The organism is Actinomadura sp. 3N407 (assembly GCF_052245875.1).
In the GTDB taxonomy this organism is placed as follows: Bacteria; Actinomycetota; Actinomycetes; order Streptosporangiales; family Streptosporangiaceae; genus Spirillospora.
Genome location: NZ_JBQQBP010000003.1, coordinates 566,341 through 622,899 on the forward strand (window position 1 = coordinate 566,341; position 56,559 = coordinate 622,899).

Consider the following 56,559-nt stretch of genomic DNA (forward strand, 5'->3'; position numbering starts at 1 on the left):
CCTTGCCGCTGTCCACGCCCTGCCACACCTTCTCGGCGTCCCCGTCATAGTTCTCCACGAGGTACTGGCACAGCTGCTGCACCCGCTTGGCCATCGCCCCGGGGTACCGGTGGACGGCCGGCTTCTCCGACAGCACCGCTGCGAAGCGCTCGGGGTCGTGCGCGGCGATCTCGTGCGCGTCCAGGTCGTCGGAGCCGAGCCGCTGGACGATGGTGTAGGGGCCGGAGAACGCCCACTCCATCGGGATCTGCTGATCGAGCAGCATGCCCACCAGCGCGGCCAGCGGGCTGCGTCCGAGCAGTTCGTCGGCTTCCGGACGCTGTGCGAGATGAACCTTCGTGGCCATGGGCACAGCTTAAGGCCGCCTCAGATCTGTCAGAAGTCTTACAGGGGCCGCCGGGACCTGGCGTGCCGCCGGCCACAGTGCTCGAATGAAGACGTGAACGAGGAGGAGCGAGCAGAAGGCAGTCCCGTGGGACGGCGGGTGGTGCTCGGGATGCTCGGCCTCGGCGTGGCGGGGGTCGCCGTGGGAGCGTCCGTGCAGGACAAGGTGAGTCGCGCCTTGGCGCCGGTGGGTCCGATCGGGGACGTCCTCCCGGCCGCAGGCGGTTTTCGCTACTACTCCGTCACCGGGAGCGTGGAGCGGCATAGCGCTGCAACCCACCGCGTGACCGTTAAGGGCCTCGTCGACAAGCCCCAGGCGTTCCGCCTGGCCGACCTGGCGACGCTCCCGCAAACGACCCTGAAGAGGGATTTCCAGTGCGTGACGGGTTGGCGGGTACCGGACGTGCAGTGGGTCGGAGTGGCACTGCCCGATCTGCTGGACGCGGTCGGCGTATCACCGAAGGCCCGTGCCGTGCGATTCACGTCGTTCGACGGTGTCTACACCGAGTCGCTGACGCTGGAACAGGCGCGACGGCGGGACGTCCTGGTCGCGACACAGATGGAAGGCAAGCCGGTCACACACGATCACGGCGGGCCGACGCGGCTTTACGTCGCGCCCATGTACGGCTATAAGTCGCTGAAGTGGCTCGACGGCATCGAACTGACCGACGAGCTCATACCCGGCTACTGGGAGAACCTCGGGTACGACGTGCACGCCTGGGTCGGGCGGTCGAACGGGCGTGACGATGTCCCAACGTGACGTGCCGCAACGCGGCGCGGTCTCGTCCAAGCGGGTCCGGCTGGAGCGGTTCACGCGTGCCGAGCGGTCGATCCACCACGTGACCGCTCTGTTGATGCTGATCTGCCTGGTCACCGCGGCGTTGTTGTATCTGCCGATGCTGTCGACCCTTGTGGGCCGCCGGGAGATGGTCAAGACCGTCCACGTGTGGTGCGGGTTCGCTCTGCCTGTGCCGATCGTGCTCGGGCTCGTGTCCCGCGCCTTCAGGGCCGACCTCCGGCGGTTCAACAGATTCGCCCCGCACGACTGGAAATGGCTCAAGAGCGGTGACCGCAGGGTCGTGCAAGGCGGACGCGGAATCTTCCCCGTGGGCAAGTTCAACGCGGGGCAGAAACTGAATGCGGCGTTCACCGCGGGCGCGATCCTCATCATGCTCGGCACCGGCGAGATCATGACGTTCCCCGGCCCATGGGGAGACCGGTGGCGGACGGGCGCCACGTTCGTCCACGACTGGCTCTTCCTCGTCATCGCCGTGGTGACGGCGGGGCACCTGTGGGAGGCGTTCCGGGACCGCGGCGCGCTCGACGGGATGCTGACCGGGCGCGTCGATCTCGACTGGGCGGCACGGCACCACGCGGGCTGGGCGGACGCCTGGCAGCGGTCACGGAACGTCATCCAGAGACCCTCAGACGGATCGCAGGGAACGCGTGTCAGGACGACCGACGGCGATCCGGACGGGGCCTCCGAGGAAGATGGCTCAGAATTTGCGAAACGACGCCCCCGTTTATCTTGACTCTCCCCACAAAAGCGCTGGAATGGGACATCGAGGCGCGGTTCACGCGGAAGCTCTCGATCTTGGGTCGATTCGTACGCGCTTCGCCTCGACCGGCGGCGTCCCCGTCCGCCGGAACCCCGTGTGCGGAGGTGTGCGCAGATGCCTGCACTGGCCGATCACCGGAGCGAGACCCGCGACGAGCTCACACAACGGCTTGGCGACGAGTTCGCGACCTTTCCCTTGGACGCGGTGCACCGGTGTGTGGCGGACGTCCAGGCGTGCATGACCCATCTTGGGCTTGAAGCCACGCCTGCCAGAGTCGAACGGATGGCACGCGAACATCTCACCGGCATACTGAAATCGGAGCCGCCCTCCGGGCGCGCAACGGCTGACGGGGTGGACGGCTGAGCCGTCGGCCGCGTGCCCACAAGGTGATGGCGCGTAACCTGTGGGCGTTGTGCACGGGCACCCGTGGAACTGTGCGCGTGCCCTGCGGTGTGGTCGTCCAGCCGGTCTTCGGACATGTCCTGGACATCGCCCGCGCCTGATCTGAGAGGCTAGAAGCGTGAGTCCCCGCAGCCGCCACCGCTCCTCCGGGGATCCTGGCCGGGACGGACCGACGCCCCCGGACGAGGTCTCGGCGATTTTCGACGGCATGCTGCAGCACGCCCGCGAGCTGCTGGCCGTACGCAGCCCCCTGGACGCCGAACTCATCGTCAGCGAGATCCTCGGGGCCTGGTGGGGGCACCGGGTACCGGACGGCGACGTCGAGGAGGTCATCGGCGAGGCCCTCGTCGACTACGCCAGGACGGCCGGGACACCGGCCGCGCTGGCACTGCTCACCGGCATGGCCTACATGGGCACGCCGCGGCAGGCGGCCAAGGCCGAGCGCGCGGCGCTCGAGCTGATGGAGAACGGGGTCGCCAGACCGGGATGGGCCGATCGCGTCGGAATGGTCGCTCCCGAGGACTGCTACGTGTCCAGGGACGTCTTCGGCGACCAGGACTCCATCGTCTGCACCTACAGCTACGGAGGCGCCGAACAGCACGCCCTGGTCATCCTGGTCGATCGCAACAAGGCCGGGGCCGTCCAGCCGGCGGGCGACCCGTTCGCCCCGGCCGCACGCGCCGGACGGCCGCCGACGAGCGGCATGGTCAGGGACGCCTGGGTCTCGTCCAGGGTCGACAAGCTCCTCGACCATTGCCGCCGCGAAGGCCGCGACAACCCGCTGATGCGGTTCGAGCAGCTCGATCCGCGCGACACCAAGGCGCTGCTGCGGAGCGCCCTCGACCTCACCGACGGCACCGACGACCCGCCGGTGAACGAGAACTTCGGCGCCTACCACGCCTTCGTCCGGGCGCGGGTGGACATCCTGCCGCCGGGCGGCCGGCTGCCCCAGCCGCCGGTGTACGGGCGCGACAGGCGCGCGACGATCGCGGCGCGGTTCCTCGCCTCGGACGAGGCCGAGGACCTGTCCGACCGCTCGGCCGCCAGCCGGTGCGTCGACCGCATCATCGACTACGGCTGCACGCACGACTTCGGGCGGCCGCTGCGGGTCAGCCCCCTCAAATGCGAGATGTTCCTCCTCGACTGGCTGCCACGTAAGGTTTTACTTTCCCCGACGGAACAAGATGCTGTTCCTCACGTACTGGCCGCGTGGGTGCGGTGGGCGGGCAAGCGCACAGGCCTGCCCGAAGAGGGCATCAGGGCGACGCTGGACGCCCTCTGGGACGCCACGGCGAAATTCTCCGACGCCTACCGTGACCCGTCCGCATTCGGCCTCGACCGCGAACTCGTCGGCCGGCTGCTGCCCGACGGCGACCTGGAGGCGCTGCCCCGCCGGGCGTTCGCCCTGCCGTTCCTGTCCGGCACGCACCGCCGGTCCGGGCGGCACGGCTACATCAACCTGTCGACCTTGGACCCCGCCGACCCGGACGACCGCCGCGTCGTCCTGGAGTTCGAGCATCCAGGAGCCGACGAAGAACACATCGAGGCGCACGAACGCCTCACGGAACGGCTGTGGGACGGTGAACCGCCGCAGCTGTGGGAGACCGCCCAGTCGCTGCTCGACGTCGGCTACGAACGCCATGAGATCCTGCACAGACTCATCGACGTCCTCGACCGTTCCGGGGACGATCCTGAGGCTCTCCGCGAGGCCCTGCGTGTGCTGCGTCACGAACCCCCACCCGAGTGAACTCCCGGTTTGCGCGCGGCGTCCCCGGCGACAATCATCGGGTCTCGGGCATGGTCTCACGGGGGCCCGGGGACCGGCCCCCGGTCGTAGGGAGTGATCTTGTTGGAGTGGTCCGAGTTCGCCCGGCGGCTGGGGCGTGAACTGGCGGGTCTCGAACGGGACACCATCCTCATCGTGCGCGAACGCGATGAGAGCCGCCACTACGTCCAGGCCATGCGCGAGCCGGACCGGCTCTACGCCGAGGCCGTCAGCAACAACTTCCTCGATGGGCCGCTGCTGCTCACGCTGGCCGACGAGGAGGTCATGAGCGACGCGGGCTGGCGCCCGCCCGCCGAGCCCGCCCCGCGCAACTGGTGGACGGAGCTGCCGGAGTTCGGCGTGCCCGGCGGGATGCTGTCGGTGACCGACCGCGACTTCTCGCGGCTGGCCGAGGTCATGGTCACCGCGCTGCGCGACGTCCAGGGCGTCCGGCGGCCGTCCGATCTCGTGTACGAGTCGTTCCACCGGCACGGCACCGGCCTGATCGAGCTGCTCGACTTCGGCATCGACGTCGCCGACTCGTCGCGGGTGAACCAGCGTCGCGCCTCGTCCGGCGGCCCCGTCGGCGAACCGTCCGGCGGTCCCGTCGCGGGAGCCGATCCCCTGCCCGCGGGCCCGCCCGCGCCGGGGACCCCGATGCCGCTGCACGCGGAGGGCCTGCCCAGCGTGGACGCCGATCTGCTCGAACCCCGCCTGGCCGAGGCCAAGGCGAACGGCGACAACACCACGTACTTCCGGCTGCTGGCGAACGCCGACCTGGTGCTTCCCGCGACCGCGTCCGCGGTGGAGGATCCCGACCGCGCCGAGTTCCCCACCATCACCATCGGCAGCGACACCTACGTCACGGTGTTCACCTCCCCCGGCGCCCTGGCCCGCACCGGCGACCGGCACCCGGGCCTCTACCGCCGCACCTCGTTCGCGCGGCTGGCGGCCGGATGGCCGGACCCCGCATGGCGCCTCGCGATCAACTGGGGCCTGCCGAGCGAGGTCCTCCTGGACTCCTCCGTCATTCCACGCCTGCACGGAATGACGGACGCATCGCCGCCCGCTGAGCAGGACGTCCCCAACCCGTACGGAACGGTCGACCCGAACGCACTCGCCGGGCCCAACCCCGTCGCCGGGGGCTCGCCCCCCAGCCTCAACGGTTCGGCCCCCGGCGTGGACAGCGCACACGACGATTCGCATACGGCGATCGACCCCTACACGGCGGCCGACCTGCGGGCGGCACTCGAAGCCGGGGAGCCCGCGCTGCCCGTGGAGGCCGGCGCCGCCGGCGTGGAAGCGGGACCCGCCGAGCCGCAGATCCCTGAGCCGAAGATCGCAGGACCTGCGAGCCCCGAACCGGAGCCTCCGGCACCGCCACGCCCAGGACAGTCGCATCCAGAGCCCGAGCCCGTCCAACCCGAGCACCTCGGACCCGAGCCCCTCCAGCCCGAGCGTCCCGAACCCGAACGCCTTCAACCGGAGCCACTTCAGCCTGAGCGACTCGAACCCGAACGCCTCGAACCCCAGCGTGCTCAGCCCGAGCGCCGTGAACCCGAGCGTCTCCAGTCCGAGCCACTTCAGCCCGAGCGACTCGAACCCCAGCGTGCTCAGCCCGAGCGCCGTGAACCCGAGCGTCTCCAGTCCGAGCCACTTCAGCCCGAGCGACTCGAACCCGAGCGTGTTCAGCCCGAGCCACTTGAACCCGAGCCACTTCAGCCCGAGCCACTTCAGCCCGAGCGCCTCCAGCACGACCCTCTGCAACCCGAGCGTGTTCAGCCCGAGCCACTTCAGCCGGAGCGGCTCCAGCCCGAGCGTGTTGGGCGCGAGCGGCTCGAATCGGAGCGTGTTCAGGCGGAGGCGGGCGCGGCACTTCCCCTGGGTGCGCCCACGAGCAAGCGGCCCGCCGTCCCGGAGCAGCAGCAGCCCGCCGGCGTGCCGATACGGCTGCCCCACGGCGCCCGCCTCTGGCGCTGGACCGGCGAGGGCGACGAGACGCCCCTCGCGGTCTACGACGCCGTCGGCGGTGTCTGGGCGCCGGTGAGGGCCGACGCCGTTCCGGCTCCGTGGACCGAGTGACGCACCGTTCGGCTACCGTCGAGTACGGCACCCGCACCACGGACGTGAAAGTGGATTCCGAGTGGACTGGAACGACTTCGCCAAACGGCTGACGCTGGAGCTGTCCCGGCTGCCGGTCACGTCGTTCCTCATCGTGCAGGGCCCCAGCGGGCTGCCCTACGTCCAGGCGATGAGGGCGGAGGGCGTGCTCGACGCCGAAGCGGTCGGCAGCGCGTTCCTGCCCCGTCCGCTTGCCCCGCGGCAGGAGCGGCGGCTGAGAGCGCTCGGCTGGGAACCGCCGGACGAGGAGGAACGCAAGAACTGGTGGCACCAGTTCACGTTGCGCGACCGCGGCGGCCGGGCCTTGGCCGAGCAGCTGGAGGCCTGCGCGCTCCTCGCGGGGCTGATGGTCGGCGCGTTCCGTGACGTCTACCGCATCGAGTCGCCGCTCGAACTGGTGTACCAGGCGAGCCGGTCCGGTCCCGAGGGCGGTCCGCTGGCGCTGCCGGGGCTCGGCATCCCGCTGGCCGTCCCCGATGCCGAGGGCCGTCGCGCCGCGCGTCCTGCCCGGCCGGCGGGTTCCACGCTGGAGACCGCGCTCGCCGAGGCGCGTGAACGCGGTGACCAGCACGGCTACCTGGAACTGCTCGCACGCGCGGTTCTGTACCTGCCCGCTCCCGGCGACCCGGGGTCCGCCGAACACCAGTTCGCCACCGCGCAGTTCGGTGACGGCACGTTCGTCCTGGCGTTCACCTCTCCCGAGGCGATGGACCGCTCGCTGCAGGGCCAGGCGGTCCACCACAGGCAGGCGTCGCTGTCGGAGCTGTCCCGCCACTGGCCGCATCCGGACTGGCAGCTCGCGGTCAACCCGGGCCTCCCCAGCGCGTCCTATCTGGACGCCAACGCGCTGTTCGAGCCGGAGGAGCCGCGCAAACCCGCCGGCCCGACACCGCCGGCACCGTCCGACGTCCATGTCGCGGGTGCCTCGTCCCGCACCAGGACCCGCGGCGTCAAGCCGGGCCCCGGCGGTTCCACCGGCGGCCGGAGGGCGCCCAGGCCGCCGGAGAGCCCCGCATCGCCGCGGACCGGATCTCCTGCACCCTCGGACGTCCCCGCGGCCTCACAGGCGCCCACACGCCCGCCCGGCGACTCGCCCGCGCCCCGCCCCGCGGCACCTCCTCCGCCGCGGCGTCCCGAGGCCCCCGCGGCCCGGGAGACCGTCGGCGATCCGCGGGGCATTCCCGTGCTCGGGCGCGGCGGATCGCCGAACCCGTCCCGCGAGACGCCGAGCGACCCGCAGGGCCTCCCCGTAGCGCCCCTCTACGGCCGGCGCGAGGCCGCGGAGACGGTCTCCAGGCACCACGCCGCCCCTGTCGCCCCGCCAAGCACCGCACCAAGCGCACCTGACGCGGCACAGAACCCGCCGCCGGGCGCGCCCAGCGGCCGGCCAGAAAAGCCCACTGCCGCACAGGCCACCCCTACCTACACGCAGGACAGAGCAAGCACGTCCCAGAGCGCGGTGCGCGACACACGGCCGGAACCGGCTGCCCAGCACGCCGGGCCCGGTGTCGGCATGGACGCGCCAAGCCGTCCGCCGAGCGCGCCGGTCGGGCGAGGGCAGGGGCCGCGGGTGCGGACACAGGACATCCCTGTCGCCGGTCGTGAGCGTGGCGGCGCGGGCGAGAAGCGGGAGGCCCCCGCGAAGGAACCCGCCCAGAAGAGCCAGGCTCCGCCGGACGGCGCTTCCCAGGCAGTGGTGATGCAGAAGGTGGTGCGGCCCGAGCACGTGCCGCACTACCTGGAGGGCGGCTATGACCTGGTCGCCGGCTATGTGCACCGGGCGAAGGACGTCAGGGAGATGACGACTCCCGGCGCGCTGATCCGTGGACTGGGGCTGGTGTACGAGGGTTCGCCGTTCAGCCCCGCGGACGAGGAGATTTACGCGATCCGGTGGCCTGCGGTGAAGCCGCCGCTGTTCCGGCGGCCGCTGGGCGGGATCGACGAGTGGAGCATGGGGATCATCCCGGGTGGATGGGTGATCGAGAAGGCGCCGTTCCCGGGTTCGGGGTACGCGCCGGGCGACGGTCCCGCCATCCCGGAGTTCAAGATCGAGAGTCAGCGGCTGCCGCACGGCGCCGAGCTCCACCGCCTCGCCGCGGACGGCAGGGAGGCGCTGGTGGCGAGCTACGACGCCGATCTGCGCAGATGGCTGGTGAAGCTGCCGGAAAGGCCGGGGGAACGGGCATGAGCATCCGGCACGGCTTCTACGCCGGCTGGCGCGGCACCGAGTACGAGGCGAGCCCCGACGGTGACCGGGTGCGGCTCTACGCCTCGCAGCACGCCGACGGTTTCCGGCAGGTGACGCCTGGCCGGTTCATCCATGTGGTGCCGCTGTCGGACGTCGACCACCTGCAGTACGTCACGACACATTGCGTATGGCGGGGCGAACCGTTCGTTGTGCTGGGCGAGCACGAGGGCTGGTTGCGCGTCGAGTACAGCGGCGGCAAGGCGCCGGTGGCGGAACGACTCGGGTTGGAGCTGTTCGACCGTGGCGTGTACCAGGCGTGGGCGTCCAAGCACGAGGTCGAGGACGTACACGAGGAGACCGTCTGAGCTGAGATAATCGGTTAAGGGGTCTTGGTCATGGCGGTCATCGACATCAACGCCGACCTCGGCGAGGGGTTCGGCATCTGGGAGCTGGGCGACGACCTGGCGCTGCTGGAAGTGCTCACGAGCGCGAACGTGGCGTGCGGGTTCCACGCGGGCGACCCTCTGATCATGCGGCGGGTGTGCGCCTCGGCCGTCGAGCGCGGGGTGACCATCGGCGCGCAGGTGTCGTACCGGGACCTGGCCGGTTTCGGACGCCGCGACATGGACGTGCCAGCGCCGGAGCTGACCGCCGAGGTCCTGTACCAGCTCGCGGCATTGGACGGCATAGCGCGCACGGAAGGCGGACGTGTGGCCTATGTCAAACCGCATGGGGCGCTCTACAACCGGGTCGCCCGTGACGTCGTCCAGGCCCGCGCCGTGGCCGACGCGGTACGGGCGTACGACCCTTCGCTTCCGCTGCTGACCCTTCCGGGTTCCGCGGTGCACGACGTCGCCGATGGGCTCACCGTGGTCGCCGAGTGCTTCGCCGACCGGGCCTACACGCCGGCCGGTGCGCTTGTGTCCCGCAAGGAGCCGGGGGCCGTCATCCACGATCAGGACGCCGTCGTTGAGCGGGTCGTCCGGATGGCCGTGGACGGCGCCGTCGTGGCGGTGGACGGTACCCAGGTCGCGTTGAAGGCCCGTTCGGTCTGCGTGCACGGCGATACTCCGGGCGCGGTGGCTCTGGTGCGGGCCGTCCGGGCGGCGCTGTCCGAGGCGGGCGTCACGCTGGAGCCGTTCGCGTGAAGGTGCTGCGGGCCGGTGACGCGGCCCTGCTCGTGGAGACCGCGGATCTCGCGACCGCGCACCGGTTGAACGCCGCGCTCCGGAACGAGCCTCTGCCCGGCGTCGTGGACGTCGTCCCCGGGGAGCGGACCGTCCTGGTGGTGACCGACCCCTCCGCCGATCTGGCCGGTCTCGCCGCGCGGCTCCCGCACCTGCGGCCGCCGGCGGACGCCGAGGGCGACGCGGAGCCGGTGGAGATCCCGGTGACCTACGACGGCGCGGACCTCGGCGAGGTCGCCGATCTCACCGGGCTTTCCCCGGACGAGGTCGTCCGCCGGCACTCCGCCGCCACCTACACGGTCGCCTATCTGGGCTTCTCCCCCGGCTTCGGCTATCTGACGGGACTCGACCCGTCGCTGCACGTGCCGCGCCGCGCGTCGCCGCGCACGTCGGTCCCGGCGGGTTCGGTGGCGATCGCGGACCGCTACGCGGCCGTCTACCCGTCCCGGTCGCCGGGCGGCTGGCGGCTGCTCGGACACAGCGGGCTGCGGCTGTGGGACGTGACGCGCGACCCGCCGTCGCTGCTCCGGCCGGGCACGCGTGTCCGTTTCGTCCCCGGGGGGTCTTCTTGATCGAGGTCGTCCGGCCCGGGCCGCTGGCGACCGTCCAAGATCTCGGCAGGCCCGGCCGTGCCCATCTGGGCGTCCCGTGCTCGGGCGCCGCCGACGGGCGCGCCTTCCGCCTGGCCAACCGGCTCGTCGGGAACCCGGAGGGCGCGGCGGCCGTGGAGCTGACGTTCGGCGGGGCGGCACTGCGGTTCCACCGGCACGCCTGGGTCGCGGTCACGGGTGCGCCCGCGCCGCTGCGCGTCGACGGCCGCGCCCACGGGACGCACGCGCCCGTCCACGTCCCGGACGGCGCTCTGGTCGAGGTGGGCGCGCCGTCGTCGGGGCTGCGCAGTTATCTCGCCGTCCGCGGTGGCGTCGTCGTCGACGCGACTCTGGGGAGCCGTTCGACCGATCTTCTGTCCGGGCTCGGCCCCGCGCCCCTGTCGTCCGGGGACCGCCTTCCGCTCGGTTCCGCCAGGGGGCTGACGGACATCGCCGTGGACGTCGCGCCCGCCCCGCCCATGCCGGAGACGCCGGTACTGCGCATCCTGCCGGGTCCGCGTGACGACTGGTTCACCGAGGACGCGATGGCCACGCTCACGTCAACGCCGTACCAGGTGTCCCCGGACTGCAACCGTGTGGGTTTGCGGCTGGACGGCCCGCCACTCGTCCGCGCGCGCGCCGGCGAACTCGGCAGCGAAGGCATGGTCACCGGTGCGCTTCAGGTACCGCCCAGCGGGATGCCGATCATTTTCCTGGCCGACCATCCGACGACCGGCGGCTATCCCGTGGTCGCCGTGCTCGTCTCGGCCGCCGTCGCCGACGCCGCGCAGCTGCGCCCCGGGCAGCGCGTCCGCTTCCGCCTCTAGGTCAGCGGCGCGGGGACGGACCAGTCCAGGTGGGAGACGTCGTTGAACCCGCGGATGGACGACAGGTCGCCGAGCCTGACCAGCAGGGAGATCGACGCGTTGTCCGGGGGGAGGAACGCGAACCGCCTGGCCCCGGTCACGGACGCGAGCGCCTGCGCGATGACGCCGCCGTGGGTGAACACCGCGATCCGGCCGCCGGCGTGTGCGGCCGCGAGCCGCGTGAGGCTCTCGTCGACGCGTGCCGCGAACGCTTCGTGGTTCTCCGCCCCGGGGATGACGTCCCAGCGCTCCTCGGCGAACATCCGCTGCACCACCGGGGCGTTCTCGGCGACCATCTTGCGGAACAGCCCGCCTTCCCATTCGCCCAGGTGCACCTCGCGCAGGCCGGCCTCGATGCGCGGCTCCAGCCCGAGCCGGCGCGCCAGCGGCGCCGCCGTCTGCGCCGTGCGCCGCAGGGTCGTCACGTAGATGGCGTCGAGGCGTTCGTCCGCGAGCCGCTCACAGACCCGCTCGGCCTGTTCACGCCCCTCTGGCGCGAGATCGGGGTCGCCCTGACCGTCCACGAGGGGGAACGGCCGGTCCGGACGGGCGGGCGCGGAGGCGCCGTGCCTGATCAGCAGAAGCTCGGTCGCGCCGTCCGGCGCCTTGTACCGCTCCTGCCCGTATTCGAGCGGCTCGTCCCGCTCGACCGGCTCGCCCCGCTCGTCTCGCTGGTCCACGGAACGGCACCCTAGACGAACGGCCTGAACCCTCCGTGAACCGGGTTGGCCGCACCTCTCTCAGTGCGGCAACCAGCGCAGCAACGGCTCTCAGCGCAGCAGCGACGCCAGGCGGTGCAACTCGTCCTTGAGCGCAGCGGCGGGGATGTCCTCGAACGGCGTCACGGCCACGTCACCGTCCTTGGCCTCCCAGACTCCCGCCACGCGGCCTTCGTACAGGACGACCGGGGAGATCCAGCCAGCCGCGCGGCTCACGTCCTTGCGCCGTTCGGCGGGCACCAGGTAGGTCGCGGACGTCCCGGCCCCCAGGACGTACTGGTCGAACGCGCCGAGCAGCCGGACGGACGTGCTGGGCTCGGTGGCCAGAAGTTCATCGAGGTGCTCCTGCGGCACGTACATCTGCACGCCGTCCACCTCGACGGTGGCGAGCCCGTCCTCGGCGGCCGCGAACCAGCTCTTGACGTCCTTCTTCCGGTTCATCTTGCGCATGAGCCAGTTGTCGAACATGTCGGGGGTCGCGGGCCCGTGTGCGCCCAGGAACGCATGGATCACCGTCCGGGCGGCGTCCTCCACCGGCGGCAGGCCCGTCCAGCCGGGCAGCCACCTCTCCGGCGAGGTGAACGTCACGCGCGTGCCTTGCGGCGGCCCGTAACAGAGGACGCCCCACCAGGCGAGAGGCTTGAGCAGGGTGCTCCAACCGGAGCCGAGCACGTCGGCGAGGTGCCGGGAACCGGTCTCCTCGACGACGGCCGTGGTGAGCTCCTCACGTGTCAGCGCCGCCCCGTCCGCGAGGGCGTCCCTGGCCGCCTCGGCGATCGCCTCCAGGTCGGCGGGCGTGGCCCCGAAGTTCCTCTGCCAGACGGGCCTCTCCCAGTTGCGCACGGCGGCGGACAGCACGAGATAGGCGGCGGCTTCATCGGCGGGCAGCAGATGCAGGGTTCCCCGCGCGGCCCACGTCTTGACGAGGGTCCGTTCGTCGAGCAGTGCCCGCGCCACGGCACCCGTTTCGGGAGCCGCCTGCCGCACCGCGACCGCGAGCTCCGCCGACGACGCGACCTGCGCCTGCACCCCGGCCAGGCGCCGCGCGATCTGCACGGGCGACGCGTCGCCCGTGGGGTCGATGAACTGCCGCCGCATCCGCCAGGCGAGCACTTGGGCCCATGTCACCGAGGTCATGCCCCGATTACAGCGCATGCCGCCGACGGAAGAACCGGCGCCCCGGGCTCCCCTCACGCCAGCCGGTGGGTGAGGTCGGCGAAGGCGTCACGGACGTCCTCGGTGGTGAGGAGCGTGAGGTCGTCGGCGGTGGCTGCGGCGCCGAGTTCGGCGGCCCGCAGCGCCCGGCACGCGCACGCCTTCTCGTACATGGAGCGGGCGAAGCGGCCGTTGCCCAGCTCGTCGATCCGGCCCGCCCCGCAGACACGCTGGAAGACCAGGGCGAGGTCGTCGAGGGCGCGTTCCTCCCAATGGTCGCCGCCCTCCTCGGCGATGAGCTGGGCGATGCGGAGCAGTTCGTCCGGCCCGTAGGACGGGAAGTCCACGCGGACGTCGAACCGTGAGGCGAGCCCAGGATTGGACGACAGGAACCGGTTCATGTCGCCCTCGTAGCCGGCGAGGACGACGACGAGGCGATCCCGGTCGTCCTCCGCGCGCTTCAGCAGGGTCTGCACCGCCTCTGCGCCGAACGCGTCCCCACCGGAGTAGCCGGGGTTGCTCAGCGAGTACGCCTCGTCGATGAACAGGACGCCGCCGAGAGCGGAGTCGACGACCTTGTTCGTCTTCAGCGCGGTCGCGCCCAGGTGCTCACCGACGAGATCGGCGCGCTGGGCCTCGACCACCTCGGGACGGGCGAGGAGCCCCGCAGCGGCGAAGATGCGGCCGAGGACGCGCGCGACGGTGGTCTTGCCGGTGCCGGGCGGCCCGGTGAAGACGAAATGGCGTGTCGGAGGCCGGGTGACCAGGCCCTGGTCGTGCCGCATCCGGGCGACCTGGAGCTGGGCGGCGATCTCACGGACCTGCCGCTTCACCGGTTCGAGTCCGATCATCGCGTCGAGCGAGCCGAGCGCCTCGTCCAGCGTCGGCGTCTCGGCGTAGCCGCGGTACCGCTCGGTGACCTCGGCGTATGCCGTCTCGACGTCCTCGGCGCGCAGGGTGACCAGGTCGTCGGCGCTGGGGTTGGACGGTCCCTCGGAGGCGGAGACGGCGTCGACGACCCGCACGTCCCGCGCGCGCGCCGCCGCCTCGGTCAGGGTCCGGACGAACCTTCCGTTTCCCAGTTCGTCGACGATGCCGCGCCGTTCGACCTCCTCGAAGCGGACGGCGAGCCGTTGCCGGGCCTCCGGGTCGAGGCGGTCCTCGCGAAGCCCTGTGTGGTAGTCGGCGATCCGCAGCAACTCGGACGGACGGTACGACGGGAAATGCACGCGCGTTCCGAACCGTGAGGCCAGCCCAGGGTTGGAGTCGAGGAACTCGGCCATCTGCGCGTCGTATCCCGCAAGGATGATGACCAGGTTGTCGCGGTCGTCCTCCGCACGTTTGAGGAGTGTCTGCACGGCCTCGTCACCGAACCGGTCAGGTTGCCCCTCGGCGGAGTTGGCGAGGCTGTACGCCTCGTCGATGAACAGCATCCCGCCGAGTGCGGAATCGACGAGCCGGTTGGTCTTGATGGCCGTGGCACCGAGGAACTCACCGACGAGGTCGGCCCGGTGTGCCTCGACCACGGTCCGCTCTGGCAGCAGCCCGAACGCGTAGAAGATTTTGGCCAGGACGCGCGCCACGGTGGTCTTGCCCGTACCGGACGGCCCGACGAAAACGAAGTGCCGCATCGGCTTCTCCGTGGGGACCCCGGCGGCGGCGCGCATGTGCGCGGCCTCGATGGACGCGGCGATGGAACGGACCTGCCGCTTGACCGGCTCGAGCCCGATCATGTCCTCCAGTTCGGCGAGTGCTTCGGCCACGGAGATCTCCGGCACCTTTTCCGTTCGGGTCTCAGTGGGGTCGGCGCGGTCGGCGGCGGTCGCGGCCGCCCGCGCCGCGGCGCGCTGCTCGTGGCCCGCGTGCGTGGCCGCCGATGCGGCGGCGTCGTCATCGACCGGGCCCCGCTGGTCGGATCCGCCGGGCCGGTCGGTCCGGCCGGGCCGGCCCGGCTTGTCTCCCTTGTCGGTCCGGTCGGGCCGTTCACGCTTGTCGGGGCCGGACGGGTTCCTGCGCGTCCCCGCCGCGCCGGCCCCCTTCGGACCGGCCTGTTCCTGCACCCAGCCGGTGTCGTAGGCCTCGGCGGGCACCGCTCGCCGTGCCTGGTCCCAGCGGTAGGCGAGGACGCCGATGGCCGCGACCCAGCCGGGCGCCACGCTCGCCTCCGGCAGCAGATGGGCCACGGCCGCCGTCACCACACCGGCGGCGCCCAATGCGAGGAGCGCGGTGCGCCACGGCGTGTACCCGCGCAGACGGAACGCGACGACCGCCACGGGCAGGGCGAGCACCGCCAGAAGCAGAGCGGAGTTCAGGTAAGGCGGCCGCCCGTCGTCCGGGTAGAGACCCCCGAGAGGCACCGACAGCGCCAGCCAGGACACGATCACCGCGACGACCGCCATGCCCGTGGGCGACCGCAAGGTCAGATGGACGACGACCAGCATGATCACCGTGGACGCGGCCGCGCCGAGGATCGGCCCGTCCAGCACGACCGCGGCCGACAGCACGAGCGCGACGAACAGCGCACCGCCCAGGAACCGCACGCCGGGGGTGACCTGGAAATACCGCCACCGCAGGCGCTCGAAGAGATCCCGCGCCGCGGCGTCCTTCGCCGGGCGGGAGCGCGATCTGCCGAACAAAGCCATCAGAAGCGAGTAAAGCGCAGGACCGCCCGGAACGGGACTCCCCGCGCGCGGTTCGTTGACTCCCCACACCGCGGCCTGGTGCGGAACAGAGAAAACCCCGACCCGGGACCAGGACTTCCGTCCTGTCCAGAACGATGTTCGGCATGATTGGGCGCATGCGGATCCTGCGCACGCCCGAGGAGCGTTTCCACGTTCTCCCCGACTTCCCCTACGAACCGCGCTACGCCGACGTCCCCGCACCGGACGGCGACGGAACCCTGCGCATGGCCTACGTCGAGACAGGGCCGTCCGACGGCCCGGTGGTGCTGTGCCTGCACGGTGAGCCGAGCTGGTCGTTCCTCTACCGGCACGTCATGCCGGTCTTGGCGGACGCGGGCCTGCGGGTGGTCGTGCCCGACCTGATCGGGTTCGGCCGTTCGGACAAGCCCGCCGAGATGAGCGACCACACCTACGCCCGGCACATCGAGTGGACCCGCTCGCTAGTGTTCGACGCCCTCGGCCTCCAGGACGTGACCCTGGTCGGGCAGGACTGGGGCGGCCTCATCGGCCTTCGGCTGGTGACCGCCCACCCGGAACGGTTCTCACGGGTCGTCACGGCCAACACGGGCCTGCCCACCGGCGACTTCCCCATGCCGGAGACATGGCTGAAGTTCCGGCAGTCGGTCCGCAGCGCGCCCGAGTTCGACGTCGCGCGAAGCGTCGCCTCCGGATGCCGCACCACATTGCCCGACGACGTGCGCGCCGCCTACGACGCGCCGTTCCCGGACGAGTCGTTCAAGGCGGGTCCACGCGCCATGCCCGCCCTCGTCCCGGCCGAGCCCGACGATCCCGAGGCGCAGCCCAACCGCGACGCCTGGGACGTCCTGCGCTCGTGGGACAAACCGTTCCTCGTGGCCTTCAGCGACAAGGACCCCATCACCGGGCCGATGGCGCCGCTGTTCAAGCAGTTGATCCCGGGCGCGCTGGGTATCGAGCACCCTACGATCGAGGGCGCCGGGCATTTCCTCCAGGAGGACGACGGGGAACGGCTCGGCCACGCGATCGCGGCTTTCGTGCGCTCCTGAGCAGTTCCTCGTAAGGAGACTCCTTGACCGACTCCACCCACGCTCTGCCCGGCCTGGACCCGGCCCCCGCGGTCGCCGGGGACGTCTCACGTGTCGCGGGCTACGAGATCGAGGACGGGCTTCGGGCCGCACCGTCCGGCAGCGGCCGTCCCATCAGGATCGCCGGGGTGGACGAGGTGGGCCGCGGCGCCTGGGCGGGCCCGGTCGTGGTCTGCGCGGCGGTCACCGACCTGACCCCGCCCCCCGTCCTGCGAGGCAGGGGCGACAGGACGATCGGGCTGACCGACTCCAAGCTCCTCACCGAGGCCCACCGCGAGTCGTTCGCCGAACTGCTGCCCGGCTGGCTCGCCGGGCACGCCATCGGCGCGGCCGGTCCCGAAGAGATCGACGAGATCGGCATGACGGAGGCGCTGCGGCGCGCCGCCGTCCGCGCCCTGGAGTCGCTGCCCGTCACACCCGACGTGGTCATCCTGGACGGCAAGCACGACTTCCTCAGCCGGCCTTGGCGGGTGCGCTGCGAGGTGAAGGCCGACCAGCGGTCGGTCACGGTCGCGGCCGCGTCCGTCCTGGCGAAGGTTCACCGCGACCGGCTGATGGCCGAACTGGACGGCGCGTTCCCCGGCTACGGGTTCGCGGACAGCGCCGGGTATCCGTCGCCCGTCCACCAGAGGGCCCTCCAGGAGTCCGGTCCCACGCCGCATCACAGGATGTCGTGGTCCTACCTGGACGACCTTCCACGCTGGCGGCACCTGAAGAAGCACCGCGACCCCCTCGCCGGAGAAGGCCAGCTGAGCCTTCTGTGACCCCGCCCCGCGTCCCGGCATGAGTCATGTCCGCCGGCTGGGGTAGGCGGGACGGCGGGAGGTACGTGCCATGGACACCGTCGTCAAGAAGCTGCTCCACGAGTCCGGTGAGACGTTCGCCGACGAGGCCGGCATATCCCTGAAGGACCAGCCGGCCGCGCTCTTCAAACTGCTGGTCCTGGCCAACCTGCTGAGCGCGCGGATCTCGTCGGACATCGCTCTCTCGGCGGCACGCGAACTGTTCGCCGCCGGCGGGGGGACGGCACGCGGGATGAGCAAGCTGACGTGGCAGGAACGCGTCGACGCGCTCGGACGCGGCCACTACGTCCGCTACGACGAGAGCACCGCGTCCCGCCTGGGCGACACCGCGCAGATCGTCCAGGACAAGTACAAGGGCGACCTCCGGCGCCTCGCCATCGAGGCCGAACGCGACCCCGGGAAGGCGGCCGACCTGCTGCAGGAGTTCCCCGGCATCGGCCCGACCGGCGTGGACATCTTCTGCCGCGAGGCCCAGTCCATCTGGCCCTGGCTCCGCCCCTACGTCGACGGCCAGGTCAAGAAGGGCGCCGAACGGCTGGGCCTCCCCACCGACGCCGACGAACTCGCCTCCAAGGTCCCCGCCAAGGACATGGCACGGCTGAGCGCCGCCCTGGTGAGAGTGGCCCGCGACAAGAAACTGGCCGACACCGTGAAGGCCGCGTAAAACCGCGGAACGGACGGGTTCAGTTCTTGCCGCGTGAGGCGACCCACTCCAGATTCCAGCCGTATGCCTGGTCGACCGACATCTTCCCCCAGCGCGGACGGCCGGGCGGCGGCAGGATGAAACGTCCTTCACGGCGGACGACCAGTTCCCCGCCCACGTTCTCGATGAGCGCCAGGACCGCGTCACGGGACGCGTCGACACAGTCGTTGATGCGCATGTCGATCGGCGCGGCGCCCTTCGGGTACAGCGTGGCGATCGCGTCCAGGCCGCGGAAGTCGTCGGCGCCGTCGTAGATCTCGGCGAACACCAGGATCCGCTTGAAGTCCGCGGTGTGGTCGAGGTTGATGTGGAGGTTCTCGCCCGTCGCGATCGCCCCGGTGCGGTCGTCCTTGTCGAGCTTGATGAACGGCGCACGTTCCAGCGCACCCATGTCGCCGAGCGCGTGGATGATGCCCTTACGGCCGTCCTGCAGTTCCCAGAGACAGCACAGGTCCAGGTCGAGGTCGTGGCCGCGGCGGCGTTTGCCGAGCAGCCCCTTGGCCACGCCCTCGCGCGCGCTCCAGTTGAGGTTGACCCGCATGTGACCGGACGTCGCGCCGTGCTTGGTGAGCGAAACCGACGGCGCGTTCTTGGTGAGCGAGATCGTGCCGCCCTGCTGCTGCGGCTGCGGCGGAGGCGGAGCGGCAGCGGGCGGAGGCGGCGGAGGCGGAGGCGGAGGCGGTGCGTACTGCCCGCCTGGCGGGGGCGGGGGCGGGGGCGGGGGCGGCGGCGCCGAGAACTGTCCGGGCGGAGGCGGCGCGTACTGCCCGCCGGGAGGCGGGGGCGGTACGTACTGCCCGCCCGGAGGCGGAGGCGGAGCCTGGGGCTGCGGAGGCGCGGGAGGAGGCGGAGCGGTCTCCTCGGCGGGTTCGTCGACCGAGATCCCGAAGTCGGTCGCCAGACCGGCGAGCCCCGAGTCATAGCCCTGCCCGACCGCGCGGAACTTCCACGCGCCCTGCCGCCGGTAAAGCTCACCGAGCACGAACGCCGTCTCCGTGGTGGCCCCCTGGCTGTCGAACCGGGCGACCTCCGCCCCGGCCGCCGCGTCCACCACGCGCACGTACAGGCCCTGGAACTCGCCGAACGTCCCCCCATCGGCGGACGCCGCGATGACGATCCTGTCGATGGCGGGCTCGACGCGGTTCAGGTCGACCGACAGCACGTCCAGGACGGTCGGCCCCCGCTGCTTGCCGTCGTGGCGGACCGCCCCCGAGTTGTGCGCGGGCTGGTTGTAGAAGACGAAATCGTCGTCCGAACGCACCCGGCCGGTCTCCGCCAGCAGAAGCGCCGACGCGTCCGCGTCCGGCATACCCGGACCGCTCTGCCAGCCGAGCTCGACACGGACCGAGGGAACCGGCACCGCGGTGTTGGCGCCCTTCTGCAGCGACATGAACGCTCCTCATCATCGATCGGTGTCCCCAACCTACGGCCAGTCGCGCGCCCCCGCGACCTGCCATGAGAGGAACGACGCACGGAAAGGTCCCGTAGTTCCGTCCCCCCGCCGGCCGCGTCATCGCGCCGGCGCGTCTCACGGGACGCGTGCGGTCCACTCGGGGCTGCCGAACTTGTCCGTGACGTACTTGCCGGCGAGGCGCAGCTCGTCCTCGCCGACCCGGTCGCTCGTCAGCCCGTACCGGCCCCGGAAGTGCCCGATCATCCGGTCGATGATCTCCTCGCGGGGCAGCCCGGTCTGGCGGCGCAGCGGATCGACGCGCTTGACCGCGCTGGCGACCCCCTTGTCGGAGATCTTCTCCCGGCCGATCCGCAGCACCCGCACCATCTTCTCGGCGTCGATGTCGTAGGCCATCGTCACGTGGTGCAGCACCGCGCCCGCGGCGAGCCGCTTCTGCGCCGCGCCCGCGATCTTGCCCTGATCGGAGGTGATGTCGTTCAGCGGCTGGTACCAGGCCCTGACCCCCAGCTCGCCGAGCGCGCCGAGCACCCAGTCGTCCAGGAACGCGTAACTCTCCGCGAACGACATGCCCGCCACCAGCGTCTCCGGCGCGTACAGCGAATAGGTGATCGTGTTGCCCGGCTCGATGAACATCGCGCCGCCGCCGCTGATGCGCCGGACGACGTCCACCCCGTACCGCCCGGCCGCCTCGGCGTCGACCTCGTTGCGCAGCGACTGGAAGCTGCCGATGACGACCGCGGGCGACGCCCACTCCCACACCCGCAGCGTCGGCGGCCGCCGTCCCGCACCGACCTCCTCGGCGAGGACCTGGTCGAGCGCCATGTGCAGGACGGGCTCCTGCGGCGGCTCGTGGATCAGCCGCCAGTCGTGGTCGCGCCAGTCCGACGCCCGCGTGACGGCCCGCCGCACCGCGATCCCCACGGCCTCGGCGGTGATCCCCAGCATCACCGTGTCCCGCGGCAGGCCCGCCTGGACGCGGGCGCCGATCGCCCCCGCGTCGAGTTTCGCGGGCAGGCCGTCCAGGACGGCGTTGATCGCCTCCAGAGCCTCGTCGGGCTCCAGGAAGAAGTCACCACTGATCCTCGGCCCGCGGAGCAGGCCGTCCACCACATCGACGTCGGCGACGACGAGCTTGCCGCCCGGAACCTTGTACTCACCGTGCATCACATACAGGTGAACCCCGCGCGCCCACGCCCGATTCCACGCACCGGAGCCACCGCCTCCGACCTGCGCGGCAGCGCGTTCGGCGCGCCTCCCGGCTCCGCCGCCGCGGAGCCGGGCCGGCCGTTCAGGCGACCGTCCGCAGCCGCGCGTCGAGCGCGTCCAGGTCGGGGACGAACCACACGTGTCCGGCCGAGTTCGACTCGTGGACGAGCGCCTTCAGCGCCGGGCTCGCGGCCACGTGCCCGGAGATGTCGCCGATGACGGCCAGGCGCAGCCGGTAGTTGACGAACTTCTGCATGACCTCGCCGGCGAAGCGGGTGCCCAGGGAGAAGAAACTCTCGTCCAGGCGGCTCGCGGGCACGGCCACCACCTCGGCGCCGAGGAAGACCGCGCCGATCAGGTCCAGTACGTCCTGCGTGGTCGTCACCCGGGGCCCGTCCGGGTCGCACATCAGAACCTGCACCCCGGCCCGCTCCTGCATGACGTCAGTCATCGCCGTCCTCCCTCACGAACAGGTCGTTGTCGTCGCCGAGCACGGCTTCGAGCATCCGCAGCACGTCGGCGGTGGCGGCGGCGCCGCCCAGTATCACGATCTTCATGCGGTTCCACTCCCGGTCGTGAGCGGTCTGTACGCGCAGCTGATGGCCGGGTTCGCCGGTGTTCACGCCGGCCAGGACGAGCGTCCCCAGCCGGTCGGCCGCGGCGCGGTCGATGCCGTCGATCTGCACGATGCTCGACACCTCCACGTGCGCCGCCCCGGCGGGCCGTGACACCGCGGGCCGGTCCCGTCCGGTCAGCTCCTCCAGGTCGGCCTCGGCGATCCGGTACTGCTTGCCGATCCGCACCGCCTTGAGCCGTCCGGCGCGGATGTAGCCGCGCACGGTCCGCACATGGAGGCCGAGATGGTCAGCGACCTCCTCGACCGAGTACATTTTCTCCCTCATCACTCCCTAACCTAAGCGATAAAGGGAAGGATGCGTAATTTAACCGTACAGCAGGTCGGTGCTTGGCGGTCGCGAGCGATAGGGCATCGTAGAAACAGCGGTCGAGGGAAGGTGGCGTGGTGAGCAATCTCGATGTCCGGCCCAAACCGGTCGAGTGCGGCGGGCGGGACGATGCCGCGGGACGGCCCGTACACGAGCTGCTCCCGCCGCGGCGGGTGCCCCTGGGCGAATCCACGGTCGTCCGGCGGCTGCTGCCCAGCCTGGGACGGCGCATGGTGGGCGCCTGGTGCTTCGTCGACCACTACGGACCGGACGACATCACCGACGAGCCGGGCATGCAGGTACCCCCGCATCCGCACATCGGGCTGCAGACGGTCAGCTGGCTGCACGGCGGCGAGGTCCTGCACCGCGACAGCCTCGGCAGCCTGCAGACCGTCCGGCCGAAGGAACTCGGGCTGATGACCGCCGGACGGGCCATCGCGCACTCCGAGGAATCACCGCGCCGCCACTCGCCGATCCTGCACGGCGCGCAGCTGTGGGTGGCGTTGCCCGACACGCACCGGCACACCGAGCCCGCGTTCGAGCACCATGGCGACCTGCCCGTCGTGCGGGGGCCCGGATTCGCCGCCACCGTGATCCTGGGCGAGCTGGACGGGACCGCCTCGCCCGGCACGGCCTTCACGCCGATCATGGGCGCCGACCTGGCCCTCGACGACGGAGCCGACGTCCGGCTGCCGGTCGAACCCGACTTCGAGTACGCGGCGCTCACGATGTCCGGCGTCACGGAGATCGACGGGATGCGCGTCGAACCCGGCTCGATGCTGTACCTCGGGAGCGGCCGCCGCGAGCTGCCGCTGAGGGCCGACGGTGACAGCGGCCTCGTCCTGCTCGGCGGCGAGCCGTTCGAGGAGAAGCTCGTCATGTGGTGGAACTTCATCGCCCGGACGGGTGAGGAGATCGCCCGGGCACGGCAGGACTGGATGGCGGGCGACCGCTTCGGCGCCGTGCGCGGCTATGACGGCGCCCCTCTGCCCGCGCCCACCATGCCCGCCACCCCCCTGAAACCCCGGGGCCGCACCCGCTGACGAACGCGGCCGCCCACAGGACCACCAGCGAGAGCCGCCCCACCCCCCGTCCGGTGCCTCGACGATCGCGCTGCGCCGTGAGCCGGGCGCCCCATGCGCCGTGACCGATAGTCCCGTCCTTGGATCACTTCACCTGGTATGTTCGCGCGATCCGTCCGGCGGACGTCATACTCTCCGTCGAAAACCGGGCCGAATCCCCCCGTCGAAGGAGTCGATGGCATGCGCACACGGCCGCTCTACAACATCGCGGCGGTCCTCGCGCGGGTCGGCGTGGGCGTCGTGTTCATGGCACACGGCTGGCAGAAGATCGAGGCGGGCGTCACCGCGACCAGCCGGTCGTTCGACGACCTCGGCGTACCGCTGCCCACCGCCGCCGCCGTCTACTCCGCGTTCGTCGAACTGCTGGGCGGCGCCGCGCTGATCGCCGGGCTGGGCCTCCCCGTCACCGGAGCCCTGCTGTTCGTGGACATGGCCGGCGCGTTCGTGTTCGTCCACGCCGACGAAGGCCTGTTCCTGGTGGACGGCGCGAACGTCGAGAACGGCTTCGAACTCGTCCTCGTCCTCGGCATGGCCAGCCTCCTGTTCGCCGCGGGCGGCGGCGGCCGGCTGACACTCGACCAGTGGATCGCGCGCAGGCGGCTGCGGCGTCCGGACGGCGAAGGCGACGAGGACGACGCGAAGAGCTTCGTCGAATCGCTCCGCCAGGCGGAGACGAAGCCCATCGCCAAGCCCGCGCGCAAGCCGTCGTCCCCGCGCCACGAGAAGACCCCGGCCCTGCCCGACTCCCCCGAGACCCCCGGCCAGTCCACCGGCGGCGCCCCGAGCCCCGGCGCCAAGAACACCGGTGCCGAGGACGACACGCTCGTGGCCGGGCGCCGCAAGCCCGCCAAGCGCCGCCGCACGACCGGCGGCGAGCCCGACGACGGCGGCACCGGCCCGACCTGAGCGCACACGGCGAAGAGCCCGGCCTCCCCGGCCGGGCTCCCCGTTCCGATCCGCGCCGTACTAGCTGCAGCCGCTCGTGGAGCCGCAGCCTTCGCAGACGTAGCAGCTGCCCGCGGGGCGCATCTTCGTGCCGCAGGTGAGGCACAGCGGCGCGTCCGCGGTGCGGCCCTGGCGGCTCTCGATGACCTCCATGGACGAGTGCGCCTCGCCCGCCGAGGCCGGAGCCGGAGCCGCGGGCCTGGTGATCTCGGCGGACTGCGCCAGCGACTCGCTGTCGACCTCGTCATCGCCGTGCAGGGCCGCGGGGTCCTCCCCGTTGGCCTGCATGGCGCGCTCCCCGGCGGTCAGGATGCCGAGACCCGCACGCTCCTCGTAGGGCAGGTGGTCCAGTGCCAGCCGCCGGAAGATGTAGTCCATCACCGACGTCGCCATGCGGATGTCGGGGTCGTCGGTCATGCCGGCGGGCTCGAACCGCATGTTGGTGAACTTCTCCACCCACGTCTCCAGCGGGACCCCGTACTGGAGGCTGATGGAGATCGCCATGGAGAAGGCGTCCATCACACCGGCGAGCGTGGAGCCCTGCTTGCCGAGCTTGAGGAAGACCTCGCCGACACCGTCGTCCGGGTAGGACGACGCCGTCATGTACCCCTCGGCGCCCGCGACGGAGAAGCGGGTGACGGTCGCGGGCCGCTGCTTCGGCAGCCGCTTGCGCACGGGACGCGGCGTCGCGGCCTCCGCCGGCTCGGCCGCCTCCTTCTTGCCCGCGGCCGACAGCGGCTGGCCCACCTTGCAGTTGTCGCGGTAGATCGCCAAGGCCTTCAGCCCGAGCCGCCAGCCTTCGAAGTACACCCGCTCGATGTCCTCGATGGTGGCCTTCTCCGGCATGTTGACGGTCTTGGAGATCGCCCCGGACAGGAACGGCTGCACGGCCGCCATCATCCGGACGTGTCCCATCGGGCTGATCGCCCGCTCCCCCATCGCGCAGTCGAACACCTCGTAGTGCTCGGGACGCAGGCCGGGGGCGTCCACCACGTGACCGTGCTCGGCGATGTACTCGACGATCGCCTCGATCCGCTCCTGCTGGTAGCCGAGCATCTCCAGCGCGCGCGGGACCGTGTGGTTGACGATCTGCATCGATCCGCCGCCGACGAGCTTCTTGAACTTCATCAGCGCGAGGTCGGGCTCGATACCGGTGGTGTCGCAGTCCATCATCAGCCCGATGGTCCCGGTCGGGGCCAGCAGCGAGGCCTGCGCGTTGCGGTAGCCGTGCTTGTCGCCCGCCTTCAGGCACTCCTGCCACTGCTTCGCGGCCGCGGCGTGGATCGACTTGTCCATGTCGTTCAGCGTGCGGATGCCGTCGTTGGCGGCGGCGTGCTTGCGCATGACGCGCTTGTGACCCTCGGCGTTGCGGGCGTACCCCGCGTACGCGCCGACGACCCCGGCCATCTCCGCGGACCGGCGGTAGGCGACGCCCGTCATCAGCGACGTGATCGCCGCGGCCAGGGACCGTCCGCCGTCGGAGTCGTAGGCGTGACCGGTCGCCATCAGCAGCGCGCCCAGGTTGGCGTAGCCGATGCCGAGCTGCCGGTAGTCGCGGGTCGTCTCCGCGATCTTCTCCGTCGGGAAGTCGGCGAACGTGATGGAGATGTCCATCGCCGTGATGATCAGCTCGGTGAGCTTGACGAACTTGGCGACGTCGAACGTCCCCGCGTCCGTGAGGAACTTCAGCAGGTTGATGCTCGCCAGGTTGCAGGACGAGTTGTCCAGCGACATGTACTCCGAGCAGGGGTTGCTTGCGGTGATACGGCCGGTCTCCGGGTTGGTGTGCCAGTCGTTGATCGTGTCGTCGTACTGGACGCCGGGGTCGGCGCACTCCCACGCGGCCTTGGCCATCAGCCGGAACAGCTCCTTGGCCTTGACCGTCTCCACGACCTCACCGGTCATCCGGGCGCGCAGCCCGAACTCGTCGTCCGCATCGACGGACCGCATGAACTCGTCCGACACCCGGACCGAGTTGTTGGCGTTCTGGTACTGGACGCTGCCGATGTCCTTGCCGCCGAGGTCCATGTCGAACCCGGCGTCCCGCAGCGCGCGGATCTTGTTCTCCTCACGCGCCTTGGTCTCGATGAACTCCCCGATGTCGGGGTGGTCGACGTCCAGCACGACCATCTTCGCGGCCCGCCGCGTCGCGCCGCCCGACTTGATCGTCCCGGCGGACGCGTCGGCGCCGCGCATGAACGAGACGGGCCCGCTGGCCGTGCCGCCGGACGACAGCAGTTCCTTGCTGGAGCGGATTCGGGACAGGTTCAGGCCGGCGCCGGAGCCGCCCTTGAAGATGACGCCCTCTTCCTTGTACCAGTCCAGAATCGATTCCATCGTGTCGTCCACGGACAGGATGAAGCACGCCGAAACCTGCTGCGGGGACTTCGTGCCCACGTTGAACCAGACGGGGGAGTTGAAGCTGAACAGCTGGTGGACCAGCGCGTACTTCAGCTCGTGGTCGAAGATCTCCACGTCCTGGTCGGAAGCGAAATAGCCCTGCTGCAGACCCGTTTCCACGTACATGCGGACGACGCGGTCGACGAGCTGCTTCAAGCTCCATTCGCGCTGCGGCGTGCCGATCGCGCCGCGGAAGTACTTGGACGTCACGATGTTGGCGGCGTTCAGCGACCAGAAGTCGGGGAACTCGACGCCGCGCTGCTCGAAGTTCACCGAGCCATCGCGCCAGTTGGTCATGACGACGTCACGACGTTCCCAGCGCAGCTCGTCGTACGGATGCACGCCGGGTGTGGTGAAAATACGCTCGATCTTCAGCCCCTTGCGGCTCCCCTTGCCGCGTCGTGCCGCCGAGCCGCTCACCGTCTCCGTCATGACCTTCCCCCTCTCGGGCCCTCCCGCCGGGCCCTGCTCAGGAACAACCCCGCCGCCGCACGGACCATGCCCGCGCGGAGACGCTCCTACGTGATCTGCTTGTGTTTCCGGAACCCGTCCCTACCGGGACGGACCGGACTCCCCCGAAAAACCGGCCTTCCGCAGTGTCTCGATCTCCTTGGCGAAGTCGTCCAGCGACTCGAAGCTCCGGTAGACCGAGGCGAATCGCAGATAGGCGACCTCATCGAGTTCGCCGAGCGGCCCCAGGATCGCGAGGCCGATCTCGTGCGAGGGGATTTCGGCGGAGCCGGAGGATCTGATCTCCTCTTCGACCCGCTGCCCCAGCTTCGCGAGCGCATCCTCGTCGACCGGACGGCCCTGGCAGGCCCTGCGCACACCGGCGATGATCTTTTCCCGGGAGAACGGCTCGGTGACCCCGCTGCGCTTGGCCACCATCACGAGCACATTCTCCTGCGTCGTGAATCGCTTGCCGCATTCCGCGCACGACCGGCGGCGCCGAATGGCGGCGCCGTCGTCGGTGGAGCGGCTGTCGATCACTTTGGTGTCAGGGTTGCGGCAGAACGGGCAGTGCACGTCCGAATCCTCCCCTGACAGAAACGCGTCACACCTTCGAACAACGCCATATATGGGTGAAGTACATCGGTGTGACTACTAGATGTTGTGGTCAACCGTACGGCTCGCCGCAGGCGTTCGCAACCTGATCCACTGCCTCCCGCGTCACATCCGGCACGTCCCCCCAGGTCACGTCAGGCCTCTTGGATTTCCTCCCGGGCGTGTCGTCACAGACCGTCCCCGCCGGCGCACTCAACGGCGACAGACTCCCTGGTGAGCCCCCGTGCGGCCGCGAATCAGCCACCCTCTCCCGCCGGCCCTCACCGCCGGGAAAGGCCGCCCGGGAGAGCCGCCCGCCGCACGGCATGGAACCAAGCCCGAGCCGCGCCTCCGGCCGCACCCCCGTACGTGCGCCGAAGGCGGCCCACGACACCCCGGCCCGAACGGCGGCACGGGTCGCCTGCGTCCGCCCGGGACGAATCAGCGGGCAGGGAGGCGGATCTCCTGCCCCGGCCGGACGGTGGGGTCGCCGCCCATGCCGTTGAGGTCGATGATGCGCTGGACGACGAGGCGGGGGTCGGTTCCGGGGTCGGCGTCGGAGGCGATGTCCCAGAGGGTGTCGCCCGGTTCGACCACGACGGTCTCGGCGGTGGTGGACGGGCCCCGGTGGCTTTCCCGCCCGCCGGCGAGGGCGCCGGACCCGACGGTGAGCCAGAGGACCACGAGTGCGACGGCGGCGGCGAACAGGACCAGGACGGCGCGGCCGCGGCGTGTCAGGCGGATCGGGACCCGGTCACTGTGGGGTGAACCCGACATCTCTCCCCTCCTCGACGTCGAATGCATTTTCGATCGAACGCCTGTACGATGTTGTACCAGGGGCCGCCGACAAAAAGCGAGCACATCTTCGAACAATTGTTTGATCATCGGGCCGGGACGCGATAGCGTTCATGACAAGGAGTGACGGATCGAGGCGCCCGGGAGGCGACGAGCGATGAGCAAGGTCCGGGAGCTGCCCGACGGGCCCATGGACGAGACGGGCCTGACGCAACGGCAGCGCATGGTGCTGGAGGTGATCCGCGACTCGGTGCAGCGCCGGGGGTACCCGCCCTCGATGCGCGAGATCGGCGAGGCCGTGGGGCTGACCAGCACCTCCAGCGTGTCGCACCAGCTCCGGGCGCTGCAGCGCAAGGGTTTCCTGCGCCGCGACCCCAACCGGCCGCGGGCGGTGGAGGTCCGGGTGCCCGGGGCGACGCCGGTGCGGACGGACGCGGAGGCCTACGAGGCGGCCGGGGGGCAGCCGGCCTCGGCGCAGCCCGCGCCCGCGTACGTGCCGCTGGTGGGGCGGATCGCCGCCGGTGGGCCGATCCTGGCCGAGGAGGCCGTGGAGGACGTGTTCACGCTCCCCAAGCAGCTCGTCGGCGAGGGCACCCACTTCCTGCTGAAGGTCAGCGGTGACTCGATGATCGACGCCGCGATCGCGGACGGTGACTGGGTCGTCGTCCGGCAGCAGCCGGTGGCCGAGCAGGGCGACATCGTGGCCGCCATGATCGACGGCGAGGCGACGGTGAAGACGTTCAAGCGCCGCGACGGCCACATCTGGCTGATGCCGCAGAACCCCGCCTACGAGCCGATCCCCGGCGACGAGGCCTCGGTGCTCGGACGCGTCGTGGCGGTCCTCCGCAAGATGTGAGACACGCACGGAGACGGCCGCCGGAAAGCCCCGGCGGCCGTCTCCGCGCGCCCGGTCAGCGCTTGGGAACGATGTTGACGATCTTGGGCGCCCGGACGATGATCTTCGCGATCTCGGCGCCGGCCAGGGCGTCCCGGACCTTGGTGGAGTCCAGGGCCAGCCGCTCCAGTTCCTCGTCGGCGATACCGGGGGCGACCTCCAGCCGGTCGCGGACCTTGCCGCCGACCTGGACGACGCAGGTGACCGTCTCCTCCACCAGCAGCGCGGGGTCGGCGGACGGCCAGCCCGCGCGGATGACCGGGGCGGTGCGTCCCATCAGCTCCCACGCCTCGTCGGCGGTGTAGGGGGCGAACAGCGACAGCAGCGTCGCGATCGTCTCGGCGGCCTCGCGGACGGCGGGGTCGCCGGCGCCGGGGCCGGAGTCGATGGCCTTGCGGGTCGCGGTGACCAGTTCCATGATCCGGGCGATCGCGACGTTGAACCGCTGGGTCTCGACCAGGGTGGTGGCCTCGTGGACGGTGCGGGCGGTGACGCGGCGCAGGGCCGTGTCGCCGGACGTGACGTCGGCACCGGGCGCGGAGGAGACCTCGGTGGCGATGCGGTGGACACGGGACAGGAACTTGGACATGCCGTGCGGGGACACGTCCGCCCAGTCGATGTCGTCCTCGGGCGGGCCGGAGAACAGGATGGCCAGCCGGACGACGTCCACGCCGAACTCGCCGATCTGCTCGCCCAAGTCGACGCCGTTGCCCAGCGTCTTCGACATCGCCTTGCCCTGGTTGATCACCTGGCCCTGGTTCAGCAGCCGGCGGAACGGCTCGGTGAAGTCGATCATGCCCATGTCGTACAGGACCTTGGTGAAGAACCGGCTGTACAGCAGGTGCAGGATGGCGTGCTCGACGCCGCCGGTGTACTGGTCGACGGGCATCCACTTGCGGACCTGCTCGACGTCGAACGGACCGCTCTCGTAGCCGGGCGAGCAGTAGCGGAAGTAGTACCAGGACGAGTCGACGAACGTGTCCATGGTGTCGGTGTCGCGTTCGGCGGGGCCGCCGCACTTGGGGCATTCGACGTTGACCCAGTCGGTCGCGGCGGCCAGCGGCGAGGTGCCCTTGGGGGCCAGGTCGGCGCCGCGCAGGCCCTCGGGCAGCGTCACGGGCAGCTGGTCGTCCGGGACGGGGACCTCGCCGCACGCCTCGCAGTGCACGATCGGGATCGGGCAGCCCCAGAACCGCTGCCGGGACACCAGCCAGTCGCGCAGCCGGAAGTTCACCGACGCGCGGCCGGTGCCGCGTTCGGCCAGGATCTCGGTGATGCGGGCGATGGCGCCGGCCTTGGTCAGCCCGTCGATCGGCCCGGAGTTGACGATCGCGCCGTCGCCGGGGGTGGCGACGCCGGTCTCGGACGGGTCGGGCAGCCCGGTCTCGACGACGACGCGGACGGGCAGGCCGAACTTCAGCGCGAAGTCCAGGTCGCGCTGGTCGTGCGCCGGGACGGCCATGATCGCGCCGTGCCCGTATTCGGCCAGGACGTAGTCGGACGCCCACACGGGCAGCCGCTCACCGTTGACGGGGTTGACCGCGTAGCGGCCCAGGAACACGCCGGTCTTCTCACGTTCGGTGGACAGCCGCTCGATCTCGCTCTCGCGGGAGACCTCCTCGCGGTACGCCTCGAACGCGGCCCGGTGGTCGGGGGCGCAGACCTCCTCGGCCAGCGCGGCGTCGGCGGCGACGACCATGAACGTGGCACCGAACAGGGTGTCGGGGCGGGTGGTGTAGACGGTGACGGGCTCGTCGCGCCCCTCGATGACGAAGTCGACGTCGGCGCCGGTGGAGCGGCCGATCCAGTTGCGCTGCATCAGCAGGACGCGCTCGGGCCACTTGCCCTCCAGCTGCTCCATGTCGTCCAGCAGCCGGTCGGCGTATTCGGTGATCTTGAAGTACCACTGGGTCAGCACGCGCTTTTCGACCAGGGCGCCGCAGCGTTCGCAGTGCCCGCCGACGACCTGCTCGTTGGCCAGGACGGTCTGGTCCTTGGGACACCAGTTGACGTGGCCGCCCTTGCGGTAGGCCAGGCCCCGCTCGTAGAAGCGCAGGAACAGCCACTGCGTCCACTTGTAGTACTCGGGGTCGGAGGTGTGCAGGCGCCGCGACCAGTCGAACGACGCTGCGTAGCGCCGGAACGAGGACGCCTGGGTCTCGATGTTGGCGTAGGTCCACTCGGCGGGGTGGGAGTCGCGTTTGATGGCGGCGTTCTCGGCGGGCAGGCCGAAGGAGTCCCAGCCGATGGGGTGCAGGACGTTGAAGCCGCGCTGGAACCAGTAGCGGGCGGGGACGTCGCCGATGCCGAACGCCTCCGCGTGCCCCATGTGCAGGTCGCCGCTGGGGTAGGGGAACATGTCCAGCGCATAGCGCCGTTCGCGGCCTTCGTCCTTCTCGTCGGCCGTGAACGGTTCGAGCTGCGCCCAGCGGGCCTGCCATTTGTCCTGAATCGCCCGCGGATCGTACTGCTCGTCGCTGCTCACGCCTACAACTCCGGTTTCTTGCTCGCTGATTGCAGGGCCCCAGGCCGTCCGCCGACATGAAATGGCCCCTCGCACAGGAGGGGCCACCACGCTGACGTCAGTTCGTCAACGTGGTCGTTCAAGGAGCAGCCTGGCTGACATACATCAAGAGTAGCGCAACCGCAAGCCCTCCCGCCGGGACTTAATGGCCGGATTCCTGGCGGGCCATGGAGACGACGCCGGTCACCTGGACGCGGGTGAGTTCCAGGTCGACGCCGACGGCGGCGAGGGTCTCCTCCTCGGAGGCGCTGAGCCGCCCGTCGGAGAGGGCGATCTCGGCGGCGGCGCGCAGGATGCTCTCGCGCGCCTCGGGGGCGAGAGCCGAGGCGGCGCGGGCCATCTCGACGCGGACCTCGTCGAACGGGCGGCCGAGGTCGGCGTTCAGCGCGGCGTCGTCGTAGCCGGCGACGCCGGCCTGCTGGACGACCGCCACGGCGCGGGAGCGGGCGGACGGGTCGGTGTAGTCGCCGGAACGCAGCACCTGGGCGATGGCCATGCGCAGGAGCATCGCGGGCATCTGGGCGAGCTGCGCGGTGGTCGGCACGTCGAGGACGCCGGGGTTCCAGCGGCTCTTGCACGTGTCGCACTCGATGAACTCACCGCCGATCTTGGTGAGCGGAATGACCGGGATGAAGAACAGAGTGAAGAAGTTGCGCCCCTGCCGGCGCCGGTATTCGCGGTCGCCGCCGCAATCGGGGCAGTGAAAGATCCCCCTGGTCAAGGTGAAGAACATCACGCGAAAGCCAAAGATGATCAAGACATGCACCTTTCTCGGTGGAGCGGCACATGGTAACGGTGCCGCGGCCCGGCATGTGCCGGATCCGCCCGCCCGACGGTCGCCGGTGTCCGCTGACGGCGCGGAAACGGCACGTCGAAGCGGGGCGAAGGATGGCGCGGGCCGAACCCCATGCAGGAGGATGTGCGAAACGCCTCATACACTCGCCGGTAACTAACCGACCGGTCACCTTTCGCGCGAGGAGTGCCACCGATGCTCAACCTGTCCGTGCTGCTGGAGGACGCCGCCAGGGAGACGCCCGACCGCGAGGCGGTCGTGTTCGGCGACCTCCGGCTCTCCTACTCGTTCATCGACTCGGTCGCGAACCAGGTCGCGAACCTTCTGCGGTCGCGCGGCATCGGACCGGGCGACAAGGTGGCGCTGTCCACCCCGAACCTCCCGTACTTCCCGATGGTCTACTTCGGGGCCCTCAAGGCGGGCGCGGTGGTCGTCCCGCTGAACGTGCTGCTGAAGCCGCGGGAGATCACCTACCACCTCGACGACTCCGACGCCAAGGCGCTGTTCTGCTTCGAGGGGACGCCGGAACTGCCGCTCGGCGAGATGGGGTACGCCGGGTTCGAGCAGGCCGGGGGGTGCGAGCACTTCTTCCTGCTGCCCGCCAATCCGGCGGCGGCCGAGTCGCCGATCGAGGGCGCCGAGCTGTTCTGGGCGGCGCTGGCGGGCCAGCCGAGCACGTTCGACCCGGTGCAGACGGAGCCGAACGACACCGCGGTCATCATCTACACCAGCGGGACCACGGGCCAGCCGAAGGGCGCCGAGCTCACGCACAGCAACCTGCTGGCGAACGCGATGGTGGACGACACGCTCTTCTACCGGACCCTGCACGACACGTCTCTGGTGACGCTGCCGCTGTTCCACATCTTCGGGCAGACGTGCGTGATGAACGTCGGCATCTACCGGCGGGCGACGCTGGTCCTGCAGCCGAGGTTCGACGCCAAGCAGGCCATCGAGCTGATGGTCAAGGAGAAGGTGAACATCTTCGCGGGCGTCCCGACGATGTACTGGGGGCTGCTGACCGACGACACGTCCGAGGAGGACATCGCGACGATCCGGGAGAACCTGCGGGTCGCGGTGTCGGGCGGGTCGGCGCTGCAGATGGAGGTCCTCAAGGGGATCAAGCAGAAGTTCGACGTGGACGTGCTGGAGGGCTACGGCCTGTCGGAGACGTCACCGGTGGCCTCGTTCAACCGCCCGGACCGTCCTGCCAAGGCAGGCTCGATCGGCCTGCCCGTCTGGGGCGTCGAGATGAAGCTGATCGACGAGGACTGGAAGGACGTCGAGGGCGAGGGGCCCGGGGAGATCGCCATCCGCGGGCACAACATCATGAAGGGCTACTACAAGCGGCCCGACGCGACCGCGGACTCGATGAAGGACGGCTGGTTCCGCACCGGTGACGTGGCCCGCCGCGACGAGGAGGGCTACTACTACATCATCGACCGCTCCAAGGACATGATCATCCGCGGTGGTTACAACGTGTACCCGCGGGAGATCGAAGAGGTCCTGATGACCCACCCGGAGGTGTCGCTGGCCGCGGTCGTGGGCGTCGAGCACCCCTCGCACGGCGAGGAGGTCAAGGCGTACGTGATCCGGACGCCCGGCGCCGCCGTCACCGAGGACGACCTCATCGCGTGGGGCAAGGAGCAGTTCGCGAACTACAAGTACCCGCGGATCGTCGAGTTCCGCGACGAGCTGCCGATGACCGCCACCGGCAAGATCCTCAAGCGCGAGCTGCGCTGAGACCGGAGCCGGGGCCCGGGTTCTCGGCGCAGGCCGAGCCCCGGGCCTCTGCGTACGGGCCGGGGGTTCAGCGCGGGGCGAGGTCCTGGGTTCCGACGACGCGCAGGAGCTTCAGTGCCTCGTGGGACGGCGTGCCGGGCGCGGCCGTGTAGAGGACGACCTTCTGGTCGCGTTCGGGGACGACGAGGACGTCGCAGTGGACCTCGATCTCGCCGACGACCGGATGCGTCATGCGCTTGGTGCTGTTGCGTCGTACTTCGACGTGGTGACGTGCCCAGAGCCGGCGGAACAGCGCGCTGCCCTCGGTGAGCTCGGCCGGTCGCAGACCCCAGGGTGGTACTGCCAATCCCAGCTTCCGGCGGTCTCTCCTCGTGCGGGACGTGGCCGAGCAGCCTCCATGGCATGACTTCACGAATCGCTCTTATCACGGGAGCCAACAAGGGCATTGGTTTCGAGACCGCGCGGCTATTGGGCGGCGAGGGCATGACCGTCCTCATCGGTGCCCGCTCCGCCGACCTCGGAGAGAAGGCCGCCGCCACGCTGAGCACCGAGGGGATCGACGCCCGGTTCGTCCACCTCGACGTCACCGACTCCGATCTCGTCGAGGCCGCCGCCAAGCAGATCGAGGCCGACCACGGTCGGCTCGACGTGCTGGTCAACAACGCCGGCATCTCGCCCGCCGAGGGGATGGGCGCCCCGAGCGCGACGTCCGTGCGTGCGATGCGCGAGGCGTACGAGACGAACGTGTTCGGCGTCATCGCGGTGACGAACGCGATGCTGCCGCTGCTGCGCCGCTCCCCCGCCGGGCGGATCGTCAACGTCGGCAGCGAACTCGGTTCGCTCGCCGTCATCGGCGACCCGTCCAGCCCATCGTTCCAGATCAACTCGCTGGCCTACCCGTCGTCGAAGACGGCGCTGAACGCGGTCACGGTCGCCTACGCGAAGGAGCTGGCCGGCACGCCCATCAAGGTCAACTCGGCCAACCCCGGATACTGCGCCACCGATCTGAACGCGCACAGCGGGTTCAGGACGCCCGTCCAGGGCGCCACGGAGGTCTTCCTCCTGGCGACGCTGGACGACGGCGGCCCGACCGGGGCGTTCCAGGGCGGCGCGGAGGAGCCGGGTCAGCCCGTCCCCTGGTAGACCTCATCGGCGACGACCTCACGGAGCCGTTTGAGGGCGTCGTGGGACGGCGTGCCGGGCGCGGCCGTGTAGAGGATGACCTGCTGGTCGCGTTCCGGCACGTGCAGGACGTCGATGTACACCTCCAGCGGGCCGACGGCGGGGTGCGTCACCCGCTTGCGGCCGCTCCGCCTGATGCCGACCTCTCCCTCGTCCCAGAGGCGGGCGAAGGCGGGGCTGCGCGCGGAGACCTCGGCGACCAGTTCGGCGATGCCCGGGTCTGCGGGGTAGCGGGCGGACGCGGCCCGCAAGTCCGCCACGGACTCGCGCGCCATCCGCGTCACCTGCTCGTCGGTGCCGTACAGTTCGGCGGCCCGCCCGGTGAACAGCCAGCGGATGACGTTGCGGTCGCGGGAGTCCATGGAGGCGAGGTCCGTCATGAGCGCCAAGGCCAGGGCGTTCCACGCGAGGATGTCATGGCGGGCGTTCAGCACGTAGGCGGGCGTGTCGTCCAGCCGTTCGAGCAGGTGCAGGATGCCTGGCGGGACGTCCCGCGAGGGCCCGCTGGGCGGTTCCGGTGGCTCACCGGCCAGGTAGAAGAGGTGGCCGCGCTCGTCGCCGGTGAGCCTCAGCGCGCGCGCCAGCGCGGCCAGGATCTGCCTGGACGGACGGGGACCGCGGCCCTGCTCCAGCCGGATGTAGTAGTCCACCGACATCCCGGCCAGTTGCGCGATCTCCTCCCTGCGCAGTCCGGGCGTGCGGCGCCGGGTTCCGGACTGGAGCCCGACGTCCGCGGGCTGGACGCGGGCCCGGCGCGAACGCAGGAACGCCGCCATCTCCTGCCTGTCCATGCCGTCCAGCATGTCCGACGAGAGGGAGGCGTCGCCAGGCGCAGGGTGGTACCGCCGATCCCAGTCGGCGGGTCCTCAATTGAACGCGGCGACGCCCGGCTCTGCGCGACCGACCTGAACGGGCACACCGGCCACCGCCCGGCGGTCGTGATCGCGGGCACGGCACCGCCGGGGACGACGGGCCAGCGGGCGTGTTCCTCACCGGCACCGTCCCTGGTAGCTCATCCCGGCCGATGGGGCTTGGTCAGATCGTGTAGGGCAGGCGCTTGATCCCGTTGATGAAGTTGGACTCCAGGCGCTCCGGCTCGGCGGACGCGCGGATCTCCGGCGTCCGGCGGAGCAGTTCGCGGAACATCACGGTGATCTCTCGCCTGGCCAGGTGCGCGCCCAGGCAGAAGTGGGGCCCGGGCCCGCCGAAACCGACGTGCGGGTTGGGGTCGCGCAGGATGTCGAACTTCTCCGGGTCGGTGAACACCGACTCGTCGCGGTTGGCCGACCAGTAGTACATGACGATCTTGTCGCCCTCTTTGATCTGGCGGTCGTTCAGCGTGGTGTCGCGGGTCGCGGTGCGGCGCATCCAGATGACCGGTGACACGTACCGGACGATCTCCTCGATGGCCCCGGGCATGCGGGCGTCGAAGTCCTCGGTGAGCAGTGCCCGCTGGTCGGGGTTGCGGGTGAACAGGTCCAGGCCGTGGGCGATGGCGTTGCGGGTGGTCTCGTTGCCCGCGACGACCAGCAGGATGAAGAACGAGCCGAGTTCCTGGTCGGTCAGCGACTCGCCGTCCTGCCCGTTCTCTCCGCCCGAACCGACCTCGGCGTTCACCAGCGCCGAGGTGAGGTCGTCGGCCGGGTTCTCGCGGCGCTGCCGGCCGAGGTCCTCGACCAGGCCCCTGAGCGTCTCGCCCGCGCCGAGCAGCGCCATCGCCATCTGCTCGGCGTCGCCGGACGGGACGAACTCGGGGTCGTTGCCCGCGAGGATGACGTTCGTGGCGTCCAGGACGGTCTTGTACTGGTCCTCGGCGATGCCCATCATGTCGCAGATGATCTTCAGGGGCAGCCGGGCGGCGACGTCGGAGACGAAGTCGCCCGAGCCGCCGCCCGCCGCCACGTTCTCGACGATCTGGGCGGCGACCGCCTCGACCTGGTCCTCGAACCGCTGGATCATGCGCGGGGAGAACGCCCGGGAGACGATCCGCCTGATCTTGGCGTGCCGGGGGTCGTCCATGCTGATCATGGAGCCGAAGAACTCGTGCATGTCGCCGGGCATGTCCGGGATGCTGATGGCGCCCCTGCCGGAGCAGAAGTCCTGCGGGCGCCGGGACGCCTCGATGATGTCGGCGTGCCTGGTCAGCGCGTAGTAGCCGGGGCCCTGCGGCATGATGACGATGTCGGGTTCCTCGAAGTGCACCAGCTCGGGATGCCGGCGGAGTGCCCTGAACGCCTCGTGCCGGTACTCGTGCGGCTGACGCCAGAACTCCCAGTCGGTCAGGTTGATGTCCTCGACCTTGAGCACGCTGCCCACCACCTCATCACTTCCGAACCCGATTCGGTTTACAGGCAGCCTCTCAAAGTAAAGACGCACGTGCACACTGATCGACCGAGTGACGCCCCTCACATTAGCCGTCCCGCACGACGAGCGGCACGCCGCTCCGCGCGAGCGCGCCCGTGCGGAACGGTTCAGAGGCGGCCCCACGCCTCCGTGAGCACCGAGCGCAGGATCTGCTCGATCTCGTCGAAATGGCCCTGGTCGCAGATCAGCGGCGGCGCCAGCTGGACGACGGGGTCGCCGCGGTCGTCGGCGCGGCAGTACAGGCCCGCCTCGTACAGGGCCTTGTCGAGGAAGCCGCGCAGCAGCCGCTCCGACTCCTCACCGTCGAACGTCTCCCGGGTGTCGCGGTCCTTCACCAGCTCGATGCCGTAGAAGTAGCCGTCGCCGCGGACGTCCCCGACGATCGGCAGGTCGCGGAGCCGCTCCAGCGTGCCGCGGAACGCGTCCCGGTTGCGCAGGACGTGCCCGGTCAGGTCCTCGCGCTCGAACAGGTCGAGGTTGGCCAGCGCCACGGCCGCCGACACCGGATGCCCGCCGAACGTGTAGCCGTGCGCGAACATCTCCGTCCCGCGCCTGAACGGCTCGAACAAGCGGTCGGCGACCAGCATCCCGCCGAGCGGCGCGTACCCGGACGTCACACCTTTGGCGAACGTGATGATGTCGGGCGTGTAGCCGAACCGCTGCGCGCCGAACATCGTCCCGAGACGCCCGAACGCGCAGATCACCTCGTCCGACACCAGCAGGACGTCGTGCCGGTCGCAGATCTCCCGGACGCGCTGGAAGTAGCCGGGCGGCGGCGGGAAGCACCCGCCCGCGTTCTGCACCGGCTCCAGGAACACGGCGGCGACGGTGTCCGCGCCCTCGAACTCGATGGTCTCCTCGATCCGGTCGGCGGCCCACCGCCCGAACGCCTCGGGGTCGTCGCGGTGCTCGGCGGCCCGGTAGATGTTGGTGTTCGGCACGCGGAACCCGCTCGGCACCAGCGGCTCGTACGCGGCCTTCAGCTCGGGCAGGCCGGTGATCGACAGCGCGCCGTGCGGGGTGCCGTGGTAGGCGACCGCGCGGCCGATCACCTTGTGCTTCGCGGGCCTGCCGGTGAGCTTGAAGTAGTGCTTGGCGAGCTTCCACGCGCTCTCCACGGCGTCGCCGCCGCCGGTGGTGAAGAAGACGCGGCCGAGCCCGTCCGGCGCGAGGCCGGCGAGCCGTTCGGCCAGCTCGACGGCCTTCGGGTGCGCGTACGACCACAGCGGGAAGAACGCCAGCTCGGCGGCCTGCTTGGCGGCGGCCTGCGCCAGCTCCTCGCGCCCGTGACCGGCCTGGACGGCGAACAGCCCGGACAGCCCGTCGAGGTAGCGGCGGCCCGCCGAGTCGTAGACGTAGGGCCCCTCCCCGCGGACGATCATCGGGATCTCGCCGCCGCCCTGGGATCCCGAGTGGCGCGCGAAATGCATCCACAGATGGTCGCGCGCCGCCTTCTGCATCGCGTCGTTCTGCTGGCTGGTCACGTCCGGCTCCGTCATCACGTTCCCTCGATGCGATCAATCCAGTTGCATCGATGCTAAGTGACTACGGATTCCGCTGTAAATACATAGCCATACACCGATATCCGAAGAACTTGGACCCGGTCGGTCACTGCGCCCGAACCCCGGGGTAGCGTGCGCCGCGAACCGAGGAGGCGGACATGGGCGACATCACAACCGGATCGGTCATGGCGAACGGGCTGGAGTTCGGCTACCTGACGGCGGGCCCCGAGGACGGGCCACTGGCACTTCTCCTGCACGGCTTCCCCGACTCGGCGCACACCTGGCGGCATCTCATGCCCGAACTCGCCGCCGCCGGGTACCGCGCCGTGGCACCGTTCATGCGCGGCTACGCCCCCACAGCGGTCCCCGAGGACGGCGCCTACCAGAGCGGCGCCCTCGCCGCCGACGCCGTCGCCCTGCACGAGGCCCTCGGGGGCGGCTCCGACGCCGTCGTCATCGGCCACGACTGGGGCGCCTTCGCCACCTACGGCGCCGCGAACGCCGCCCCCGGCCGCTGGCGCAAGGTCGTCGCCATGTCCGTCCCGCCGATCTCCGTGACGGCGACCGCGTTCTTCGAGTACGAGCAGCTCAAGCGCTCGTTCTACATCTTCGTCTTCCAGACGCCGCTGGCCGAGGCCGCGCTGAACCGCGCGTTCGTCGAGGGGCTCTGGCGCGACTGGTCCCCGGACGACGGCCGCGACCGGTCCGAGGACGTCGACCACGCCATGGAGTGCCTGGCCGCGCCCGCCAACGTCGCGGCGGCGATCGGGTACTACCGCGCCATGCTCGACCCCACCCGGCTCGTCAAGCGCTATGCCGCCGAACAGGAGGCGGCGACCACGATGGGCGAACTGCCCGTCCTGTACCTGCACGGCGCCGAGGACGGCTGCCTGGGCGCGGACACCGTGGCGCCCGGCGGCGACCTCGGCGCCATCGAGGCGGCCCTGCCCCCCGGGTCGCGGGCCGGTCTCGTCCCCGGCGCCGGCCACTTCCTCCAGCTCGACCGGCCGGAGGAAGTGAACGGCCACATCCTCGACTGGCTGGCCTAGGCGGCGAAGCCGGGGTCACGGGCGTCTCCCATCGGCGGGGCGCCGCGTTCCCGCGTCAGGCGCCGAACATCGGGACGTCGCGCGGGGCCAGGTCCGACCGTATCCGGATGAACCGGACAGCGTGCCGCCAGCGGCCGCGTTCCACGGCCGCGTCCGCGCTCATCTCCACGACGACCTCCGGCTCCGTCCGGACATAGCGGATCGGCGGATGCGCCCCGTACAGGCCGCCCGCGAACCCGGAGGGCAGCTCCGCCGGCCACGGGTGGTCGGCGCCGGCGTTGCGCAGCGCCTCCCCGAGCGACACGCGGGCGGAGGGCGGAAGCGGGGTGGTCCGCGCGACGACGCGGAGACGGCCGTCGTCGTCGTAGCGGCCGAGGATCAGCGACTCCGGGGCCTGCCTGGTGCCCGTCACACCGCCCACGATCGCCTCGGTGGTGATGCGGCGCTTCACCTTCCACCAGCGGCGGCGCCCCTCCAGGTAGACGCCGTCGGCGTCCTTGACGACGAGGCCCTCGACGCCCTGCACGGCGAGGGCGTCGAACCACAGCCGCGCCTCCTCGGCGTCGGACGTCTGCGGGATGACGATGACGCGCGCTGACGGCGGGGCGCCGCCGAGCAGGGACTCCAGGACGGTGCGGCGTTCCCGCAGCGGACGGGGGCGCAGGTCCACCCCGTCCGATTCCAGAACGTCGAACACGACGTAGTGGCAGGGTTCCGCCCGCGCGAACTCGTCGCGGCGGCGTCCGGCGACGTGGCGCCGCTGCAGCGCGCCGAAGTCGAGGCGCCCGTCGTCCCCCCAGCGGACGATCTCACCGTCGACGACCGTGCCGGGCCCGAGCTGCTCCAGGACCGCCGTCACGATCTCGGGGAACCCGTCGTTGAGGCGGGTCCGGCGGCGCGACGACAGATGGACGGCACCGCCCTCGTCCACGAGCGCGACCGCGCGGAACCCGTCGAACTTCGGCTCGTACCGGCAGCCGCCCGGGCACGCCTGCGGCGGGGGGATGTGGTCGATGGTCGCGGCCAGCATCGGCTTCACCGGGGACCGGATGTGCATCGCCTCGCGCCCCCCGAACTCGACGGTCCTCACCACCCGTACCCCGTCCGACCTGGCCCGATATATGGGTGGGCGGAATGTTGACCCGCGGTTGAGGCGCCCGGGGGGTCAGGCCGAGAAGCGCCGGATCAGGATCGCGAGCCGGTGGTCGTGCTCTTCGCGGCGGAGGCGGCCGTTGCGCATGAGGGTGAGGAGGCCGTGCAGGCCGCTCCAGAACGTCTCGGCCAGCGTTTCGAGATCGTCCTCACCCGCGAATGGACGGACGGACTCGCACAGCTCGCCGAACCCCTCGTGCAATGCGGCGGGTGCGTCGGGGCTCGCGAACGGCAGATCGACGGCGTGGGTGAACATCGCGTCGTAGAGGGAGGGCCGGCGTTCGGCGAAGTCCGCGTAGGCCGCGGCGACATCGGCGAGGGCCCTGTCCGGGGCGGCGGCCGCGGTGCGGGCCTTCCGCAGCTCGGCGGCGAGCTCGGCGAACCCCTCGACCGCGACGGCCGCCATGATCGCGTCCTTGCCCCTGAAGTGGCTGTAGAGGACGGGCTGGCTGTACTCGATCTCCGCGGCGAGGCGCCGCGTGGTCACCGCGTCCCACCCCTCGGCCTCGGCCAGTTCCCGCGCGGCCGTCACGATCAGCTTCTCCCGCTCCGCCCGCTCGCGCTCCCGGCGCGTCTGGATCGACATGGCACCGATTCTAGCATTGCTAGTGATTCTGCTATTGCTATGTTAGCGTTGACCGAACTGCTAGCGATGCTAGAAATTGGAGTGGATCATGCTTGCAACCACCGCCTATGGCCTGGCCATCGTCCTCGGCCTCTTCGTCACCTTCATCGGTGCGCGGTTCCTGTGGGCACCCCGCGCGGCGGCCGCCGACTACGGAGTCCCCGCCAAGCAGGACGGAGACGCCGCCTACCTGGAGGTCAAGGGGCTGCGCGACCTCACCTTCGGCGTCCTCGGCCTGACCCTGATCGCCTTCACGGACGCCCGCACCGCGGGCTGGTACATGCTGGTCGTCGCCCTCGCGCCGCTCGGTGACACCCTCATCGTCCTGCGCCACGGCGGCACCAAGGCCGCCGCCTTCGGCATCCACTTCGCCACGGCCGTGATCGTGCTCGTCAGCGCGGCACTGCTCTTCGCCGTCTAACGGTTTCGGAGCCGCGTCCGTCACCGTGACGGCGCCACCCCGATGCCGACCGACCTCACCGCACTGCACCGAATCCGTGGAACACGAACAAACCGGCCGGAACAGGCCCGGGACGCGGACGAGCCGGCCGGAAATGTCCGGTCGGCTCGTCTCAGTGCCGGGAACGTTCCGCCGTCACGATCCCCAGTCGGGACGCAGCGGCATGTCGCTCGTGCCGTCGTCGCGCAGCTTGACGCCGAGCGTCTGGTGCAACTCGATCCAGTTCTGGTTGAAGCCGAGCACGCAGCCCGCCATGTAGACGCGCCACACGCGGGCGATGCCGTCACCGACCTCGGCGACCGCCTCGTCCCAGTGCTCGTCGAGGTTCTCGCACCACGCGGTGAGCGTCCGGGCGTAATGCTCGCGCAGGTTCTCCTGGTGGCGGATCTCGAAACCCGCGTCGTTCATCTGCATCTGGACGTAGCCGGGACCCTCCAGCTCACCGTCCGGGAACACGTAGCGGTTGATGAACCCGTTCTCCTTGCGGGTCGGCGCGATGTTGTCCGGACGGGTGATGGTGTGGTTCAGCATCCGGCCGCCCTTCTTCAGCTTCCCGTACAGGAACGAGAAGTAGGACGGCAGGTTCGCCTTGCCGATGTGCTCGGTGAGCCCGATGGAGCTGATCGCGTCGAAGCCCGTCTCGGCCACGTCGCGGTAGTCCATGTGCCGGACCTCCGCCAGATCCGACAGCCCCCGGTCGGCGATCGCCTTCTGCGCCCACTCGGCCTGCTGCTTCGACAGCGTCACACCGAGCGCCTTGACGCCGTACTCCTTCGCGGCGTGCATCACCATCCCGCCCCAGCCGCAGCCCACGTCCAGCAGCCGCATCCCCGGCCTCAGCGCGATCTTCTTCGCCACCAGGTCGTGCTTGAAGAACTGCGCCTCCTCCAGCGTCGCGTCCTCTCGGGGATAGCACGCGCACGTGTAGGCCATGGAGGGGCCGAGCACCCACTCGTAGAACGTGTTCGACACGTCATAGTGATGGGAGATCGCCTTCGCGTCCCGCCGCTTGGAGTGCCGCAGCCACGACGGGATGCGGCTGAACGGCGCCTCCTGCGGCGGCGGGTCCAGCCGGCGCGAGATCGCGGCCCGCAGCAGCGGATCACCGAGCACGCCACCGAGGATCCGCGCCTTGTCCCGCGCCGTCACCTCACTGAGCACCTGCTGCATCGTCGTCAACGCCGTGATCATGTCACCGCTGACGTCGATCATGCCGGTGACATAGGCGCGGGCCAGGCCGAGCGCACCCGGCGAGTGCAGCAGGTACGACACCGCGTACGGCGAACGGACGTCGAACCGGATGTCGGCGCCGGGCACCCCCGCCCGCGATCCGTCGTACGCCGTGAACTCCACTGGCGCCTCAGCCCCGGCGAGTCGCTCGAAGACCCCGGCCAGCGTCATCTTGATCCCTCCTGTCTCTCCGCCCGGCCGAGCCGTGATGATCGGCCACCGTCCGGGCACTCCCCCGAAACGGCGGACGCCTGGTCAGCGCCCGCGCACACACTTGTCGTAGAGATCCAGCAGTCGCCCGCCGGAATCGTAGCTCCCCTTGAGCCGCCGGTAGGTCTCCCCGTCGTAGTACCGCCAGAACTCGTCCCTGCCATAGAAGGCAGTCGAATAGAGAGACTTGTGCCCGTCAAGAGCCGCGACCCTACGTTCGATGAGCCGGTTGTGGTATTCGGGGATCTGCCCAGGTGGAAGCCGGACCGTCCCCCAGAAACCCACGTTCACGTATGTGCGCCCGACTTCCAGCGGGTACAGCGGCCACCGGTCCGTCGCGCGCAGCGGGCACAACCAGATCGGGCTCATGCCGACCTTCTCGTGGAAGAACTCCAGGAACTCCGGCAGCCGCTCGACCGGCACCTCGATGTCCTGGATGACGTCCTCGCGCGGCCTCAGCCCACGCCACCGCTCCGCCCGCGCGACGAAGTGGTACCGCCGGTCGTAGGCGACGAGCTTGCGGTACACGTCCGACCGCTTGTACTTGTCGGGCCACAACCGCCGGACCGCCGGGTTCTGCACGCCGAACGCGCCGGAGCACCAGAACCAGTCGGTGTCCCAGCGCCAGATGTAGTCGCGGACCGTCAGGAAATCGACCGAACGCTCCTGAATCGACCGGTAGTAGATCTGCTGACCGGTGTAGTCGGACGTGTACGGCGCCGAGTCCGCGAAGAAGCCCAGCGTGATGTACTGCTCGCCCGCGCCGAACACCGTCCCGTCCATGAAGTCGACGGCCTCGCCCTCGAACTTCCCGGACTCGGTGATCTCGCCCATCACCCTGGTCAGCTCCGCCGCGTCCCGGAACCGCAGATGCCGCAGCCGCACGTACGGGCTGACGGGCCTGAGCTCGATCTTCAGCCGCAGCGTGTAGCCGAGCGTCCCGTAGGAGTTCGGGAACCCGTAGAACAGGTCCGCGTGCTCGTTCTCCTTCGTCGCGGTGACGATCCTGCCGTCGCCCGTCAGGACCTCCATCTCCAGCACGCCCTCGTGCGGCAGCCCGTCCCGGAACGACGTCGACTCGATGCCCAGCCCCGTCACCGCACCGCCCAGCGTGATCGTCTTCAGCTGCGGGACGACCGTCGGCATCAGCCCGTGCGGGAGCGTCGCGTCGACCAGATCCTCGTACGTCGTCATGCCCTGGACCTGCGCGGTCCGCTCGTCCGCGTCGACGCTCAGCACCTTGTCGAACCCGGACACGTCCAGCCCCGGCGCGTCCGAGGGGTCGCGCCACCGGAACAGGTTCGAGGTCCGCTTCGCCAGCCGCACCGGCGTGCCCGCCGGGATCGCCTCGTAGGACCTCCTGAGCGCCTCGACCGCCCGCTGGTGATCACCCTTGACCGCAAGCTCCGTCATCTACCCTCCCGGACACAGTAAATCGATCATCCCATGCACGGTCCACATAATTCGGACGTTGTGGGAGTCACAGGTAGACAGGGGAATAACACCACGGGCGCATACATCGGCGTCGTTTCATCTCCTGGAGGCGACAGGAACCGCAACGAGGCGGCCACGTCAACATCTCCCCCAAGCCCCACACCGACAAACCCACTCCGCCCCTCGAACCCCCGCGGCCCCCACCTGGTCCCAGGAACCGACGCGCCAGAACAGGCCACCCCGAACGCCGGACCCGCCACCACCCACATCGACGCAACGACCGCCCGACACCCCAGGCAGCCCTTCCCACCCCGGACCCGCCACCACCCCGCATGCCGCGACGACCGACAGACAGCCCACCACCGACACCGACTCGCCGAAGCACGCCCCCAGCCAACGCCCCGCCGAACAGCCACCTCACCAGGTGAGAGGCCCCCAAATCACGGAACGACAGACCCGCCACCGCGCACATCGACGCGGCGGCGGCCGACAGACGGCGACCTCATCACCGACACCGACTCGGCAGGGCAAGCACCCCCGCCAGGCGACGGCCCGCCGGGTAGTCACTTCACCAGGCGGAGGATCCACGGGTAACGGAAGGTGTGGCCGGTCAGCGCGTAGACGGCCGCGATGGCCGACAGGATCCACGCCACCGCGTAGACGACGCCGCCGACGCCGAACGTGACGATCGTGACGAGCAGGAGCGTCACCTGGAAGTTCACCGCCTCCGCGGCCTGCCGCCGGACGTACTCGGACCGCTTGCCGCTCAGCAGCATCAGCACGAGCGGCCCGACGAACAGCGTCGGGACCGCGACGGCATGCGCCGCCGCCGCGAGCATGCGGTCCTCCCCCGTCGGCGGCTCACCGTCCCACACGGCGGGGTTGCGCGTCCGCTTCGGCTCGGGGGCCAGGTCGCGGGTGAGCGCGGCCAGGTCGTTGCGCGTCTTGGCCGTCATCGCCAGATGCATGCGCAGGTCGAATTCCTCGTGGTCGATCCGGCCTTCGGCGTACGCGTCCTGAAGGCGCTCGATGACCGGTTCGCGTTCGGCGTCCGAGACCCTCAGATCCCCCACCGCGTAGCTGCTGTCCATGTCTCTCATGTTCCGCGCCGCGGCCGTCCCGCAGCATCAGGGAAGACCCTGACCCTCCCCTGAATTCAGCTGCGTGTACTCCTTCCCGGGTGTCAGTTTCCCTCCGAACAGTTCGGAGACGGTCACGAACACGTAGCCCTTCGCCGCCAGACGGTCGATGATCTTCGGGACGGCGCGCACGGTCGTCGGGTGGATGTCGTGCAGCAGCACGATCTGGCCGGGCTTCACCGAGTTCAGTACCCGGCGCTCGATCCCCTCGGTGTCGCGGTGCCGCCAGTCGAGCGGGTCGACCGTCCACAGCACCTGCGACATGCCCATTCGCCGCGTGATGCCGGCCAGCCGTTCGGACGTCGACCCGTACGGCGGCCGCAGCATGTCCGGCGTGACACCGGACGCCCGCCGGATCGCCTCCTGCGTCCGCGTCAGCTCCGAGATGATTTTTTTCCGGGAGGCTCTCCCGAGATCGGCGTGGGTGTAGCTGTGGTCGGCTATCTCGTGCCCGGCCTCGTGTTCGCGCCGCACGAGCGCGGGGTGCTTGGCGACGTTCTCCCCGATCAGGAAGAACGTCGCCCTGACGTTGCGGGACGCGAGGATGTCCAGCAGTTGCCCTGTGCTCTCCGCCGGACCGTCGTCGAACGTCAGCGCCAGGCACTTGACGCGCGTGCAGTCGGGCGGCGGGGGTTTCGGCTCGGGCCTCGGCGGCTTGGGCTCGGGCGCGGGGGGCTCGCTCCGCGCCGCGGTGAGCCGCACCCGCTCGTCGACCGGGGCCAGTGTGCTCAGCCCACCGCAAATCGCGGCCGCGAGCACACCGGCCGCGCCCCGCCGGACCCGCTTCGGCCCGTCCATCAACCCCCCCGGTGCCGCCCCCAAGGTCGGCCAGTCTAGGACGCTGGGCCCCGCTCGCCGGGGATGCCGCCGCTGTGTCGGGAACCAGCGGACACCTCGCAGCCGTTATCGTCGTAGACCGCAACTGATCCCGGGACCATTCCGGGGGACGGCATGAGACGACGGGGCAGGCATGAGGTTCCGGGACCGATTCGGGCTTCGTAAGAACCGCGGCGGGTCCACGGTGACGAAGCTCGACCGTGAAGCGACCGACTCCGACATCGAGGCGCTGATCGCCTTCGCCCGCAGCCGGCGCGGCGTGGAGTTCTTCGTTGAGCCGGAGACCTTCGCCACCGACACCACCGCCGTCGCCGTCGCCCACGACGGCGAGTGGACCCGCCGCCGCGTCGGCTCCCCCAAGGTCATCGGCAAGGTGGCCCGCGACCTCGGCCTGCCCGTCTACGACGTCCAGATCGTCGGCTACCCGCCCCGCATGCGCGCCTGGAACGCACGCAACCCCGACCGCCGCATCGACCCCGGCACCCCCGGCGAAGCCGTCGCCCCCTGACCAGACCCCACCACCGAACCCCGCCCCACCGCCCGCAGGTCGCGCAGACCTCAAGACATCCTTCGGTCGGACGGCATCGCCGGTCAGTGGGGCGTCCACTGCCAGCGGGCGTATCCGATCGGCTCTACGGCCTCGGCATATCCGGTCGGCGCGGCCGTGCAGTCAACCCAACGTGCTCGGCCGGGGGGCGGTCTCGGTCAGGGCGGCGCGCTTGGTCGGGTGGGTTCTGGTTGTGGTGGGGTCAGCCGGCTTCTCGGTGTTGGTCGTAGTAGGCGGCGGCCAGTTGGTCGGGGGTCATGTGCAGGCGGACCTTTGAGGGTGGGATACCGGCGTTGATCACCTCCCTGAGCAGGACGGCCATGGAGTAGGCGGGGTCGGCGTCCAGGGCGCGTTCCAGGGCCACGTTGGCCAGGCCGCCGTCGCCTGCGGAGTAGGCGGCGAAGGCCAGGAGGGACGCCGGGGCGGGGACATAAGGTTCCTCGACACGGCGGAGGACGTCGCGCCAGAAGGCGATGTCGGCGGCGGGGGCGTCCTCGTCGATGCGGATCCACGCCTCGTCGCGGATGCGCAAGTCGGTGAGGACGATGCCCAGCCGGGCGACCTCGTCGTCGGTCGGGGCGGTGCCGGTGCGGGTGAGGAGGGTCAGGACGAAGGCCAGGTCGCCGGCGGTGTGGCGTTTCTCGGCTCGTGCGGTGGCCTCTCGCATGGCGGTGCGGGCGGGGCCGTCGAGCGGCTGGACGGAGCGGACGAGTTCGGAGCGGTCGGCGAGGGCGACGTGGCCGGCGTAGGTCGCCTGGGCGGCGAGGACGCTGGCGGAGACGTCGTAGGGGGTGCCTTCGGGTGGGCAGCAGTCGTCGTCGCAGGTGAGCGACCACCAGCGGCCGTCGGCGACGCGGATCGCCTCGGCGGCGGGGACGCCGGCGGAGCTCAGGGCCGCCTGCATGGCCGCGGCGGACTCGCCGACCTCGTCGGGGGGTCCGTAGCCGAGGACGAGGGAGCGGGCGAAGCCGTTGCCGGCGAGGAGGGCGGCCACCCGCCCGGCGGCGTCGCATGACGGTAAATCGAGCCGGACGGCGCATGTGCCGTGGGCGCGTCCCTCGAAGCCGATCACGACGAGGCTGCGGGACGGGTGGAAACCCAGCAGGTACGGGACGGCTGCGATGGCGTCTTGTGCCGATCGGATCACCAGGGGTGTCATGCCCTCGACGGTGGCAGGAGGGGCCGCCTGGACGACACCGCCCAGAGAATTGTGGATAACTCCAGGTCGGGCGCTGCGTGTTCTGACGGGTTCGTCGGTGAATCGGCCGATGGCCGGGGACCGGTCGGCGGGACGGGACGCGGGTGTCCGCCGCGGACGGTAGCGTTGGGCGACGTGCCCGCCCCTGATCTGCTGACCGGCAGCGATACCCAGATTCCGGACATGGCGACCCTTCTCGCCTCGGCCGTCGCGTCCATCGGGGGTGCCGAGCGCCCCGGGCAGGTGGAGATGGCGCGGGCGGTGGAGAAGGCGATCGAGTCCGGTGAGCATGTCGCCGCGCAGGCCGGCACCGGCACCGGTAAGTCGCTGGCCTACCTCGTCCCCGCCATCCGGTACGCGGTCGAGAAGCAGACGACGGTGGTCGTGTCGACGGCGACGATCGCGTTGCAGCGCCAGCTCGTCGACCGTGATCTGCCGCGGCTGGCGGAGGCGCTCGGGCCGCTGCTCGGGACGGAGCTGAAGTTCGCGATCCTGAAGGGCCGCCGCAACTACCTGTGCCTGCACCGGGTGCAGACGGGTGTGCCGGAGGAGGACGAGGGCCCGAGCCTGTTCGACCCGCAGCAGCTGTCGTCGCTCGGACGGCAGGTGAAGCGGCTGAACGAGTGGGCCGACGAGACCAGCACCGGCGACCGCGACGAGCTGGTGCCCGGGGTGAGCGAGCAGGCGTGGCGGCAGGTGGCCGTCACCGCGAAGGAGTGCCTGGGCGCTCAGCGCTGCCCGCACGGCACGGAGTGCTTCGCCGAGCTGGCCCGCGCGGAGGCGGGCGAGGCGCACATCGTGGTCACCAACCATGCGCTGCTGGCGATCGATGCACTGGAGGAGTTCCAGGTCCTGCCCGAGCACGATGTCGTGGTCGTGGACGAGGCGCATGAGTTGGTCGACCGGGTCACGTCGGTCGCGACGGGGGACCTGAGCGCGGCCGCCGTCGAGATCGCGGCTCGCCGGTGCGGGCGTCTCATCGAGGAAGCCACGGCCGACCGGTTGAAGGAGGCCGCGGAGGGGCTCGGTCTCCTGCTGGAGGACATGCCCGCCGGGCGTATGGACGTCCTGTCGCCTGCTTTGGGCAACACCCTCGTCGTCGTACGGGACGCCGCGCATGCTTGCATCACTGCGCTCGGGCCGGAGAAGAAGGAGTCCGACCCAGGCGACATGGCCGCGCGTAAGGCGGCACGGTCGTCGCTGGAAGAGCTGCATGAGACGGCCGTGAGGACGCTGGAGGCGTTCCAGCCCGAGATCGCTCAGCGCTTCGATGTGGTGTGGCTGGAGAAACCGTTCGTCCAGGAGGGCCGGCCCAAGCGTCCGCCGGCGCTGCACGTCGCGCCGATCGGCGTCGGCGGGCTGTTGCGGACGACGTTGTTCGAGCAGCGCACCGCGATCCTGACGTCGGCGACGCTGACGCTGGGCGGGTCGTTCGAGCCGCTCGCCCGCCAGTGGGGTCTTCCGCCTCTGAACGAGAGCACCTCGAAGGACGCGAGAACGGCCGCCGAAGGTCTCGCGCAGACCGCGGCGGAGAAGGCCGAGGAGTCCGAGGTCGTGTGGTCCGGGCTGGACGTCGGCTCGCCGTTCGACCACCCGAAGGCGGGCATCCTGTACGTCGCGCGGCATCTGCCGCAGCCGGGACGGGACGGTCTCGCCGACGCCTACCTGACGGAGATCACCGAGCTGATCGAGGCGGCAGGCGGCCGCACCCTCGGCCTGTTCTCCTCGATGCGGGCCGCCCGGCAGGCCGCCGACGAGCTGAAGGACCACCTGTCCCACCCGCTGCTGTGCCAGGGCGACGACTCCACGTCCCTGCTGGTCAAGCAGTTCGCCGAGGACGAGCGGACCTGCCTGTTCGGCACCCTGTCGCTCTGGCAGGGCGTGGACGTCCCAGGCCCGTCACTGCAGCTCGTCATCATGGACCGCATCCCGTTCCCGCGTCCGGACGACCCCGTGTCGTCGGCACGGTCGCGGGCGGTGGCGGCGCGCGGGGGCAACGGTTTCATGGCGGTCGCGGCGACGCACGCCGCGCTGCTGCTCGCCCAGGGCGCGGGGCGTCTGCTGCGCTCCATGGACGACCGCGGCGTCGTGGCCGTCCTCGACCCGCGCCTCGCCACGGCGCGCTACGGCGGCTTCCTCAAGAACTCGCTGCCGCCGTTCTGGGCGACCACCGACCCCGGCATCGTCCGCGGCGCCCTCCGCCGCCTCGACACCGCCGCGACGCCTTCGCCGTAGGGACCGTCCGGGCGACGCGGAGTGGCCGCGGCGACGCACACGTCCCGGGGCGGCTTCAGCGGCGGTAGGTGTGGAGGAACTCCCCTATGCGGCCCACGGCCTCTTCGAGGTCGTCGGCGTACTGGAGGGTGACGACGCGGAAGTGGTCGGTGGACGGCCAGTTGAAGCCGGTCCCCTGGACGACGAGGAGTTTCTGCTGTTCGAGGAGGTCGAGGGCGAAGCGCATGTCGTCCTCGACGGGATACATCCCGGGGTCGAGGCGCGGGAAGACGTACAGGGCGCCCATGGGGCGGACGCAGGTCACGCCGGGCAGGTCGTTCAGCAGTTTCCAGGCGCGGTCGCGCTGCTCGCCGAGGCGGCCGGTCGGCAGGACGAGGTCGTCGATGCTCTGGTAGCCGCCCAGGGCGGCCTGGATGGCGTGCTGGCCGGGGACGTTGGGGCAGAGCCGCATGTTGGCGAGGATGTCGATGCCCTCGATGTAGGACTCGGCGTGTCCCTTCGGGCCGGACAGCGCGACCCAGCCGGCGCGGAACCCGGCGACCCGGTAGTTCTTCGAGAGGCCGCCGAAGGTGAGGCACAGCAGGTCCGTGGTCAGCGACGCGATGGGGATGTGCTCGGCGTCGTCGTACAGGATCCGGTCGTAGATCTCGTCGGCGAAGATGATGAGGTTGCGGCGGCGGGCGACCTCGACGACGCGCGTCAGCACCTCGCGCGAGTAGACGGCGCCGGTCGGGTTGTTCGGGTTGATGATGACGATCGCCCTGGTGCGGTCGCCGATCTTCGATTCGATGTCCTCGACGCTGGGCTCCCAGCCGGCGTCCTCGTCGCACAGGTAGTGGACGGGCGTGCCGCCGCACAGGGAGACCGACGCCGTCCACAGCGGGTAGTCGGGGGCCGGGATGAGCACCTCGTCGCCGTCGTTGAGGAGCGCCTGCAGGGTCATCACGATCAGCTCGGAGACGCCGTTGCCGAGGTAGACGTCCTCCACGTCGACGCCGGAGACGCCGTCGTCCTCCATGCGCTGCACGACGGCGCGGCGGGCGGGCAGGATGCCCTTGGAGTCGCTGTAGCCGTGCGCCTCCGGCAGGTTGCGGATCATGTCGTGGAGGAGTTCGGGCGGGGCCTCGAACCCGAACGGGGCCGGGTTGCCGATGTGCAGCTTCAGGATGTTGTTCCCCTCGGCCTCCAGCTGCTTGGCGCGCTTGAGCACCGGCCCGCGGATGTCGTAACAGACGTTGGTGAGCTTGCCCGACTGGTTGACCTGCATGGACATACCATATCGACGGCCGCCCCCGCGAATGTGGCCGGGCCGGGAAGCGGCCCGGCCGCAAAGCTGCCGGGCCGCAAAGCGGCTAGGCCCGGAAGGTGCCGGGCGGGGAAAGGGCCGTCCCCCCGCGTGGCGGCGGGGGGACGGGATCCGGTGGCGTCACGGCGTGGAGATCGCGGAAAGGATCGCCAGCCGCGCCGCGCGCCGGGCCGGGCGGATCGCGGCGAGCGCGCCCGCCACCGCGCCGACCATCGCGATGACCGCGAGCTGGACGGCGCCGGGTGCGAACGGGTTGCCGAGGGCGGTGCCGAGGCCCCAGCCGAGGAACACTCCGAGGCCGAGCCCGCCGCCGGTGCCGAACAGCGCGACGATGACCGATTCCCAGCGGACCATCGACCTGATCTGCGGGCGGGTCCCGCCGACCGCGCGCAGCAGCCCCAGCTCGCGGGTCCGCTCGTGGACCGACAGCGACAGCGTGTTCGCGATGCCCATCAGCGCGATGATGATGGCGAGGATGAGCATCCCGTAGACGACGGTGATGAAGCCCGCCATCTCCTCGGTCTGGGCGGAGACGTAGTCGTCGCGCGTCTGGACCTCCGGAGCGCCGTACGGCTTGGCGAGCGCGGTGAGGGCCTGCCGTGCGTCCGCTTCCGACGCGCCGGGCGCCAGTTCGACGAACGCGGCGTTGTCCAGGGATTGCCTGGTGTGCGCGTTCCACACGGTGCGCGGCACGAGGTAGTCGCCGGTCAGGTCGGTGTTCTCGTAGACGGCGCCGACGGTGAGGCGTTGTGAGGCGCCGTCGGCAAACGTGACGCCCACCTGGGAACCGGTGCTCCACCCCTTGTCGTCGGCGACGCTCTTCGACACGGCGAACGTGCCGGCGCCGGACAGGCCGCCCTGGGTGACGTCCAGGTCGAGGACCCTGCTGAGGGCGGACGGGTCGGCCACGCTGACCGTCGACGGGTCGCCGTCCACGCGCAGGCTGCCGTTGCCGACGCCCGCGACCTCGCCGACCTGCGGCAGCTCCGCGGCGTCCCGGACGAGCGCGGTGCTGAACCCGCCGGTCTCGTTGCCGCCGGAGTTGACGACGATCCGGCCCTTGAACGACCCGGCGACGCTGTTCTCCAGGGACGCGCCGAGCGACCCGATGAACACCGTCATCAGCGTGACGACGCCGACGCCGATCATCAGGGCGGTCGCCGCGCCGGCGGTTCGCTGCGGGCTGCGGGACGCGTTGTCGCGGGCGAGCGTGCCGGGGACGCCGCGCAGCCGCGCCGCGGGCCCGCCGAGGAGCCTGGCGACCGGGCGGGCGGCGACGGGCCCGAGCGCGACCATCGCGATGACGGCCACGATGGCGCCCGCTCCCGCCATCGCCATCTGCTCGGTGACGGCTCCGAACACGACGGTCCCGATCGCGACGGCGGCGAAGACGCCGCCGACGATGACGCGGGTGTCGGACGGCCCGGCGGTCCCGGCGGAGACCTCGCGCAGCGCGGCCAGCGGCGGCACCCTGGACGCCTTCACCGCGGGACCGAGCGCCGCGATGAGCGTGACGAGCATCCCCACCGGCACCGCGATCATGAGGGAGGTCGCGGACACCGTGAGTCCCTCCATGGCGATGCCGATCCGGAACTCGGTGAACAGCAGCCGGAGCAGGGCCGCGAACCCCAGCCCGCCGGCGAGCCCGGCGAGGGTGGCGGCGCCGCCGATCACCAGGGCCTCGAAGCCGACGATGGTGACGACCTGGCGGCGTCCGGCGCCGAGCGCGCGCAGCAGCGCCGACTCGCGGGTCCGCTGCGCCATCGTGATCGCGAACGTGTTGTGGATGCTGAACGCGGCGACGAGCAGCGCGACCGCGCCGAACGCGCCGAGGACGGTGCGGAAGATGGTGAGGAAGCCGCTCTCGACCTCGCTCATGCCCTCCTCGACCTGCGCCTCGTTCGTGACGGCCTCGGTTCCGGCGGGCAGGACGTTCTGCACGCCGGACGCCAGCTCGTCCGGGCTGACGCCGTCCTCCGCGCTGATGGAGACGCCGCTGATGCGGTCGGGCGTCTTCGCGACGTACTTGCGGGCGTCTTCGAGTGTGAACGCCGTGAACGACGTCTCGCCGAAGGCCTCCTCCTCACCGAACATGCTGATGCCGACGACGGTCACGGGGACCCGTTCGGGGGTGAGCACCGCCGTCCGGTCCCCGACGTTCAGGTTGCCTTCGTCGGCGAACATCTTGTTGATGACGACCTCGTTCGGCGCGCGGGGCGCCCGGCCTTCCGCGAGCCGGTACGGGTTGAGCTTCGGGTCGGTCATCCAGTTGCCGGCCATGCGGGGGCCGCGCGACTGGACGACCGTGCCGTCCTTGGCGAGCAGCTGCCCCGACCCTTCGATGACGGGTTCGGCGTTCGCGACGCCGTCCACCTGCCGGACCTTGCCGAGGACGGACGCGTCGATCTGCCCACGGGAGCCCCAGGGCTCGTCGCTGACCTTCGTGGAGTTCCGCACGCTGACGTCGGTCTTGCCGTACGCGTTGGAGAAGTACCCGTCGATGCTTCCCGCGAGGGTGTCGCCGAGCACGAGCGTTCCGGTCAGGAACGTCACGCCGAGGAAGACCGCCGCCAGGGAGCCGACCATGCGGCGTTTGCGTCCCCACAGTTCTTTGAAGACGAGCCCGATCATCGGTGGTCCCCCAGTCCTCGCATGCGGTCCAGCACCCGGTCGGGTGTGGGCGCGTCCATGACGTCGACGATCCGGCCGTCGGCGAGGAACACGACCGAGTCGGCGTGTCCCGCGGCGACCGGGTCGTGGGTGACCATCGCGACCGTCTGGCCCAGGCTGTCGACGGCGTTGCGGAGCAGGTCCAGCACCTCGGCGCCGGTGCGGGAGTCGAGGTTGCCGGTCGGCTCGTCCGCGAACACGATCTGCGGGCGGGTGACGAGCGCGCGCGCCAGCGCCACCCTCTGCTGCTGCCCGCCCGACATCTCGGACGGGCGGTGCGTGAGCCGGTCGCCCAGCTTCAGGACGCGGATGACCGTGTTCAGCCACTCCTGGTCCGGGGTCGTGCCGGCCAGCGTCATCGGCAGGAGGATGTTGTCGCGTGCGGTGAGCGTCGGGAGCAGGTTGAACGCCTGGAACACGAACCCGATCCGCTCGCGCCTGAGCCGGGTCAGGCGCCGGTCCGACAGCGCCCCGAGCTCGTCCTCGCCGACGTAGACCTTGCCGGACGTCGCGTCCTCCAGGCCCGCCACGCAGTGCATCAGCGTGGACTTGCCGGCGCCGGACGGACCCATGATCGCGGTGAACCGTCCTTGGGGGAGCACGACGCTGACGTCGTCGAGTGCGCGTACCGCCATGGCACCGGACCCGTACACCTTGGTGAGGTGGACCGTGCGGGCGCCGCCCTGCGCCGTGCCCGGGTCCTCGTTGACCGTTCGCCTTGCTTCTGCTGCGTTTCCCATGCCGGGATCGTCGCGGCGAGTCATGGCGTCCGTCGTCGGGTCAGGAGAGGCTCCGCCACTGCTCCTCTGGGGGCACTTCGGGCTCGCCGTCTACGTCCACCGCAGTAGTTCGACTCGTTGTCCAACTGTGATGCGGCCAACATACATGCAGGCTTGATTGCTTGTTTGTTCGCTCGTACCGTCGGAGACGTGTCAGTAAGCAGTCGCCGACGTCACCGGCGCGGATCCTCCAGCCGCCGTACGCAGCAGGAACGCCGGTCGCGCACGCAGGCCAGCCTCCTGGAGGCCACCATGGAGTGCCTGGTGGACCTCGGCTGGTCCGGGACGTCCACCACCGAGGTGGCGCGCCGCGCCGGCGTGTCCCGCGGGGCGCAGCAGCACCACTATCCGACCAAGATGGTGCTGGTCGCCGCCGCGCTGGAGCATCTGCTGGAAGCGCAGCGGCTGGCGTACGAGACCGCGTTCGCGGTACTGCCGGCCGAACGGCGCAACGTGTCGGGCGCGCTCGACCTGCTCTGGGAGGTGTTCCGCGGCCGTCCGGCCAAGGCCCTCATGGAACTGGCGGTGGCGGCCCGCACCGACGACGAGCTGCGCCCCCTGTGCCGCGACCTCAACGAGCGGATCCTCCAGGTCATCCTGGAGACGTTCGAGAAGCTGTTCCCGGAGAACACGCTGCCCGCCGACTTCGTCCCGACGATGCTGCGCGGCCT

Annotated in this window: 50 protein-coding genes (2 of these 50 cut by a window edge); 23 read left to right on the top strand and 27 right to left on the bottom strand. The window is 70.7% G+C overall.

The genetic code is table 11. The annotated features are described in order from the left end of the window. Positions 1-346, bottom strand: partial view of an HhH-GPD-type base excision DNA repair protein gene (locus tag ACTWPP_RS10375; protein ID WP_443103940.1) — the 5' portion only. 236 nt of this gene lie to the left of the window's left edge; the window shows 346 of its 582 coding nt (coding positions 1-346); the start codon lies at positions 344-346; its stop codon lies beyond the left edge, outside the window. A gap of 93 nt (positions 347-439) precedes the next feature. Between ACTWPP_RS10375 and ACTWPP_RS10380 the strand changes: the two genes are divergently transcribed. The 10 genes from ACTWPP_RS10380 to ACTWPP_RS10425 all read left to right on the top strand — a co-directional run bounded on the left by ACTWPP_RS10380 (position 440) and on the right by ACTWPP_RS10425 (position 11,023). Beyond that, positions 440-1,144, top strand: coding sequence for a molybdopterin-dependent oxidoreductase (locus ACTWPP_RS10380; RefSeq protein WP_443103941.1), 705 nt, complete (start codon positions 440-442; stop codon positions 1,142-1,144). Further along, a complete protein-coding gene (locus ACTWPP_RS10385; RefSeq protein ID WP_443103942.1) occupies positions 1,131-1,916 on the top strand; it encodes a cytochrome b/b6 domain-containing protein in 786 nt (261 codons plus the stop codon). Before ACTWPP_RS10380 ends, ACTWPP_RS10385 begins: the two co-directional genes overlap by 14 nt. 141 nt (positions 1,917-2,057) lie before the next feature. Further along, positions 2,058-2,306 (top strand): hypothetical protein, encoded by a 249-nt coding sequence (locus ACTWPP_RS10390; RefSeq protein WP_443103943.1) that lies wholly within the window; start codon positions 2,058-2,060, stop codon positions 2,304-2,306. A 247-nt stretch (positions 2,307-2,553) separates the two neighbouring features. Next, positions 2,554-4,092 carry a hypothetical protein gene (locus tag ACTWPP_RS10395; protein ID WP_443104010.1) on the top strand — a complete coding sequence of 513 codons (1,539 nt, stop codon included), beginning with the start codon at positions 2,554-2,556 and terminating at the stop codon, positions 4,090-4,092. Positions 4,093-4,191: 99 nt separating this feature from the next. Beyond that, positions 4,192-6,192, top strand: coding sequence for a TY-Chap domain-containing protein (locus ACTWPP_RS10400; RefSeq protein ID WP_443103944.1), 2,001 nt, complete (start codon positions 4,192-4,194; stop codon positions 6,190-6,192). Positions 6,193-6,253: 61 nt separating this feature from the next. After that, positions 6,254-8,419 (top strand): TY-Chap domain-containing protein, encoded by a 2,166-nt coding sequence (locus tag ACTWPP_RS10405; RefSeq protein WP_443103945.1) that lies wholly within the window; start codon positions 6,254-6,256, stop codon positions 8,417-8,419. Next, positions 8,416-8,784: a hypothetical protein gene (locus ACTWPP_RS10410; RefSeq protein ID WP_443103946.1), complete on the top strand. Its 369-nt coding sequence runs from the start codon at positions 8,416-8,418 to the stop codon at positions 8,782-8,784. The genes ACTWPP_RS10405 and ACTWPP_RS10410 overlap by 4 nt, the downstream gene beginning before the upstream one ends. Positions 8,785-8,814: 30 nt before the next feature. Further along, the gene (locus ACTWPP_RS10415; RefSeq protein ID WP_443103947.1) at positions 8,815-9,567 is read left to right on the top strand and encodes a LamB/YcsF family protein; all 753 of its coding nucleotides are present in this window, start codon (positions 8,815-8,817) and stop codon (positions 9,565-9,567) included. Then, positions 9,564-10,178, top strand: a complete 615-nt coding sequence (gene pxpB / locus ACTWPP_RS10420; RefSeq protein ID WP_443103948.1) for a 5-oxoprolinase subunit PxpB — start codon at positions 9,564-9,566, stop codon at positions 10,176-10,178. Before ACTWPP_RS10415 ends, pxpB begins: the two co-directional genes overlap by 4 nt. Continuing rightward, positions 10,175-11,023 (top strand): biotin-dependent carboxyltransferase family protein, encoded by an 849-nt coding sequence (locus ACTWPP_RS10425; protein WP_443103949.1) that lies wholly within the window; start codon positions 10,175-10,177, stop codon positions 11,021-11,023. Before pxpB ends, ACTWPP_RS10425 begins: the two co-directional genes overlap by 4 nt. Here the strand turns inward: ACTWPP_RS10425 and ACTWPP_RS10430 are convergent. From ACTWPP_RS10430 to ACTWPP_RS10440, 3 genes are all read right to left on the bottom strand, one after another. Then, on the bottom strand, positions 11,020-11,742 hold the full coding sequence (locus ACTWPP_RS10430; RefSeq protein WP_443103950.1) for a histidine phosphatase family protein: 723 nt from the start codon (positions 11,740-11,742) through the stop codon (positions 11,020-11,022). The genes ACTWPP_RS10425 and ACTWPP_RS10430 overlap by 4 nt on opposite strands. Before the next feature lie 90 nt (positions 11,743-11,832). Then, positions 11,833-12,918 (bottom strand): winged helix DNA-binding domain-containing protein, encoded by a 1,086-nt coding sequence (locus tag ACTWPP_RS10435; RefSeq protein ID WP_443103951.1) that lies wholly within the window; start codon positions 12,916-12,918, stop codon positions 11,833-11,835. Positions 12,919-12,971: 53 nt separating this feature from the next. Beyond that, entirely contained in the window at positions 12,972-15,578 is a 2,607-nt protein-coding gene (locus ACTWPP_RS10440) for an AAA family ATPase (RefSeq protein ID WP_443103952.1), read from the bottom strand. A 155-nt stretch (positions 15,579-15,733) separates the two neighbouring features. On the opposite strand from ACTWPP_RS10440, the gene ACTWPP_RS10445 reads away from it, so the two are divergent. The 3 genes from ACTWPP_RS10445 (at position 15,734) to ACTWPP_RS10455 (ending at position 18,148) form a co-directional block, all read left to right on the top strand. Continuing rightward, on the top strand, positions 15,734-16,642 hold the full coding sequence (locus tag ACTWPP_RS10445) for a haloalkane dehalogenase (RefSeq protein WP_443103953.1): 909 nt from the start codon (positions 15,734-15,736) through the stop codon (positions 16,640-16,642). A 53-nt stretch (positions 16,643-16,695) separates the two neighbouring features. Continuing rightward, complete coding sequence (locus tag ACTWPP_RS10450) at positions 16,696-17,445, top strand: ribonuclease HII (protein ID WP_443104011.1); 750 nt, start codon at positions 16,696-16,698, stop codon at positions 17,443-17,445. A 70-nt stretch (positions 17,446-17,515) separates the two neighbouring features. Further along, positions 17,516-18,148 (top strand): endonuclease, encoded by a 633-nt coding sequence (locus ACTWPP_RS10455; protein ID WP_443103954.1) that lies wholly within the window; start codon positions 17,516-17,518, stop codon positions 18,146-18,148. Between the two features lie 19 nt (positions 18,149-18,167). On the opposite strand, the gene ACTWPP_RS10460 is transcribed toward ACTWPP_RS10455, so the two are convergent. The 4 genes from ACTWPP_RS10460 to ACTWPP_RS10475 form a co-directional block, all read right to left on the bottom strand. Continuing rightward, positions 18,168-19,577, bottom strand: a complete 1,410-nt coding sequence (locus ACTWPP_RS10460) for a TerD family protein (RefSeq protein WP_443103955.1) — start codon at positions 19,575-19,577, stop codon at positions 18,168-18,170. Positions 19,578-19,715: 138 nt separating this feature from the next. Then, positions 19,716-20,765, bottom strand: coding sequence for a lipoate--protein ligase family protein (locus ACTWPP_RS10465; RefSeq protein WP_443103956.1), 1,050 nt, complete (start codon positions 20,763-20,765; stop codon positions 19,716-19,718). 124 nt (positions 20,766-20,889) lie between these two features. Then, complete coding sequence (locus tag ACTWPP_RS10470; RefSeq protein WP_443103957.1) at positions 20,890-21,258, bottom strand: DUF4180 domain-containing protein; 369 nt, start codon at positions 21,256-21,258, stop codon at positions 20,890-20,892. Further along, positions 21,251-21,709: a helix-turn-helix domain-containing protein gene (locus ACTWPP_RS10475; protein WP_443103958.1), complete on the bottom strand. Its 459-nt coding sequence runs from the start codon at positions 21,707-21,709 to the stop codon at positions 21,251-21,253. Before ACTWPP_RS10475 ends, ACTWPP_RS10470 begins: the two co-directional genes overlap by 8 nt. A gap of 119 nt (positions 21,710-21,828) precedes the next feature. On the opposite strand from ACTWPP_RS10475, the gene ACTWPP_RS10480 reads away from it, so the two are divergent. Then, positions 21,829-22,794 (top strand): pirin family protein, encoded by a 966-nt coding sequence (locus tag ACTWPP_RS10480; RefSeq protein ID WP_443103959.1) that lies wholly within the window; start codon positions 21,829-21,831, stop codon positions 22,792-22,794. 219 nt (positions 22,795-23,013) lie between these two features. After that, entirely contained in the window at positions 23,014-23,739 is a 726-nt protein-coding gene (locus ACTWPP_RS10485) for a DoxX family protein (RefSeq protein WP_443103960.1), read from the top strand. Between the two features lie 60 nt (positions 23,740-23,799). On the opposite strand, the gene ACTWPP_RS10490 is transcribed toward ACTWPP_RS10485, so the two are convergent. The 3 genes from ACTWPP_RS10490 to ACTWPP_RS10500 all read right to left on the bottom strand — a co-directional run bounded on the left by ACTWPP_RS10490 (position 23,800) and on the right by ACTWPP_RS10500 (position 27,999). Further along, positions 23,800-26,610 (bottom strand): vitamin B12-dependent ribonucleotide reductase, encoded by a 2,811-nt coding sequence (locus ACTWPP_RS10490; RefSeq protein ID WP_443103961.1) that lies wholly within the window; start codon positions 26,608-26,610, stop codon positions 23,800-23,802. A gap of 120 nt (positions 26,611-26,730) precedes the next feature. Then, positions 26,731-27,204, bottom strand: coding sequence for a transcriptional regulator NrdR (gene nrdR, locus ACTWPP_RS10495; RefSeq protein ID WP_443103962.1), 474 nt, complete (start codon positions 27,202-27,204; stop codon positions 26,731-26,733). A 459-nt stretch (positions 27,205-27,663) separates the two neighbouring features. Beyond that, entirely contained in the window at positions 27,664-27,999 is a 336-nt protein-coding gene (locus ACTWPP_RS10500; protein ID WP_443103963.1) for a LysM peptidoglycan-binding domain-containing protein, read from the bottom strand. Between the two features lie 175 nt (positions 28,000-28,174). Here ACTWPP_RS10500 and lexA point away from each other — a divergent pair, with 175 nt between their 5' ends. Continuing rightward, positions 28,175-28,873, top strand: coding sequence for a transcriptional repressor LexA (gene lexA / locus ACTWPP_RS10505; protein WP_443103964.1), 699 nt, complete (start codon positions 28,175-28,177; stop codon positions 28,871-28,873). Positions 28,874-28,928: 55 nt separating this feature from the next. Here lexA and leuS read toward each other — a convergent pair whose 3' ends face one another. Together leuS and ACTWPP_RS10515 are read right to left on the bottom strand one after the other, a co-directional pair. Continuing rightward, positions 28,929-31,427, bottom strand: a complete 2,499-nt coding sequence (gene leuS / locus ACTWPP_RS10510; protein WP_443104012.1) for a leucine--tRNA ligase — start codon at positions 31,425-31,427, stop codon at positions 28,929-28,931. A 151-nt stretch (positions 31,428-31,578) separates the two neighbouring features. Next, positions 31,579-32,157, bottom strand: coding sequence for a hypothetical protein (locus ACTWPP_RS10515; protein ID WP_443103965.1), 579 nt, complete (start codon positions 32,155-32,157; stop codon positions 31,579-31,581). 267 nt (positions 32,158-32,424) lie between these two features. Between ACTWPP_RS10515 and ACTWPP_RS10520 the strand changes: the two genes are divergently transcribed. After that, entirely contained in the window at positions 32,425-33,969 is a 1,545-nt protein-coding gene (locus ACTWPP_RS10520) for a long-chain-fatty-acid--CoA ligase (RefSeq protein ID WP_443103966.1), read from the top strand. Between the two features lie 67 nt (positions 33,970-34,036). Here ACTWPP_RS10520 and ACTWPP_RS10525 read toward each other — a convergent pair whose 3' ends face one another. Further along, positions 34,037-34,315, bottom strand: a complete 279-nt coding sequence (locus tag ACTWPP_RS10525; RefSeq protein ID WP_443103967.1) for an MmyB family transcriptional regulator — start codon at positions 34,313-34,315, stop codon at positions 34,037-34,039. Between the two features lie 56 nt (positions 34,316-34,371). Here ACTWPP_RS10525 and ACTWPP_RS10530 point away from each other — a divergent pair, with 56 nt between their 5' ends. Continuing rightward, positions 34,372-35,112, top strand: coding sequence for an SDR family oxidoreductase (locus tag ACTWPP_RS10530; RefSeq protein ID WP_443103968.1), 741 nt, complete (start codon positions 34,372-34,374; stop codon positions 35,110-35,112). Here the strand turns inward: ACTWPP_RS10530 and ACTWPP_RS10535 are convergent. The 3 genes from ACTWPP_RS10535 to ACTWPP_RS10545 all read right to left on the bottom strand — a co-directional run bounded on the left by ACTWPP_RS10535 (position 35,094) and on the right by ACTWPP_RS10545 (position 39,014). Beyond that, complete coding sequence (locus ACTWPP_RS10535) at positions 35,094-35,942, bottom strand: helix-turn-helix transcriptional regulator (RefSeq protein ID WP_443103969.1); 849 nt, start codon at positions 35,940-35,942, stop codon at positions 35,094-35,096. The genes ACTWPP_RS10530 and ACTWPP_RS10535 overlap by 19 nt on opposite strands. A gap of 244 nt (positions 35,943-36,186) precedes the next feature. Then, positions 36,187-37,458, bottom strand: a complete 1,272-nt coding sequence (locus tag ACTWPP_RS10540) for a cytochrome P450 (RefSeq protein ID WP_443104013.1) — start codon at positions 37,456-37,458, stop codon at positions 36,187-36,189. 164 nt (positions 37,459-37,622) lie between these two features. Further along, positions 37,623-39,014, bottom strand: coding sequence for an aspartate aminotransferase family protein (locus ACTWPP_RS10545; protein ID WP_443103970.1), 1,392 nt, complete (start codon positions 39,012-39,014; stop codon positions 37,623-37,625). 161 nt (positions 39,015-39,175) lie between these two features. On the opposite strand from ACTWPP_RS10545, the gene ACTWPP_RS10550 reads away from it, so the two are divergent. Further along, on the top strand, positions 39,176-40,066 hold the full coding sequence (locus tag ACTWPP_RS10550) for an alpha/beta fold hydrolase (RefSeq protein ID WP_443103971.1): 891 nt from the start codon (positions 39,176-39,178) through the stop codon (positions 40,064-40,066). A gap of 55 nt (positions 40,067-40,121) precedes the next feature. Here ACTWPP_RS10550 and ACTWPP_RS10555 read toward each other — a convergent pair whose 3' ends face one another. Together ACTWPP_RS10555 and ACTWPP_RS10560 are read right to left on the bottom strand one after the other, a co-directional pair. Beyond that, on the bottom strand, positions 40,122-41,156 hold the full coding sequence (locus ACTWPP_RS10555; protein WP_443103972.1) for an ATP-dependent DNA ligase: 1,035 nt from the start codon (positions 41,154-41,156) through the stop codon (positions 40,122-40,124). A 75-nt stretch (positions 41,157-41,231) separates the two neighbouring features. Then, positions 41,232-41,804: a TetR/AcrR family transcriptional regulator gene (locus ACTWPP_RS10560; RefSeq protein WP_443103973.1), complete on the bottom strand. Its 573-nt coding sequence runs from the start codon at positions 41,802-41,804 to the stop codon at positions 41,232-41,234. A gap of 88 nt (positions 41,805-41,892) precedes the next feature. Between ACTWPP_RS10560 and ACTWPP_RS10565 the strand changes: the two genes are divergently transcribed. Continuing rightward, positions 41,893-42,264 carry a DUF4267 domain-containing protein gene (locus tag ACTWPP_RS10565; RefSeq protein ID WP_443103974.1) on the top strand — a complete coding sequence of 124 codons (372 nt, stop codon included), beginning with the start codon at positions 41,893-41,895 and terminating at the stop codon, positions 42,262-42,264. A gap of 174 nt (positions 42,265-42,438) precedes the next feature. On the opposite strand, the gene ACTWPP_RS10570 is transcribed toward ACTWPP_RS10565, so the two are convergent. From ACTWPP_RS10570 to ACTWPP_RS10585, 4 genes are all read right to left on the bottom strand, one after another. Next, entirely contained in the window at positions 42,439-43,704 is a 1,266-nt protein-coding gene (locus ACTWPP_RS10570; protein ID WP_443103975.1) for a class I SAM-dependent methyltransferase, read from the bottom strand. Between the two features lie 84 nt (positions 43,705-43,788). Continuing rightward, the gene (locus tag ACTWPP_RS10575) at positions 43,789-45,156 is read right to left on the bottom strand and encodes an FAD-binding oxidoreductase (RefSeq protein WP_443103976.1); all 1,368 of its coding nucleotides are present in this window, start codon (positions 45,154-45,156) and stop codon (positions 43,789-43,791) included. A gap of 584 nt (positions 45,157-45,740) precedes the next feature. Then, complete coding sequence (locus ACTWPP_RS10580; protein ID WP_443103977.1) at positions 45,741-46,268, bottom strand: DUF1707 and DUF4870 domain-containing protein; 528 nt, start codon at positions 46,266-46,268, stop codon at positions 45,741-45,743. A gap of 36 nt (positions 46,269-46,304) precedes the next feature. Beyond that, complete coding sequence (locus tag ACTWPP_RS10585) at positions 46,305-47,114, bottom strand: polysaccharide deacetylase family protein (protein ID WP_443103978.1); 810 nt, start codon at positions 47,112-47,114, stop codon at positions 46,305-46,307. A 172-nt stretch (positions 47,115-47,286) separates the two neighbouring features. Here ACTWPP_RS10585 and ACTWPP_RS10590 point away from each other — a divergent pair, with 172 nt between their 5' ends. Then, positions 47,287-47,661 (top strand): hypothetical protein, encoded by a 375-nt coding sequence (locus ACTWPP_RS10590; protein WP_443103979.1) that lies wholly within the window; start codon positions 47,287-47,289, stop codon positions 47,659-47,661. 241 nt (positions 47,662-47,902) lie between these two features. Here ACTWPP_RS10590 and ACTWPP_RS10595 read toward each other — a convergent pair whose 3' ends face one another. Further along, complete coding sequence (locus ACTWPP_RS10595; RefSeq protein WP_443103980.1) at positions 47,903-48,859, bottom strand: DUF4192 domain-containing protein; 957 nt, start codon at positions 48,857-48,859, stop codon at positions 47,903-47,905. Between the two features lie 222 nt (positions 48,860-49,081). Here ACTWPP_RS10595 and ACTWPP_RS10600 point away from each other — a divergent pair, with 222 nt between their 5' ends. Next, positions 49,082-51,133, top strand: a complete 2,052-nt coding sequence (locus ACTWPP_RS10600; protein ID WP_443104014.1) for an ATP-dependent DNA helicase — start codon at positions 49,082-49,084, stop codon at positions 51,131-51,133. Positions 51,134-51,188: 55 nt separating this feature from the next. Here the strand turns inward: ACTWPP_RS10600 and ACTWPP_RS10605 are convergent, their stop codons facing one another. The 3 genes from ACTWPP_RS10605 to ACTWPP_RS10615 form a co-directional block, all read right to left on the bottom strand. Then, positions 51,189-52,400, bottom strand: a complete 1,212-nt coding sequence (locus ACTWPP_RS10605; protein ID WP_443103981.1) for a pyridoxal phosphate-dependent aminotransferase — start codon at positions 52,398-52,400, stop codon at positions 51,189-51,191. 159 nt (positions 52,401-52,559) lie between these two features. Beyond that, positions 52,560-55,070 carry an ABC transporter permease gene (locus ACTWPP_RS10610; protein ID WP_443103982.1) on the bottom strand — a complete coding sequence of 837 codons (2,511 nt, stop codon included), beginning with the start codon at positions 55,068-55,070 and terminating at the stop codon, positions 52,560-52,562. Then, on the bottom strand, positions 55,067-55,849 hold the full coding sequence (locus tag ACTWPP_RS10615) for an ABC transporter ATP-binding protein (RefSeq protein WP_443103983.1): 783 nt from the start codon (positions 55,847-55,849) through the stop codon (positions 55,067-55,069). Before ACTWPP_RS10615 ends, ACTWPP_RS10610 begins: the two co-directional genes overlap by 4 nt. Positions 55,850-56,038: 189 nt before the next feature. Here ACTWPP_RS10615 and ACTWPP_RS10620 point away from each other — a divergent pair, with 189 nt between their 5' ends. Beyond that, positions 56,039-56,559: the 5' portion of a TetR/AcrR family transcriptional regulator gene (locus tag ACTWPP_RS10620; RefSeq protein ID WP_443103984.1), read on the top strand. 262 nt of this gene lie beyond the right edge of the window; the window shows 521 of its 783 coding nt (coding positions 1-521); the start codon lies at positions 56,039-56,041; the stop codon falls past the right edge of the window.

Coding starts and splice junctions, on each gene's coding strand:
- ACTWPP_RS10500 (WP_443103963.1), bottom strand. CDS start 27,999: ATGTCGGGTTCACCCCACAGTGACCGGGTCCCGATCCGCCTGACACGC.
- ACTWPP_RS10390 (WP_443103943.1), top strand. CDS start 2,058: ATGCCTGCACTGGCCGATCACCGGAGCGAGACCCGCGACGAGCTCACA.
- ACTWPP_RS10520 (WP_443103966.1), top strand. CDS start 32,425: ATGCTCAACCTGTCCGTGCTGCTGGAGGACGCCGCCAGGGAGACGCCC.
- ACTWPP_RS10485 (WP_443103960.1), top strand. CDS start 23,014: ATGCGCACACGGCCGCTCTACAACATCGCGGCGGTCCTCGCGCGGGTC.
- ACTWPP_RS10465 (WP_443103956.1), bottom strand. CDS start 20,765: ATGCACGGTGAGTACAAGGTTCCGGGCGGCAAGCTCGTCGTCGCCGAC.
- ACTWPP_RS10560 (WP_443103973.1), bottom strand. CDS start 41,804: ATGTCGATCCAGACGCGCCGGGAGCGCGAGCGGGCGGAGCGGGAGAAG.
- ACTWPP_RS10455 (WP_443103954.1), top strand. CDS start 17,516: ATGGACACCGTCGTCAAGAAGCTGCTCCACGAGTCCGGTGAGACGTTC.
- ACTWPP_RS10460 (WP_443103955.1), bottom strand. CDS start 19,577: ATGTCGCTGCAGAAGGGCGCCAACACCGCGGTGCCGGTTCCCTCGGTC.
- ACTWPP_RS10600 (WP_443104014.1), top strand. CDS start 49,082: ATGGCGACCCTTCTCGCCTCGGCCGTCGCGTCCATCGGGGGTGCCGAG.
- ACTWPP_RS10580 (WP_443103977.1), bottom strand. CDS start 46,268: ATGGACAGCAGCTACGCGGTGGGGGATCTGAGGGTCTCGGACGCCGAA.
- ACTWPP_RS10605 (WP_443103981.1), bottom strand. CDS start 52,400: ATGCAGGTCAACCAGTCGGGCAAGCTCACCAACGTCTGTTACGACATC.
- ACTWPP_RS10550 (WP_443103971.1), top strand. CDS start 39,176: ATGGGCGACATCACAACCGGATCGGTCATGGCGAACGGGCTGGAGTTC.
- ACTWPP_RS10395 (WP_443104010.1), top strand. CDS start 2,554: ATGCTGCAGCACGCCCGCGAGCTGCTGGCCGTACGCAGCCCCCTGGAC.
- ACTWPP_RS10585 (WP_443103978.1), bottom strand. CDS start 47,114: ATGGACGGGCCGAAGCGGGTCCGGCGGGGCGCGGCCGGTGTGCTCGCG.
- ACTWPP_RS10590 (WP_443103979.1), top strand. CDS start 47,287: ATGAGGTTCCGGGACCGATTCGGGCTTCGTAAGAACCGCGGCGGGTCC.
- ACTWPP_RS10595 (WP_443103980.1), bottom strand. CDS start 48,859: ATGACACCCCTGGTGATCCGATCGGCACAAGACGCCATCGCAGCCGTC.
- ACTWPP_RS10470 (WP_443103957.1), bottom strand. CDS start 21,258: ATGACTGACGTCATGCAGGAGCGGGCCGGGGTGCAGGTTCTGATGTGC.
- ACTWPP_RS10610 (WP_443103982.1), bottom strand. CDS start 55,070: ATGATCGGGCTCGTCTTCAAAGAACTGTGGGGACGCAAACGCCGCATG.
- ACTWPP_RS10545 (WP_443103970.1), bottom strand. CDS start 39,014: ATGACGGAGCCGGACGTGACCAGCCAGCAGAACGACGCGATGCAGAAG.
- ACTWPP_RS10440 (WP_443103952.1), bottom strand. CDS start 15,578: ATGGCTTTGTTCGGCAGATCGCGCTCCCGCCCGGCGAAGGACGCCGCG.
- ACTWPP_RS10445 (WP_443103953.1), top strand. CDS start 15,734: ATGCGGATCCTGCGCACGCCCGAGGAGCGTTTCCACGTTCTCCCCGAC.
- ACTWPP_RS10615 (WP_443103983.1), bottom strand. CDS start 55,849: ATGGGAAACGCAGCAGAAGCAAGGCGAACGGTCAACGAGGACCCGGGC.
- ACTWPP_RS10415 (WP_443103947.1), top strand. CDS start 8,815: ATGGCGGTCATCGACATCAACGCCGACCTCGGCGAGGGGTTCGGCATC.
- ACTWPP_RS10475 (WP_443103958.1), bottom strand. CDS start 21,709: ATGAGGGAGAAAATGTACTCGGTCGAGGAGGTCGCTGACCATCTCGGC.
- ACTWPP_RS10490 (WP_443103961.1), bottom strand. CDS start 26,610: ATGACGGAGACGGTGAGCGGCTCGGCGGCACGACGCGGCAAGGGGAGC.
- ACTWPP_RS10410 (WP_443103946.1), top strand. CDS start 8,416: ATGAGCATCCGGCACGGCTTCTACGCCGGCTGGCGCGGCACCGAGTAC.
- lexA (WP_443103964.1), top strand. CDS start 28,175: ATGAGCAAGGTCCGGGAGCTGCCCGACGGGCCCATGGACGAGACGGGC.
- ACTWPP_RS10385 (WP_443103942.1), top strand. CDS start 1,131: ATGTCCCAACGTGACGTGCCGCAACGCGGCGCGGTCTCGTCCAAGCGG.
- ACTWPP_RS10530 (WP_443103968.1), top strand. CDS start 34,372: ATGACTTCACGAATCGCTCTTATCACGGGAGCCAACAAGGGCATTGGT.
- ACTWPP_RS10435 (WP_443103951.1), bottom strand. CDS start 12,918: ATGACCTCGGTGACATGGGCCCAAGTGCTCGCCTGGCGGATGCGGCGG.
- ACTWPP_RS10570 (WP_443103975.1), bottom strand. CDS start 43,704: ATGACGCTGGCCGGGGTCTTCGAGCGACTCGCCGGGGCTGAGGCGCCA.
- ACTWPP_RS10575 (WP_443103976.1), bottom strand. CDS start 45,156: ATGACGGAGCTTGCGGTCAAGGGTGATCACCAGCGGGCGGTCGAGGCG.
- ACTWPP_RS10565 (WP_443103974.1), top strand. CDS start 41,893: ATGCTTGCAACCACCGCCTATGGCCTGGCCATCGTCCTCGGCCTCTTC.
- ACTWPP_RS10535 (WP_443103969.1), bottom strand. CDS start 35,942: ATGGACAGGCAGGAGATGGCGGCGTTCCTGCGTTCGCGCCGGGCCCGC.